72 protein-coding genes and 1 pseudogene (1 of these 73 cut by a window edge) are annotated in these 53,839 nt (G+C 47.0%); 69 read left to right on the top strand and 4 right to left on the bottom strand.

Annotation, left to right across the window (positions count from 1 at the left end; genetic code table 11):
- The 11 genes and pseudogenes from pyrH to lpxA all read left to right on the top strand — a co-directional run.
- Positions 1 to 254, top strand: partial view of a UMP kinase gene (gene pyrH, locus MDMS009_RS15405; RefSeq protein ID WP_008292368.1) — the end only. It extends 472 nt beyond the left edge of the window; 254 of the gene's 726 nt are visible here — the last part of the coding sequence; its start codon lies beyond the left edge, outside the window; its stop codon occupies positions 252 to 254.
- A gap of 8 nt (positions 255 to 262) precedes the next feature.
- Positions 263 to 820, top strand: coding sequence for a ribosome recycling factor (gene frr, locus MDMS009_RS15400; RefSeq protein WP_008292320.1), 558 nt, complete (start codon positions 263 to 265; stop codon positions 818 to 820).
- A 35-nt stretch (positions 821 to 855) separates the two neighbouring features.
- Positions 856 to 1,599, top strand: a complete 744-nt coding sequence (locus MDMS009_RS15395) for an isoprenyl transferase (RefSeq protein ID WP_008292333.1) — start codon at positions 856 to 858, stop codon at positions 1,597 to 1,599.
- Positions 1,592 to 2,419, top strand: coding sequence for a phosphatidate cytidylyltransferase (locus tag MDMS009_RS15390; protein ID WP_008292363.1), 828 nt, complete (start codon positions 1,592 to 1,594; stop codon positions 2,417 to 2,419). The genes MDMS009_RS15395 and MDMS009_RS15390 overlap by 8 nt, the downstream gene beginning before the upstream one ends.
- A 1-nt stretch (position 2,420) precedes the next feature.
- A complete protein-coding gene (gene ispC / locus MDMS009_RS15385; RefSeq protein WP_008292298.1) occupies positions 2,421 to 3,596 on the top strand; it encodes a 1-deoxy-D-xylulose-5-phosphate reductoisomerase in 1,176 nt (391 codons plus the stop codon).
- Positions 3,596 to 4,933, top strand: coding sequence for an RIP metalloprotease RseP (gene rseP / locus MDMS009_RS15380; protein ID WP_008292306.1), 1,338 nt, complete (start codon positions 3,596 to 3,598; stop codon positions 4,931 to 4,933). Before ispC ends, rseP begins: the two co-directional genes overlap by 1 nt.
- Positions 4,934 to 4,990: 57 nt before the next feature.
- Positions 4,991 to 7,280, top strand: a pseudogene (bamA, locus tag MDMS009_RS15375) (outer membrane protein assembly factor BamA).
- Between the two features lie 73 nt (positions 7,281 to 7,353).
- The gene (locus MDMS009_RS15370) at positions 7,354 to 7,806 is read left to right on the top strand and encodes an OmpH family outer membrane protein (RefSeq protein ID WP_237700554.1); all 453 of its coding nucleotides are present in this window, start codon (positions 7,354 to 7,356) and stop codon (positions 7,804 to 7,806) included.
- A 9-nt stretch (positions 7,807 to 7,815) separates the two neighbouring features.
- On the top strand, positions 7,816 to 8,832 hold the full coding sequence (lpxD, locus tag MDMS009_RS15365; protein WP_043888451.1) for a UDP-3-O-(3-hydroxymyristoyl)glucosamine N-acyltransferase: 1,017 nt from the start codon (positions 7,816 to 7,818) through the stop codon (positions 8,830 to 8,832).
- 87 nt (positions 8,833 to 8,919) lie between these two features.
- The gene (gene fabZ, locus MDMS009_RS15360; RefSeq protein ID WP_008292304.1) at positions 8,920 to 9,369 is read left to right on the top strand and encodes a 3-hydroxyacyl-ACP dehydratase FabZ; all 450 of its coding nucleotides are present in this window, start codon (positions 8,920 to 8,922) and stop codon (positions 9,367 to 9,369) included.
- Positions 9,366 to 10,136: an acyl-ACP--UDP-N-acetylglucosamine O-acyltransferase gene (gene lpxA, locus MDMS009_RS15355; protein ID WP_008292359.1), complete on the top strand. Its 771-nt coding sequence runs from the start codon at positions 9,366 to 9,368 to the stop codon at positions 10,134 to 10,136. Before fabZ ends, lpxA begins: the two co-directional genes overlap by 4 nt.
- Positions 10,137 to 10,169: 33 nt before the next feature.
- On the opposite strand, the gene MDMS009_RS15350 is transcribed toward lpxA, so the two are convergent.
- Positions 10,170 to 11,354: an ammonium transporter gene (locus MDMS009_RS15350; protein WP_043888450.1), complete on the bottom strand. Its 1,185-nt coding sequence runs from the start codon at positions 11,352 to 11,354 to the stop codon at positions 10,170 to 10,172.
- 274 nt (positions 11,355 to 11,628) lie between these two features.
- Between MDMS009_RS15350 and MDMS009_RS15345 the strand changes: the two genes are divergently transcribed.
- Genes MDMS009_RS15345 through der form a run of 3 tightly spaced genes read left to right on the top strand, consistent with a single transcriptional unit; the run spans position 11,629 to position 14,834 of the window.
- The gene (locus tag MDMS009_RS15345; protein ID WP_008292301.1) at positions 11,629 to 12,267 is read left to right on the top strand and encodes a YfgM family protein; all 639 of its coding nucleotides are present in this window, start codon (positions 11,629 to 11,631) and stop codon (positions 12,265 to 12,267) included.
- Positions 12,257 to 13,426: an outer membrane protein assembly factor BamB gene (gene bamB, locus MDMS009_RS15340; RefSeq protein WP_008292344.1), complete on the top strand. Its 1,170-nt coding sequence runs from the start codon at positions 12,257 to 12,259 to the stop codon at positions 13,424 to 13,426. Before MDMS009_RS15345 ends, bamB begins: the two co-directional genes overlap by 11 nt.
- Position 13,427: 1 nt before the next feature.
- The gene (gene der / locus MDMS009_RS15335) at positions 13,428 to 14,834 is read left to right on the top strand and encodes a ribosome biogenesis GTPase Der (protein WP_008292369.1); all 1,407 of its coding nucleotides are present in this window, start codon (positions 13,428 to 13,430) and stop codon (positions 14,832 to 14,834) included.
- On the opposite strand, the gene MDMS009_RS15330 is transcribed toward der, so the two are convergent.
- Entirely contained in the window at positions 14,835 to 15,173 is a 339-nt protein-coding gene (locus MDMS009_RS15330; RefSeq protein WP_043888448.1) for a hypothetical protein, read from the bottom strand.
- A gap of 116 nt (positions 15,174 to 15,289) precedes the next feature.
- Here MDMS009_RS15330 and MDMS009_RS15325 point away from each other — a divergent pair, with 116 nt between their 5' ends.
- On the top strand, positions 15,290 to 16,069 hold the full coding sequence (locus MDMS009_RS15325) for a cysteine peptidase family C39 domain-containing protein (RefSeq protein WP_008292364.1): 780 nt from the start codon (positions 15,290 to 15,292) through the stop codon (positions 16,067 to 16,069).
- Between the two features lie 174 nt (positions 16,070 to 16,243).
- Here MDMS009_RS15325 and MDMS009_RS15955 read toward each other — a convergent pair whose 3' ends face one another.
- Entirely contained in the window at positions 16,244 to 17,062 is an 819-nt protein-coding gene (locus tag MDMS009_RS15955) for an XRE family transcriptional regulator (RefSeq protein ID WP_008290350.1), read from the bottom strand.
- A 105-nt stretch (positions 17,063 to 17,167) separates the two neighbouring features.
- Between MDMS009_RS15955 and MDMS009_RS15310 the strand changes: the two genes are divergently transcribed.
- Entirely contained in the window at positions 17,168 to 17,452 is a 285-nt protein-coding gene (locus MDMS009_RS15310; protein ID WP_043887910.1) for a hypothetical protein, read from the top strand.
- Here the strand turns inward: MDMS009_RS15310 and MDMS009_RS15305 are convergent, their stop codons facing one another.
- Positions 17,453 to 17,905 carry a hypothetical protein gene (locus MDMS009_RS15305; protein ID WP_008290335.1) on the bottom strand — a complete coding sequence of 151 codons (453 nt, stop codon included), beginning with the start codon at positions 17,903 to 17,905 and terminating at the stop codon, positions 17,453 to 17,455. It lies immediately after the preceding gene.
- 15 nt (positions 17,906 to 17,920) lie between these two features.
- Here MDMS009_RS15305 and MDMS009_RS15300 point away from each other — a divergent pair, with 15 nt between their 5' ends.
- The 53 genes from MDMS009_RS15300 to MDMS009_RS15050 form a co-directional block, all read left to right on the top strand.
- Positions 17,921 to 18,490: a hypothetical protein gene (locus MDMS009_RS15300; RefSeq protein ID WP_008290339.1), complete on the top strand. Its 570-nt coding sequence runs from the start codon at positions 17,921 to 17,923 to the stop codon at positions 18,488 to 18,490.
- Positions 18,483 to 20,651, top strand: a complete 2,169-nt coding sequence (locus MDMS009_RS15295) for a transposase domain-containing protein (RefSeq protein ID WP_008290354.1) — start codon at positions 18,483 to 18,485, stop codon at positions 20,649 to 20,651. Before MDMS009_RS15300 ends, MDMS009_RS15295 begins: the two co-directional genes overlap by 8 nt.
- Before the next feature lie 50 nt (positions 20,652 to 20,701).
- Positions 20,702 to 21,466, top strand: a complete 765-nt coding sequence (locus tag MDMS009_RS15290) for an AAA family ATPase (protein WP_008290142.1) — start codon at positions 20,702 to 20,704, stop codon at positions 21,464 to 21,466.
- Positions 21,463 to 22,074 (top strand): hypothetical protein, encoded by a 612-nt coding sequence (locus MDMS009_RS15285; RefSeq protein WP_008290358.1) that lies wholly within the window; start codon positions 21,463 to 21,465, stop codon positions 22,072 to 22,074. The genes MDMS009_RS15290 and MDMS009_RS15285 overlap by 4 nt, the downstream gene beginning before the upstream one ends.
- Positions 22,074 to 22,295 (top strand): hypothetical protein, encoded by a 222-nt coding sequence (locus MDMS009_RS15280; protein WP_008290147.1) that lies wholly within the window; start codon positions 22,074 to 22,076, stop codon positions 22,293 to 22,295. Before MDMS009_RS15285 ends, MDMS009_RS15280 begins: the two co-directional genes overlap by 1 nt.
- Positions 22,295 to 22,474 (top strand): carbon storage regulator CsrA, encoded by a 180-nt coding sequence (csrA, locus tag MDMS009_RS15275; protein WP_043887800.1) that lies wholly within the window; start codon positions 22,295 to 22,297, stop codon positions 22,472 to 22,474. Before MDMS009_RS15280 ends, csrA begins: the two co-directional genes overlap by 1 nt.
- Positions 22,471 to 22,803 (top strand): hypothetical protein, encoded by a 333-nt coding sequence (locus tag MDMS009_RS15270; protein WP_043887799.1) that lies wholly within the window; start codon positions 22,471 to 22,473, stop codon positions 22,801 to 22,803. The genes csrA and MDMS009_RS15270 overlap by 4 nt, the downstream gene beginning before the upstream one ends.
- A 2-nt stretch (positions 22,804 to 22,805) precedes the next feature.
- A complete protein-coding gene (locus MDMS009_RS15265) occupies positions 22,806 to 23,075 on the top strand; it encodes a hypothetical protein (RefSeq protein ID WP_008290127.1) in 270 nt (89 codons plus the stop codon).
- Positions 23,076 to 23,088: 13 nt separating this feature from the next.
- Positions 23,089 to 23,706: a DUF3164 family protein gene (locus MDMS009_RS15260; RefSeq protein ID WP_008290166.1), complete on the top strand. Its 618-nt coding sequence runs from the start codon at positions 23,089 to 23,091 to the stop codon at positions 23,704 to 23,706.
- Between the two features lie 8 nt (positions 23,707 to 23,714).
- Entirely contained in the window at positions 23,715 to 23,939 is a 225-nt protein-coding gene (locus MDMS009_RS15255; protein ID WP_008290122.1) for a hypothetical protein, read from the top strand.
- 362 nt (positions 23,940 to 24,301) lie between these two features.
- Positions 24,302 to 24,853 carry an HD domain-containing protein gene (locus MDMS009_RS15250; RefSeq protein WP_237700449.1) on the top strand — a complete coding sequence of 184 codons (552 nt, stop codon included), beginning with the start codon at positions 24,302 to 24,304 and terminating at the stop codon, positions 24,851 to 24,853.
- On the top strand, positions 24,850 to 25,458 hold the full coding sequence (locus MDMS009_RS15245; protein ID WP_008290338.1) for a regulatory protein GemA: 609 nt from the start codon (positions 24,850 to 24,852) through the stop codon (positions 25,456 to 25,458). The genes MDMS009_RS15250 and MDMS009_RS15245 overlap by 4 nt, the downstream gene beginning before the upstream one ends.
- A gap of 16 nt (positions 25,459 to 25,474) precedes the next feature.
- Positions 25,475 to 25,849 carry a hypothetical protein gene (locus tag MDMS009_RS15240; RefSeq protein WP_008290342.1) on the top strand — a complete coding sequence of 125 codons (375 nt, stop codon included), beginning with the start codon at positions 25,475 to 25,477 and terminating at the stop codon, positions 25,847 to 25,849.
- Positions 25,849 to 26,757 (top strand): AAA family ATPase, encoded by a 909-nt coding sequence (locus MDMS009_RS15235; protein ID WP_008290124.1) that lies wholly within the window; start codon positions 25,849 to 25,851, stop codon positions 26,755 to 26,757. Before MDMS009_RS15240 ends, MDMS009_RS15235 begins: the two co-directional genes overlap by 1 nt.
- 75 nt (positions 26,758 to 26,832) lie before the next feature.
- A complete protein-coding gene (locus tag MDMS009_RS15230; RefSeq protein ID WP_043887798.1) occupies positions 26,833 to 27,153 on the top strand; it encodes a hypothetical protein in 321 nt (106 codons plus the stop codon).
- 168 nt (positions 27,154 to 27,321) lie between these two features.
- Positions 27,322 to 27,867 carry a glycoside hydrolase family 108 protein gene (locus MDMS009_RS15225; protein WP_008290134.1) on the top strand — a complete coding sequence of 182 codons (546 nt, stop codon included), beginning with the start codon at positions 27,322 to 27,324 and terminating at the stop codon, positions 27,865 to 27,867.
- The gene (locus MDMS009_RS15220) at positions 27,854 to 28,432 is read left to right on the top strand and encodes a 3TM-type holin (RefSeq protein WP_008290135.1); all 579 of its coding nucleotides are present in this window, start codon (positions 27,854 to 27,856) and stop codon (positions 28,430 to 28,432) included. Before MDMS009_RS15225 ends, MDMS009_RS15220 begins: the two co-directional genes overlap by 14 nt.
- A 2-nt stretch (positions 28,433 to 28,434) precedes the next feature.
- Complete coding sequence (locus tag MDMS009_RS15215; protein WP_081443580.1) at positions 28,435 to 28,662, top strand: TraR/DksA family transcriptional regulator; 228 nt, start codon at positions 28,435 to 28,437, stop codon at positions 28,660 to 28,662.
- On the top strand, positions 28,663 to 28,998 hold the full coding sequence (locus tag MDMS009_RS15210; protein WP_008290353.1) for a DUF2730 family protein: 336 nt from the start codon (positions 28,663 to 28,665) through the stop codon (positions 28,996 to 28,998).
- Positions 28,995 to 29,285 carry a VpaChn25_0724 family phage protein gene (locus MDMS009_RS15205; protein ID WP_008290323.1) on the top strand — a complete coding sequence of 97 codons (291 nt, stop codon included), beginning with the start codon at positions 28,995 to 28,997 and terminating at the stop codon, positions 29,283 to 29,285. The genes MDMS009_RS15210 and MDMS009_RS15205 overlap by 4 nt, the downstream gene beginning before the upstream one ends.
- Positions 29,282 to 29,455 (top strand): hypothetical protein, encoded by a 174-nt coding sequence (locus MDMS009_RS16345; RefSeq protein ID WP_008290347.1) that lies wholly within the window; start codon positions 29,282 to 29,284, stop codon positions 29,453 to 29,455. The genes MDMS009_RS15205 and MDMS009_RS16345 overlap by 4 nt, the downstream gene beginning before the upstream one ends.
- Positions 29,455 to 30,003, top strand: coding sequence for a DUF3486 family protein (locus MDMS009_RS15200; RefSeq protein ID WP_008290117.1), 549 nt, complete (start codon positions 29,455 to 29,457; stop codon positions 30,001 to 30,003). Before MDMS009_RS16345 ends, MDMS009_RS15200 begins: the two co-directional genes overlap by 1 nt.
- 3 nt (positions 30,004 to 30,006) lie before the next feature.
- Positions 30,007 to 31,533 (top strand): terminase large subunit domain-containing protein, encoded by a 1,527-nt coding sequence (locus MDMS009_RS15195; protein WP_008290169.1) that lies wholly within the window; start codon positions 30,007 to 30,009, stop codon positions 31,531 to 31,533.
- Between the two features lie 2 nt (positions 31,534 to 31,535).
- The gene (locus MDMS009_RS15190) at positions 31,536 to 33,101 is read left to right on the top strand and encodes a DUF935 domain-containing protein (RefSeq protein WP_008290130.1); all 1,566 of its coding nucleotides are present in this window, start codon (positions 31,536 to 31,538) and stop codon (positions 33,099 to 33,101) included.
- Positions 33,094 to 33,390 (top strand): Gp49 family protein, encoded by a 297-nt coding sequence (locus MDMS009_RS15185; RefSeq protein ID WP_008290712.1) that lies wholly within the window; start codon positions 33,094 to 33,096, stop codon positions 33,388 to 33,390. The genes MDMS009_RS15190 and MDMS009_RS15185 overlap by 8 nt, the downstream gene beginning before the upstream one ends.
- Positions 33,391 to 34,608, top strand: coding sequence for a PBECR2 nuclease fold domain-containing protein (locus MDMS009_RS15180; protein ID WP_008290145.1), 1,218 nt, complete (start codon positions 33,391 to 33,393; stop codon positions 34,606 to 34,608).
- A gap of 96 nt (positions 34,609 to 34,704) precedes the next feature.
- On the top strand, positions 34,705 to 35,154 hold the full coding sequence (locus MDMS009_RS15175) for a phage virion morphogenesis protein (RefSeq protein WP_008290150.1): 450 nt from the start codon (positions 34,705 to 34,707) through the stop codon (positions 35,152 to 35,154).
- Between the two features lie 230 nt (positions 35,155 to 35,384).
- Complete coding sequence (locus MDMS009_RS15170) at positions 35,385 to 35,837, top strand: hypothetical protein (protein WP_154646946.1); 453 nt, start codon at positions 35,385 to 35,387, stop codon at positions 35,835 to 35,837.
- Positions 35,837 to 36,415 (top strand): hypothetical protein, encoded by a 579-nt coding sequence (locus tag MDMS009_RS15165; protein WP_008290118.1) that lies wholly within the window; start codon positions 35,837 to 35,839, stop codon positions 36,413 to 36,415. Before MDMS009_RS15170 ends, MDMS009_RS15165 begins: the two co-directional genes overlap by 1 nt.
- Positions 36,416 to 36,588: 173 nt before the next feature.
- Positions 36,589 to 37,683, top strand: a complete 1,095-nt coding sequence (locus MDMS009_RS15160; RefSeq protein ID WP_008290138.1) for a phage protease — start codon at positions 36,589 to 36,591, stop codon at positions 37,681 to 37,683.
- Positions 37,683 to 38,084: a hypothetical protein gene (locus tag MDMS009_RS15155; RefSeq protein WP_008290156.1), complete on the top strand. Its 402-nt coding sequence runs from the start codon at positions 37,683 to 37,685 to the stop codon at positions 38,082 to 38,084. Before MDMS009_RS15160 ends, MDMS009_RS15155 begins: the two co-directional genes overlap by 1 nt.
- Before the next feature lie 37 nt (positions 38,085 to 38,121).
- Positions 38,122 to 39,192 (top strand): Mu-like prophage major head subunit gpT family protein, encoded by a 1,071-nt coding sequence (locus MDMS009_RS15150; RefSeq protein ID WP_008290173.1) that lies wholly within the window; start codon positions 38,122 to 38,124, stop codon positions 39,190 to 39,192.
- 66 nt (positions 39,193 to 39,258) lie between these two features.
- A complete protein-coding gene (locus MDMS009_RS15145; protein ID WP_008290141.1) occupies positions 39,259 to 39,681 on the top strand; it encodes a hypothetical protein in 423 nt (140 codons plus the stop codon).
- Between the two features lie 15 nt (positions 39,682 to 39,696).
- Positions 39,697 to 40,116 (top strand): gp436 family protein, encoded by a 420-nt coding sequence (locus MDMS009_RS15140; protein ID WP_008290132.1) that lies wholly within the window; start codon positions 39,697 to 39,699, stop codon positions 40,114 to 40,116.
- Positions 40,113 to 40,676 carry a phage protein Gp37 gene (locus MDMS009_RS15135; protein ID WP_008290165.1) on the top strand — a complete coding sequence of 188 codons (564 nt, stop codon included), beginning with the start codon at positions 40,113 to 40,115 and terminating at the stop codon, positions 40,674 to 40,676. Before MDMS009_RS15140 ends, MDMS009_RS15135 begins: the two co-directional genes overlap by 4 nt.
- A gap of 3 nt (positions 40,677 to 40,679) precedes the next feature.
- Positions 40,680 to 40,928, top strand: coding sequence for a DUF2635 domain-containing protein (locus MDMS009_RS15130; protein WP_008290139.1), 249 nt, complete (start codon positions 40,680 to 40,682; stop codon positions 40,926 to 40,928).
- A 2-nt stretch (positions 40,929 to 40,930) separates the two neighbouring features.
- Positions 40,931 to 42,397: a phage tail sheath subtilisin-like domain-containing protein gene (locus MDMS009_RS15125; RefSeq protein WP_008290164.1), complete on the top strand. Its 1,467-nt coding sequence runs from the start codon at positions 40,931 to 40,933 to the stop codon at positions 42,395 to 42,397.
- Between the two features lie 15 nt (positions 42,398 to 42,412).
- Complete coding sequence (locus tag MDMS009_RS15120; protein WP_008290154.1) at positions 42,413 to 42,763, top strand: phage tail tube protein; 351 nt, start codon at positions 42,413 to 42,415, stop codon at positions 42,761 to 42,763.
- A gap of 4 nt (positions 42,764 to 42,767) precedes the next feature.
- Positions 42,768 to 43,148 carry a phage tail assembly protein gene (locus MDMS009_RS15115; protein ID WP_043887794.1) on the top strand — a complete coding sequence of 127 codons (381 nt, stop codon included), beginning with the start codon at positions 42,768 to 42,770 and terminating at the stop codon, positions 43,146 to 43,148.
- Between the two features lie 81 nt (positions 43,149 to 43,229).
- Complete coding sequence (locus MDMS009_RS15110) at positions 43,230 to 45,002, top strand: phage tail tape measure protein (RefSeq protein WP_008290161.1); 1,773 nt, start codon at positions 43,230 to 43,232, stop codon at positions 45,000 to 45,002.
- Positions 45,002 to 46,129: a DNA circularization protein gene (locus tag MDMS009_RS15105; protein WP_008290153.1), complete on the top strand. Its 1,128-nt coding sequence runs from the start codon at positions 45,002 to 45,004 to the stop codon at positions 46,127 to 46,129. Before MDMS009_RS15110 ends, MDMS009_RS15105 begins: the two co-directional genes overlap by 1 nt.
- On the top strand, positions 46,122 to 47,144 hold the full coding sequence (locus MDMS009_RS15100; RefSeq protein ID WP_008290121.1) for a phage baseplate assembly protein: 1,023 nt from the start codon (positions 46,122 to 46,124) through the stop codon (positions 47,142 to 47,144). The genes MDMS009_RS15105 and MDMS009_RS15100 overlap by 8 nt, the downstream gene beginning before the upstream one ends.
- Positions 47,144 to 47,695 carry a phage baseplate assembly protein V gene (locus tag MDMS009_RS15095; RefSeq protein ID WP_008290167.1) on the top strand — a complete coding sequence of 184 codons (552 nt, stop codon included), beginning with the start codon at positions 47,144 to 47,146 and terminating at the stop codon, positions 47,693 to 47,695. Before MDMS009_RS15100 ends, MDMS009_RS15095 begins: the two co-directional genes overlap by 1 nt.
- Positions 47,692 to 48,153, top strand: a complete 462-nt coding sequence (locus MDMS009_RS15090; protein ID WP_008290120.1) for a phage GP46 family protein — start codon at positions 47,692 to 47,694, stop codon at positions 48,151 to 48,153. Before MDMS009_RS15095 ends, MDMS009_RS15090 begins: the two co-directional genes overlap by 4 nt.
- Positions 48,143 to 49,207 (top strand): baseplate J/gp47 family protein, encoded by a 1,065-nt coding sequence (locus tag MDMS009_RS15085; protein WP_008290140.1) that lies wholly within the window; start codon positions 48,143 to 48,145, stop codon positions 49,205 to 49,207. The genes MDMS009_RS15090 and MDMS009_RS15085 overlap by 11 nt, the downstream gene beginning before the upstream one ends.
- Positions 49,198 to 49,785 (top strand): YmfQ family protein, encoded by a 588-nt coding sequence (locus MDMS009_RS15080; RefSeq protein ID WP_008290129.1) that lies wholly within the window; start codon positions 49,198 to 49,200, stop codon positions 49,783 to 49,785. The genes MDMS009_RS15085 and MDMS009_RS15080 overlap by 10 nt, the downstream gene beginning before the upstream one ends.
- A gap of 2 nt (positions 49,786 to 49,787) precedes the next feature.
- Positions 49,788 to 50,735 (top strand): hypothetical protein, encoded by a 948-nt coding sequence (locus MDMS009_RS15950; protein ID WP_008290149.1) that lies wholly within the window; start codon positions 49,788 to 49,790, stop codon positions 50,733 to 50,735.
- Positions 50,735 to 51,256, top strand: a complete 522-nt coding sequence (locus tag MDMS009_RS15070; RefSeq protein WP_008290664.1) for a hypothetical protein — start codon at positions 50,735 to 50,737, stop codon at positions 51,254 to 51,256. Before MDMS009_RS15950 ends, MDMS009_RS15070 begins: the two co-directional genes overlap by 1 nt.
- Positions 51,256 to 51,618, top strand: coding sequence for a hypothetical protein (locus tag MDMS009_RS15065; RefSeq protein ID WP_008290144.1), 363 nt, complete (start codon positions 51,256 to 51,258; stop codon positions 51,616 to 51,618). Before MDMS009_RS15070 ends, MDMS009_RS15065 begins: the two co-directional genes overlap by 1 nt.
- 138 nt (positions 51,619 to 51,756) lie before the next feature.
- Positions 51,757 to 51,951 (top strand): Com family DNA-binding transcriptional regulator, encoded by a 195-nt coding sequence (locus MDMS009_RS16800; RefSeq protein ID WP_081443579.1) that lies wholly within the window; start codon positions 51,757 to 51,759, stop codon positions 51,949 to 51,951.
- Positions 51,917 to 52,678: a DNA adenine methylase gene (locus tag MDMS009_RS15060; protein ID WP_008290345.1), complete on the top strand. Its 762-nt coding sequence runs from the start codon at positions 51,917 to 51,919 to the stop codon at positions 52,676 to 52,678. The genes MDMS009_RS16800 and MDMS009_RS15060 overlap by 35 nt, the downstream gene beginning before the upstream one ends.
- A gap of 31 nt (positions 52,679 to 52,709) precedes the next feature.
- A complete protein-coding gene (locus MDMS009_RS15055; protein WP_008290170.1) occupies positions 52,710 to 53,600 on the top strand; it encodes a hypothetical protein in 891 nt (296 codons plus the stop codon).
- A 35-nt stretch (positions 53,601 to 53,635) separates the two neighbouring features.
- Positions 53,636 to 53,839 (top strand): hypothetical protein (locus tag MDMS009_RS15050; protein WP_008290359.1); only part of this gene is annotated, 204 nt, incomplete at its 3' end.

Here is a 53,839-nt window from a genome sequence, read left to right as displayed (position 1 = left end):
GTGCTGAGTTGATGCTGAAAGCGACACAGGTCGATGGCGTATACAATGATGACCCACGTAAAAATCCTGATGCTGTTCGCTACAACGAACTTAGCTATGATGAAGTCATCAATAATCGTCTTGCTGTGATGGATACTACCGCGGTTGTTATGTGTCAGGAGCAAAATATTCCATTACGTGTATTCGATGTGCACGAAAGTGGAAATTTGACCAAGATCATCTACGGTGAAGATGTTGGGACTTTGGTGAAATAGGACGGATCATGATCGAAGATATCAAAAAAGATGCGGCTGATCGCATGAAAAAAAGTGTTGCTGCCTTAGGGACGGCAATGGCAAAAATTCGTGCTGGTCGTGCACACACCAGCTTGCTTGATCACTTGCAGGTGCCGTATTACGGCTCTGATGTGCCATTGAGTCAGGTCGCTAATGTAGGGGTTGAAGACTCGCGCACCTTGGCTGTTACACCATGGGAAAAAGATATGGTGTCAGTTGTTGAGAAAGCGATTATGACGTCGGATTTAGGTGTCAATCCAATGAGTGCTGGCATGACGATTCGCATTCCTATTCCACCGCTGACAGAAGAACGCCGTCGTGACTTAGTAAAAGTGGCCAAAGGCGAAGCTGAAAATGCTCGTGTCGCTGTGCGTAATATTCGTCGTGATGCGAATAGCACGCTTAAAGATTTGCTGAAAGAGAAAGAGATCTCTGAAGATGAGCAACGTGGTGCAGAAGAAGAAGTGCAAAAACTGACTGACGCAACGATCAAAGAAATCGATCAAGTCCTAGCGGATAAAGAATCGGATCTAATGGAAGTGTAACCGTACGGTTACACTTTCTTTTTTAACACGCTCTTATGAGTGATGACGTTGTCAATATTCCCAATCACATTGCCATTATTATGGATGGAAATGGGCGTTGGGCAAAACGACGTTTACAGCCACGCTTTATGGGGCATAGAGCGGGGGTAAAAGCAGTAGAAGGTATTGTTAAACACTGCGCACAACGTGGTGTAAAAATACTCAGTCTATTTGCTTTCAGTAGTGAAAACTGGCGCCGACCGGGTAAAGAAGTGTCATTACTGATGGAATTGTTCAGCCATGCGCTGAACAATCAAGTCAAAAAACTCCATGACAATAATATCAAGCTCTGCATCATCGGCGATTTAGAACAATTTTCGCCTGCACTCCAAGAACAAATTACAAAAGCACAACAGCTCACCGCAAATAATACTGGCCTGATTGTTAATATTGCTGCGAATTATGGCGGTCGTTGGGATATTACTCAATCCGTCAGACAACTTGCAGAGCAAGTTCGCCTGGGTGAGATAACACCTGATGCGATAACAGAAGACATGATCAGTCAACATCTGACAACGGCAGCATTGCCAGAGCCGGACTTGTTTATTCGTACAGGTGGTGAGCAGCGCGTCAGTAATTTTTTGTTGTGGCAAATGGCTTACACCGAGTTTTATTTCACTGATCTACTGTGGCCTGAATTTAATGCAAACGCCTTAGATCTTGCAATAGCATCTTTTTCACAACGAGAAAGACGCTTTGGACGCACATCAGAACAATTACAGGAAAAGCCGGATGCTTAAACAACGCTTAATAACCGCAGCAATTCTTATACCTCTGGTGGTTTGGGCATTGCTGGCTTTAAGCACAGAAAGCCTGAGCTACGGACTTGGTCTTGTGGCATTACTGGCTGCGTGGGAATGGCTACAACTGATGGGGTTTAAACAAAAATATCAGCTAGCACTTGTGATGGTGGCAATGCTGTTAACTGGGTATTTGGCATTGTTTTACTTGCCTATTAAAGTGCTACTAGCAGTAACGTTACTGATTTGGTTTTCGGCATCAATCATTATCTTACTGTTCGCTCACAAACCCTTACCGGAAAATCTGCTGAACCTCTTTAAAACGCCGCTGTTCGTTGTGATTATCGCTACCGTTGTTTTAACTGGCTTTGTTGCCAGTGCCCGTTATCTCCATTCATTTCCTGAGCAAGGACCCGCATTATTATTGTTTGTATTAGTAAGTGTCTGGCTGGCAGATACGGGTGGTTATTTTGCGGGTAAACGATTTGGCAAACATAAGCTGGCAAAAGAAATTAGCCCCAATAAAACGTGGGAAGGTGTGGCGGGTGCTTTAGTACTAAGTGGCGTGTTTGCCACTGGTTTCTATTTGTTAGTGCTAGAAAGCAGTTTGAGTTTAATCAGCTGGCTGTTTTTAACCGCATTGACTGTGTTGATTTCTATAGTAGGTGACTTATTTGAGAGTGTCTTCAAACGCTGCTTCAATGTAAAAGATAGTGGTCAGTTACTTCCTGGTCATGGTGGCATACTGGACCGTATTGATAGCCTGTTAGCGGCAGTACCCGTATTTACTGTAGCGGTACTGCTGATGGGGGCGTATTGATATGAAATCAGTCACTATTCTTGGTTCAACTGGCTCTATCGGTGTAAGCACACTGGATGTCCTCGGACGGCATCCCGAACAGTTTCATGTCTATGCGCTGACGGCCCATTCGTCTGTCGACACAATGTTGCAGCAGTGTCAGCAATTTAATCCAGATATTGCAGTGATGTTAGATCCGGTTGCTGCTGAGAAGTTACAAACCGCCATCCTTGAAACAACGGTAACGACCCGGGTTATGTCTGGGCCTGAAGCACTCGCGTATGTCGCATCTTCAGCGGAAACAGATTATGTTGTGGCGGCAATTGTCGGTGCAGCAGGTTTATTGCCAACCCTCGCGGCGGCAAAATCAGGTAAACGCATTTTATTAGCGAATAAAGAAGCGCTAGTCATGAGCGGTGCGTTATTTATGTCTGAAGTGCAGCAGAATAATGCAACGTTACTTCCGGTTGATAGTGAGCACAATGCGATATGGCAGTGCATGCCGGTAGGTGATGAACAGCGTCACCAGTTTGATGGCAAAGGCGTCAGGAAAATTATTCTTACAGCGTCCGGTGGACCATTTCGAGATGCCGATATAACAACATTAGACAATGTCACGCCTGAACAAGCGGTTGCCCACCCTAACTGGTCAATGGGGCAGAAAATTTCTGTCGACTCGGCGACGATGATGAATAAAGGTTTAGAAGTTATTGAGGCGCATTGGCTATTTGGTCTCAGTAGCCAACAAATCGAGGTCGTTTTACATCGCCAAAGTATTGTTCATTCGATGGTCGATTACAACGATGGTTCTGTGCTGGCGCAAATGGGTAATCCGGATATGCGAACGCCCATTGCAAATACATTAGCGTGGCCGCAACGTATTGACTCTGGCGTCGCACCATTAGATTTGGTTGCAGCCGGGAGACTAGATTTTGCCACCGCCGACTTTGAAAAATTTCCATGCCTACGGCTTGCCTATCAGGCATTGGATGCGGGTGGCACCAGCACTGCGATTTTAAATGCGGCAAACGAAGTGGCTGTTGATGCTTTTTTACAGCGCCAGATCAAGTTTACGGATATTGCCAAACTTATTGAAAAAGTGCTTCATGATTTACCCGCCAATGAGGCAAGCTCTTTAGAACAAATTCTTGCTGACGATGCCGCAGCTAGAGTATTAGCTTCCGAGTTGGTGGCGTAATGCAGTCATTATTTTTCTTTATCGTTGCACTGGCATTATTAATTGTTATTCATGAATACGGCCATTTCTGGGTCGCACGAAAGTGCGGTGTCAAAGTCCTGCGATTTTCAGTTGGTTTTGGTAAACCGATATGGCGTAAAACCGGTAAAGACGGTACAGAATATGTATTAGCGCCAATTCCATTAGGTGGCTATGTGAAAATGCTTGATGAGCGCGAGGCTGATATCGCTGAATCAGAGCGTGCTCAAGCCTTTAATCGACAATCGCTTAGCAAACGTGTTGCCATTGTGGCAGCTGGTCCCGCCGCGAATTTATTGTTCGCTGTATTGGCATACTGGTTTTTATTTGTCACAGGCATACCAGGTATAAAACCTATTATTGGTGAGGTCACGCCTGCTTCCTATGCAGCAACATCGGGTCTTGTGGTGGGCGATGAAATTACTCAAGTCGATGGGCGTCAGACACCGACATGGAATAGCGCATTCAAAGCTCTGTTACCAAAAGCCGAGAAGGGTGAAAGCGCTGAGGTTGTTGTTAAGTCAGGTGGTACTGAATTGCTGTACATACTAAATGTACCGCAAATCAGTATTGAGCAATCCGGCCAACTATTACAGCTATTGGGTATTACACCATTAAGACCACAATTAGCCCCTGTGATAGGCAAAACAGTTGCAGCTGGGCCTGCCGATCAGGCCGGATTAAAATCAGGCGATAGATTAATAACGGCTGATGGTGTTGAAATTGCTGACTGGGCAGGTTGGGTTGAAAAAATTAAAAAAAGTGCAGGGCAGCACATTGCCATTACTTTTGAACGATCAGGAAAACTAGAGTCACTAACGTTAACACCTGAAGTTGCTGAGGATGGAACTGGCAGAATTGGTGCCGGCGTTGATGCTGACTATAGCTCAATACCTGCCGATATGGTGTCTGAAATACGTTATGGTCCGCTCGCTGCCAGCAAAGAAGCGGTTGTGCAAACGTGGGTATTTGCCAGCACCACATTAAAAAGCTTGATCGGCATGTTGACGGGGCAGGTGTCAACGAAAAACCTTGGTGGACCTATCAGTATCGCTCAAATTGCTGGTAGCTCAGCTGAGCAGGGGCTTGTCACATTTGTCAGCTTTTTGGCAATGATTAGTATTACGTTGGGCGTACTAAATTTACTGCCTATTCCAATGTTGGATGGCGGTCATTTAGCCCTATTTTTGATTGAAGCTGTCAGAGGGAAGCCTATTTCTGAGCAAGCTCAGATAAACGGCCAGCGTATTGGGCTGTTTTTACTGCTGCTGCTTATGTTTACAGCCTTTTTCAATGACTTAACAAGACTGTTTGGATAATGCAGGCTTTGCAGGTACACTTACATTTTCGTCGACGGATCGTTAGTACTAATAACAATGAATAAACTACTGCAAATATTGGTTTTACTTTGTGCAACCTCAGTCGCTTGGGCTGAGAATTTTGTTATCGAAGATATCAGAGTTGAAGGCTTGCAACGTATTTCTGCAGGTACTGTTTTTAACTATCTCCCTGTAAAAGTCGGCGATGAAATGACCGATAATGATGCACGAGGCATCATTAGGGCGTTATATAAATCCAAATACTTTAATGATGTACAACTTGAGCAACAAGACAACGTGCTTGTTATCAAAGTGCAGGAGCGACCAGCCATTTCCAGTATCGAGTTGGTTGGTAACAAAGATATGGATTCAGGCGAGTTGCTTAAGTCGCTTCGTGAAATAGGGTTTGGCGAAGGCCAAGTGTTTGAGCAAGCGATGCTGGAGCGCGTTGAGCTTGAATTGGAACGCCAATATTTCAGTCGCGGTAAATACGGTGTTGCTATTGAATCTGAAGTAACCCCCTTATCGCGTAATCGCGTCGCTATCCGAATTACAATGGCAGAAGGCGTGGTTGCAACCATCAGTGAGATTAACATTGTTGGTAATGACTCTTTCGAGCAGGATGAACTAACGACTGAGTTCCAGACTACAACAGGCTCGTTGCTGTCCTTTATCACCAAAGATAATCAATACTCACGTCAAAAACTGTCTGCTGATTTAGAAACCTTACGATCTTTCTACCTCGATCGTGGTTTCGTTGATTTCACAGTGGAGTCAACACAGGTCTCCATCAGTGATGATAAAAAGAACATGTTTATCACCATTAATATCAGTGAAGGTGATAAATACAAAATCAATGAAGTGCGGATTGCTGGTAACTTGATTGTGCCGGAAGAAGAGTTATTTAAATTGGTGACGATTCCCAAAAACTCGGTATTTTCACGAAAAGCGATAACCAAAAGTACTGAAAACTTGACGGATCGCTTGGGTAACGATGGTTATGCCTTCGCCAACGTTAATGCGGTTCCGGATATTAATCGTGAAGAAAACGAAGTTAACCTGACTTTCTTTGTGGATCCAGGACGTCGAGCCTATGTCAGACGGATTAATATTTCAGGTAACAGTAAATCGCGTGATGAAGTCTTGCGTCGAGAGTTTCGTCAGCAAGAGTCAGCATGGATCTCTACCGAAAAAGTTGAACAGTCAAAAGCGCGCGTGTCACGTTTGGGCTACTTTGAAAATGTAAATGTAGAAACCATTCCTGTCGCTGGTGTTCAGGATCAAGTCGATCTGGATTTCAGCGTGTCAGAAACCCCATCGGGTAGTTTGTCTGCTGGTGTTGGTTTTTCGCAATCTGATGGTATTATTTTTAACGCCAATGTCACCCAAAAGAACTTTTTAGGTAGTGGTAAGCACATCCGTTTTGGTTTCAATAACAGTAGTATCAACACCGTCTATAGCTTTGGTTATACCAATCCATTTGTAACGGTTGATGGCATTAGTCAGGGCTTTAATGCCTATTACCGCAAAACAGATGCCGATGAAGCCAATATCGCGCGTTATACCTTAGATGCCTTCGGTGGCGATATTACCTTTGGCGTACCGATTTCAGAAGATAACCGTATAAATCTTGGCTTGGGGTATGAACACACCACCGTAGATTTACCTAGCCGTGCCAGTGATCGTATTACTCGCTATGAGGAATACATAGAGCGCGAAGGTGATACGTTTGATACAGTAACCCTCAACTTGGGTTGGTCAAGTGACAGCCGGGATAACGCCTTGTTACCAACCAGTGGTATGAGTCAAAGCGTCAATGCTGAAGTGGCGGTTCCTGGACCATCATTGCAGTTTTATAAACTGCGCTATAAATTGAACGCCTATCGACCCATTAGTGACTCTCTGACCTTTGCCGTTCGCGGTGAGTTTGGTTATGGTGAAGCTACGTGATACGAGATTTCGTTCTTCAAACTTCTTTGCAGGTGGTATCCGAAGCGTACGTGGTTTTCAGGCCAACACGTTGGGGGTAAGAGAAGAAACAATTGATGGTGATGATGAACCATTAGGTGGTAACTTGCTGGTGACAGGTGGTGCAGAGGTCATTTTCCCAGTACCCTTTATGGACAAAACACTGAAATCATTCCGCCTGAGCGCCTTTACGGATTTTGGTAACGTTTATGGTGTCGATCAGGATTTTGATGCTGGTCTACTGCGCTACTCAGCTGGTTTGTCAGCCATCTGGATTTCGCCTTTTGGCGCGATGAGTTTCAGTATTGCCTCTCCTATCAAAAAAGAAGATGGGGATGAAACTGAGGCATTCCAATTCTCGTTAGGATCGACGTTTTAATTAACAACTGGAGTTTAGTGTGAAGAAAATGAAGTTTATCTGGCTTTTGTGTGCAATGTTCATTGCAGCACCTATGAGCTATGCGGCTGATTTGAAAATAGGCGTGGTAAATGCCGGTGCTGTATTGGATAAGTCGCCTCAGAAAGCGGCAGCGTTAGCGCGTCTTGAGAAAGAATTTGCATCGCGTAGTCAGTCGTTAGAATCGAAACATAAAGCGTTACGCGCAGCACAAGAGAAACTAAATAAAGATGGCGCTATTTTAAGTGCTGATCAGCGTCGCGATCGTGAACGTGACATTCTAAGTGATCAACGTGAACTTCAACGTTTGCAAGATGAATACAGTGAAGACCTGTCCATTCGTCGTAACGAAGAATTACGAAAGTTAGAGAAAGACATAGCAGAAACGATTATTGATCTAGCAAAAAAAGAGTCGTTTGACATGATTCTCTATCAAGGCGTGATTTTTGCCAGTGATAAAGTGGATCTGACTGACAAAGTCTTACAAATGTTGAAAGCCAAAAATTAGAGTAAACGAGTGAGTTTGACATTAGCTCAGATCGCTGAGGCGATTGATGGTCACCTGATTGGTGATTCAGATTATTTGATCGAGGGTGTGGGTACGCTTGCTACGGCAACACAGCAACAAATTAGCTTCCTCGCCAACAGTAAGTACAAAAAATTTCTGAAAGATACCCATGCTGGAGCGGTAATAGTTGCTTCCGGCATGGGCGAAGAACTCAACACAAATGTGATTGAAGCAAAAGACCCGTATGTCGCTTATGCTAAAGCGGCGACTTTATTGTATCCGGAGTCTCTAGCTCAAAGCACAATACATGCTTCGGCCTGGATAGACCCTGCCGCAACTGTTGCCGATAATGTCAGTATCGGGCCGCACGTTTCTATCGGAAAAGGTGCTGTCATCAAGTCTGGGGTTCATATCGGCGCAGGCAGTGTGATCGAACAAGATGTTTATATTGGCGAAGACAGCCGAATTAAATCAAATGTTACCCTGTGCCGTCAGATTCAGATCGGTCAACGCGTTATTATTCATCCAGGTGTCGTTATCGGTGCTGATGGATTTGGCATTGCTAACGACAACGGCGTTTGGATAAAAGTCCCGCAGGTAGGCCGTGTCGTTATCGGTGATGATGTCGAGATTGGTGCCAATACAACCATTGATCGCGGCGCAATTGATGACACCGTTATCCATCATGGCGTCAAGCTGGATAATCAAATTCAGATTGGTCACAACGTCATTATCGGTGAGCATACAGTCATTGCAGGATGCGTCGGCATTGCTGGCAGTACACAAATTGGTAAACATTGTGCAATTGGTGGCGGTACCGGTATCGGCGGCCATTTGGAAATAGCCGATGGTGTACAGCTGACAGGCATGACCATGGTGACTAAATCTATTACCGAAGCCGGCGTTTTTTCGTCTGGTATTCCGGTTGAGCCGACTAAACAGTGGCATAAGAATGTCGTTCGTTACCGTCAAATGGATAAACTATTTGAACGCGTAAAGCTGTTGGAAAAACAATTTAAAGACTGATATCAGCTTACTGAGGCTTTACCAGGATGGTGACTCAAAGTAAGATTACTGATCTTTTATTACAAACTATGTCCAAGGGATTTCAGCTTGAATACGATTGACATACACGAAATTCAACGCTTATTACCACATCGATACCCTTTTTTACTGATCGATAGAGTGATCGAGTTTACGCCGGGTGAGCATCTTGTCGGTATCAAAAACGTCACCTTCAACGAGCCACATTTTACGGGACATTTTCCGCAAAGAGTAATCATGCCCGGTGTTCTGATTTTGGAATCCCTAGCACAGGCTACTGGTCTACTGGCGTTTAAAACTGTTGCTTCAGTTCGTTCAGATGATGCTTTGTATTATCTTGCTGGTATCGACAACGCGCGTTTTAAGAAACCGGTTGAGCCTGGCGACCAATTGAAGCTGGAAGTGAAGCTGGTTAAAAATAAACGAAACCTCTGGAAATTTAGTGGTGAGGCCAGTGTTGATGGTGAGGTTGTTGTCAGCGCTGATATTATGTGTGTTAACCAAGAAATGCCAAAGTGATACATCCAACTGCCATAATCGATCCTACTGCTGTTATCGCCGATGATGTGATTATCGGACCTTACACAACTGTTGGTGCAGACGTGGAAATTGGCGCTGGCTGCGAAATTAAATCGCATGTTGTCATCAATGGCCCTACCAAAATTGGTAAAAATAACCGCATCTTCCAGTTTTCTTCAATTGGCGAAGAGCCGCAAGATAAAAAATTTGATGGTGAGCCTACACGGTTAGAAATCGGTGATAATAATCTTATCCGTGAATCTGTCACTATCAACCGAGGTACAGTGCAAGGCGGTGGTATCACGCGCATAGGCAGCAATAACTGGATTATGGCTTATGTTCATATCGCACATGACTGTTTAATTGGTAACGATAATATTTTTGCTAATAATGCGTCGTTAGCAGGTCATGTAATAGTGGATGATTTTGTTATCTTGGGTGGCTTTACCTTAGTGAGTCAATTTAATTATCTTGGATCACATTCGTTCAGTGCGATGGGTAGTGTTATTTCCCGAAATGTTCCCCCCTATGTATTAGTGTCCGGCCATATGGCTAAACCTGTAGGGGTTAATGTTGAAGGCCTGCGTCGTCGTCAATTCAATGATACCCAGATCAAAAATATCCGCCAGGCTTATAAAGTTATCTATCGTTCAGGTTTTCGACTTGAAGAAGCACAACAGCGAGTTCACGATATCAAACAGGACGCTGATGAATTGTCGGTGTTAACTGCCTTTCTGGCGAATCAAGAAGGCGGCATTATCCGCTAGCGAATGCTAGCGGACGGCCATGTTAAATACAGTTTAATCGTTATTTGGTGTTGAATTGATTTTGTGAATGCTTAAATCTGCACCTTGGTACTCTTCTTCTTGTGTCAGGCGGAGCCTCATCAGCATTTTGATGACACCATAAACGATATAACCACCGGCGAAAGCAATCACAACCCCCAGGCTTGTACCAATAAGCTGTGAGATAAAGCTAACACCACCAAGGCCACCTAGAGTCACTTGGCCAAAGATACCAGCAGCAATACCACCCCATACACCGCACAAGCCATGTAAAGGCCAAACGCCCAATACATCATCAATTTTCCATTTGTTTTGTGCCAAAGTGAAGGTATATACGAATAAACCACCAGCAATTAAACCGGTTGCTAGCGCACCAAGAGGGTGCATAACATCTGAGCCAGCACAGATAGCGACAAGCCCTGCTAAAGGACCGTTATGAACAAAACCTGGATCATTTCGACCAACTAAACAAGCAGCAAGAATACCACCAACCATCGCCATCAATGAGTTGACTGCCACAAGACCGCTAATGCCATCAATCTCTTGTGCTGACATAACATTAAAACCAAACCAGCCGACACTCAGGATCCAAGCACCTAAAGCAAGGAAGGGAATATTTGATGGTGGGTGTGCGTAGATTTCGCCTTTCTTTCCATAACGGCCATGACGAGGGCCTAGGTGCAACACTGCAGCCAATGCAATCCAGCCACCAACGGCATGAACCACGATAGAGCCTGCAAAGTCGTGAAAACCAGCGCCAAACTGAGTCGCTAACCAATCCTGAATGCCGTAGGCGCCATTCCAGGTTATGCCTTCAAAGAATGGGTAAACAAACCCTGCAATAAGGAAGGTTGCGATCAATTGCGGATTAAAGCGTGCGCGTTCAGCGATACCACCTGAGACAATAGCCGGAATGGCAGCAGCAAATGTCAGCAAGAAAAAGAACTTCACTAGCGCATAGCCGTTGCTCTCTGTGAGCACAGGCGCAGACTCAAAAAAGTTGAGACTATAGGCAATACCGTAGCCGATAAAAAAATAAGCAATGCTAGACACCGCAAAATCAACAATGATTTTGACCAAAGCATTAACCTGGTTCTTTTTGCGTACGGTGCCAACTTCGAGAAATGCAAAGCCAGCATGCATGGCAAGCACCATGATGGCCCCGAGTAGTATAAATAAAACATCTGTTGCGTTTTGCACAATCTTGTCCTTTTTTATTTTGACGTAAAGCACCAAAATAGCAAAAGTTGCACCAAAATAGACTGACCTGTAAAAACAATGAGTTACCGAAGTCATGATCCTTACTTGTGCATAAAGCCGCTTCTGAATGGTGCGTTTGGTTGTTTTGTAGCACCAAGACGGTGCGTTAGTGAATAACGCTATACAGATGATCCACAAACGGCGGATAAAAACGTATAATCAAGCGTTTTGAAAAACATTTTGACTTAGCAGCATTCAATCACAAGGAGAGCGCATGGACATCTATGCATCCGATGAGGAAAAAGCAGAAGAGATTAAACAATGGTGGCGTGATAACGGTCGCTCAGTAATTGCCGGAATTGTGATCGGTGCTGTTGCCGTCTTTGGCGGTCGTTATTGGCTGAATCACCAGCAAGTTCAATCAGAGAATGCGTCGATTATTTATCAGCAATCAACTGCGTACCTCAGCCAAAATGATGCTGATGCGGCACAAGCGGCTTCTCAGGAATTGATGCAAAATTATGCATCGACACCTTATGCGGTATTTGCTGCGATGCAAATGGCTGAATCAGCAGCGAAATCAGGCGAGCTGTCAGCAGCCGAAGACTACCTATATTGGGTGATTGAGCATGCTGAACTAAACAGCCATAAAGAATTGGCAACACTGAGACTGGCACGATTGAAGTTCAGCCAAGGTGATAATAGTGCAGCGTTAGACATGGTCGCTTCAAGCGAATCAACGGCATTTCGTTCTTTATTCGCTGAGCTGGAAGGTGACATCAAATTAGCCATGGGTGATAGGTCAGCGGCTTATGCTGCGTATCAAACTGCCGTGTTGTCACTGGCAGCGGGTGAACCACGCCAACGGTTATTACAAATGAAAATGGATGATGTGGCATCTCATGAAGGTTAATCAAATATTCCGTACAGTTATCGCCAGCGGTCTTGTTCTACTGAGTGGTTGTAGTGCTGTTGAGTACTTATTTGTAGAGGAGGTCTATGAGGCTCCTCCAACTGAATTAACAGAGTTTACTAATGAGTTTCAGCCACAAGTGATTTGGGATGCCAGTGCCGGTGATGGTGCAGGCGAGACTAAAAACGACTTAAGCGTATTCTGGCTTAACGGGAAGATATTTGCTGTTGACTATGAAGGCGAAGTAAGTGCATTCAATGCAGAAACAGGCCGACGTGTCTGGGAGACAGAGCTGGATGTGCCTGTTATTGCCGGCATTGGTGGTGGTATGGACTTGGTCATTGTTGGCACGCAAAAAGGTCAGCTCATTGCGCTTAATGAAGCTGATGGCGAAGAACGCTGGCGTGCACGCTTGACGAGTGAAGTCTTAGCACCGCCGACGACCGATGGTGGCATGGTCGTGAGCAGAACGGCTGACGGTCGTGTAACAGCTGTCTCAGCGGATAGTGGTGAAGTGCAATGGTCATATCAACGTGCAGTGCCTTTGTTGAGTTTACGCGGTGCCGGTGCACCGGTAATTGCAGGTGATAATGTTATTGCTGGCTATGATAACGGTAAATTAGTCGCACTTTCACTTAGCGATGGCAAAGTCGTTTGGGAGAAAAGTGTTGCCGTGCCGCGTGGACGTACCGAGTTAGATCGATTGGTAGACATTGATGCCGATCCTGTTGTTAAGAATGACAACGTCTACGTAGTCACTTATCAGGGAAATGTGTCGGGTCTGGATTTAGCCAGTGGTCAGGTTTTGTGGTCACGTGAGATGTCTTCACAAATCGGTCTTGATGCTGCTTATGGTGAAGCCGTCTACATCAGCGATGATGAAGGTTATGTGTGGGCGGTACAAGATGGAAGTGGTGACGCTTTATGGCGACAAACGCGCTTGTTGCGACGTCAATTATCTGCTCCTGCAGTCGTTGGCGACTACGTTGTGGTTGGTGACCTAGAAGGCTATGTGCATTGGCTGGCTCGCAACGATGGGCGCTTTGTTGCGCGTCAACAAATTAGTGATGCTGCGATTCGTAGCAAGCCATTTGTAAAAGATGGTGTGGTTTACATTACTGCCTTAGATGGCAGTATCAGTGCGGTGAGAGTGCCATAAATTGAAACCTGTTATTGCATTGGTAGGACGTCCAAATGTCGGTAAATCGACGATTTTTAATCGCCTGACGCGCAGTCGTGATGCGCTTGTTGCTGATTATGCGGGGCTGACACGCGATCGTATCTATGGAACAGTCAGAGAAGAGAACTTAGATTTTATTCTGATCGATACTGGCGGCTTGACGGATCAAACTGACAATATGTCAGACTTGATGCGTAAACAAGCAAAGTTAGCGATTGATGAAGCTGATCTGGTGTTGTTTATTGTTGATGGCCGGGCTGGACTGATGCCTTCAGATACCGATGTCGCTCAACAGTTACGTAGTGATGGTAAACCCGTACGTCTGGTTATCAACAAAACAGAAGGCGAACAACGAGAAATGGTTGCTGCGGATTTCTATTCACTCGGCCTTGGTGAGCCGCAAGTGATTTCAGCAACACAAGGTCGCGGCTTTACCGAATTGTTAGAAGAGATCAAAGTCTGTCTGCCACAAGCAGAAGTCCTCTTTGAGGAAGAAGATGAAGCGACAGATGACAGACCGGATGACATTCGCCTAGCGGTACTAGGCCGCCCTAATGTGGGTAAGTCGACCCTGATAAACCGGCTGTTAGGTGAAGAGCGGGTCGTTGCATTCGACGAGCCTGGCACGACACGTGACAGTATTCATATTCCGTTTGAAAAAGATGGTGTAAATTACACCTTAATTGATACGGCGGGTGTTCGCAGACGTTCAAAAGTGTCCGAAAAACTGGAAAAATTCAGTGTTCTGAAAACTCTGCAAGCTTTGGAAGACGCCAACGTCGCTTTGCTGGTACTGGATGCCCACGAAGGTATTGTTGAACAGGACTTGCACCTTGCCGGGCTTATTCTTGAAAGCGGTAGAGCTGTGGTTTTGGCTGTGAATAAATGGGATGGGCTGGAGAAAAGTGAACGGGAGTGGGTGGCAACCAATATTGAGCGTCGCTTACCTTTTATGAATTTTGCTAAAACCCACTTTATTTCTGCATTGCATGGTAGTGGTGTGGGCTTATTGCTGAAAACAGTTCGACAAGCCTATCAGTCAGCGATGACTAAAGTGCCGACCTCGCGACTCACCAGAGTGTTGGAAGATGCCGTATCCGATCACCAACCACCCTTGGTGAGGGGACGCCGCATTAAATTTCGCTATGCACACTTGGGTGGGAAAAATCCACCGCGCATTATTATCCATGGTAATCAAACTGATGCGACACCAAATAGTTATAAACGTTATTTGGAAAACTACTTCAGAGACGTGTTAAAGCTACAAGGCACGCCAGTGATGATTGAATTTAAAACCAGTGATAATCCTTTTCGCGACAATCCGACCAAACCTGCAGATACTGCTGTGAAAAAGAATCGACCACCGAGACGGAGTCGAAAAGACTAACTATAAAATCCCGTGATCGTCACCCATTAGGTCGTCCAAACTGTTTAAATGACCGCGAATTTTTTCGCGGTTGGACAGCTTCTCTCTCGCGGCCATGGGTAAGTCTGTAAACAAAATGACGTTCTTGTCGATGAGCGTGTTGACGAGATCTTCAAGTACACGTACCAGAGCCATGTCCGATGATGATAAAGCGACGCGTGCGTGCTCGGTGTCTTCTGAGTCACGTAAAAAACTGATAAGCTCTTCAGAATTGATCGAGACTGATTCTTGAGCGTTTTGTTGTGGTGAGTCAAACACTGCGGTGATATTGCCATGCTGATCCCGTTTTACATATGCCATTTTGTCTGACTCCTGACAGCCTGAGTGGTGATAAAATAAGGTATAGTAAGCTTTACAGTAAAGTAAAAAACTGTGAAACTCTTCTCAAATTATAACAAAGCCCAGCCTAGCACTAGATGGATACGGAGCAAACTTTCAATTTGAATAAGCAAACGGAGTGGGATACGGAAGAGAGTCATCTCACGCATGATGACACCTTGTTGGGCTGCTTAACGATACTGGCCAAGATCCTCAACAAACCACACAGCCCAGATTCTTTGACGGCGGGACTGCCGTTGGTGGATAACAAGTTAACGCCAACGTTGTTTTCCAGAGCAGCAGAAAGAGCGGGGCTTTCCTCAAAAGTTGTTAAACGACCTTTCCGTAAAATTTCTAATTTGGTATTACCTGCCGTTTTATTACTCAGTGATACCAATGCGTGTATTTTGCTTGAAGTAAAGGGCAAGCATGCGCGGGTTATTTTTCCAGAGACGGGAGATGGCGAAACTGAGATTGAGGTGAAAGAACTGGAAGCCCTATACAGTGGCTATGCCATTTTCATCAAACCCGTTCATCACTTTGATCAACGCACAGAGTTTAGCAATGTGCCACGAACCAAGCACTGGTTTTGGGGCACCATCATACGATTCTGGCCTATTTATAGCGAAGTCTTTGTCGCTTCAATTTTGGTCAATAGCTTTGCATTAGCTTCACCGCTTTTCATCATGAATGTTTATGACAGAGTGGTTCCAAACCATGCGACAGAAACCTTGTGGGTTTTGGCTATCGGTGTCGCGACGGTGTTTGTGTTCGAGTTACTTTTACGAACCCTGAGAGCCTATTTTATAGACATGGCGGGTAAAAAAGCGGACGTCATTTTGTCTGCGACAATTTTCGAAAAAGTGATGGCTGAATGAGGACAGATGGATTAAGTAAGACGGGATATAACGGGATTTAATGGTTTTAAATGGGAAGAAGCTTTTAATAATGAGGGTTTGAGTAACATTTAAAGCTTATTTAATAATTAATTATGGATCGCGATCATTTTAAATATAGTAAACATTTAGACACATGAATTGCGATCAAGCTCATTAGTGACGACGACCACTCCAAACAACTCGCCCAATAATCGAAAGCTCGTTCTGCAAATCAAAATCCAGTGATATCTCAAAAGGCTCATAAGCTGGATTATCACTGGTAACCTTTAACCGCTGACTTGGTAGGCGCTGTAGCCGTTTAACTAGTAATGACTCACCCATTCTGATTACATAGATGCCGTCACGTTTAGCAACGTTGTCAGTGTGATCAACGAGTATAACGTCGCCTGGACGCAATGCAGGCTCCATGCTCTCACCTTCTACATAAATCAGATATAAATTAGCTGGGCTGCTGTGTAGCTCGTTATATATCCATTCTTTTTTGAATATAAGTGCATCAGTTTCCTCTTCCTCGTGAATGACATAACCGTTGCCAGCTGATGCTTTTACATCAAACAGTGGGATGTGGGCGAATGTTTCCATAATGCTACCAGTTCCTGCTGAATAGTCTTTGATGCTCGATCCCACTTCTTCGTTGGAAGTGGGATCGACTTGCCCCACTTTAGATTTTCGATCCCGCTTTTCATAAGTTTCTGATTCGTTTGAATTTCTATGTGTTGATGATGAATTATCATCAACATCTAAGTGGGATCGAGTTGGAAAGGTTTCGTTCCCCGTCAGCACGTAATACGAATTAAACCCAAGCCCTAATATTTTTTCTAAATAAATAGCATCAGGGCTACGTTCACCTTTTTCATATTTGGCTTGTGACTGCCTTGTGATTCCAACAAAGTCAGCAACATCCTGCTGGGTTAAGCGTAGACGCTTACGCTCCTCTAGTATTCTGCCGCCAATGTAAACTAATGATTCCATTACAAGCCCTTGACAATGTTATTTTATGTGTACATAATTTTTGCAGGTGTTATGTTTTGTTTGCATTTATGTAAACGCTTATATATTTAATTACGGATTGTAACAATGAACTACAAGCAAATACATCAAGCATTGAAAGCCAAAGGTCTTTCTTGGTTAGTCGCTGGTGAAGTAATTGGTTGCACTCATCAGCATGTAATGAATGTTTGTGCAAGACGAGCGGAAAGTTTAAGAGTTGCACGATCAATATCCGTGCTAATCGAGAAAGATATTGCAGCAGTTTTTCCGGATATTCCCCGCTATCAGTCTGATGTAAAAACTGATCGCCAAGCCAAAATTGATCAAGCAAAAGCGCGTCTGGCAGAAGCCGGTCTTGCTGAGAGCGCCTAATCATGGTTGATAACTATCCGCATCAAGAGCACTTACATCCGCAAAAAGCACGCGCCCACAAAGCAGTTCAAACCAACGGCGATTCCAGTTCGGCGGCACAAGGTAAGTATCGGCTGGATGAGTGCGCTTCAACGTCGCAATCAAACTTTTTAGTTGATAAAGACGGAATGCCAGTTTCTCCTGGGTTTGGTGATCCAGATCGCCAATCTGCTTACAAAGCGTCGCGGATGAAGGCGGCAATACGTTTTCAACAACTTGCCAAGCAACAGTCTCAGCGAGTTGTGGAAGTTCCTCTGAATTGTCCGGTTCACGTATGTCCGATTTGTCAACTTTCAATGCTTTTAAAAAAGCTGATAGCTCGGATAAAAGCATGGTCGATGAAATGATGATGAATCCATCATTCTGCCCGTGTAAATACGCGGCACTGACGGGTGCTGGTCTGGTTGTTTTCACTTTGTTATCTCCTGTTTGGTTAAAACGCAGAACCAGCCTATCCCGTGCAGTACTGCCGCAACAATCAATAAATTTGGAAGTGGTGTTGTGATGAGAATTCCAAAAAGTAAGGTGGCTTGGAAACGCATCCAGCCGAACAATATAAAAGACGCGCTGCGGCTTAATAAAGAGTACGCCAGACAGTTCAAAAGGCTAACTGTTCCAGCTATCGCTGAACTGATGGCTGTCAGTGAAGACCGCTTATACAAATGGCTCTCTACTGGTGATATGCCAGTCAGTTTTATCCCGGCATATGAGCATATCTGTGAGATGGATTATGTCACCCAATATCTGGGTTACCGAAGTAACAAGCTGATGATTCAAATCCCCACAGGGAAAAAAGTGGATGAACTAGGTTTAGCCGAACTACAGCAGCTTTCTGCAGATGCAATGAGTTTGCTAATCAAGTTTTATCGTGAGGGTGAGTCGGTAGATATCCTTACTTCAGCGCTCACTCGACTGTTAGCTGGCGTGGCATACCACAGAGAAAATGTTATCTCTCAGAGTCAGCCAGGTCTAGATTTTGAGGGCGGTGAAGATGACTGAACAAAACAGGGAATGGTTCACAGCAACTGAATTAGCAAACAAACCAGGTCTTCCAAAGTACAAGCGTGGCGTTAATCAGCAGGCCTCAAAACAAGGCTGGAATACAAGGCAAGTAAAAGTAAGAGGTGGATCAGCAAATGAATACCACCTTTCCAGCCTGCCAGTAGAAACTCAGGCCGCGTTGATAAAACAACACCTGCCGACCCCAGTTAAGAGCAGCTCGGAAAGCACTGAATTTAGCTACGATCCTCAAGCATTATGGCAGCACTATGACAACAAGCCACAAAAACAAAAGGACGCAGCTCAGAACAAACTCAACCTGCTTTTGCAGGTCATGGCTCTGACAGAAAACGGTGGCGCCACACTTAAGAATGCCTTCTTACTGGTGGCTGATCAAAACGACATTAGTGAACGCACCATGCAAGGCTGGTATCACGGTACCAAGAGCAAGAAAGGGGTGAAATTCTATGCTCGTCAAGACTGGTTAGCCGCGCTGGTACCCGGCTTTGTTGGCCGAACGGTCACAGCAGATATGGATACTGAGGCTTGGGAATTTTACAAAGCCGATTACCTTCGCCTGGAGCAGCCAGAGTTCGAAGCCTGTTACTACCGACTACAACGTACTGCAGCCGAACAAGGCTGGAAAATCCCCAGCAAAAAAACACTGGAACGTCGCATCAAAGCCATACCGCTGGCAACCCGCGTTTATCTACGTGAAGGTGAAGCCGGTTTGATCAAACTGTTTCCTGCCCAACAGCGAACAGTCCAAGAGCTACATGCGCTTGAGTGGATCAATGGTGATGGCTACCAACACAACGTGTTTGTTCTATTGCCAAATGGCGATGTAACGCGCATGAAAACGTGGTTCTGGCAGGACGTCTACAGCCGCAAAATACTGGCTTACCGCGTCGATGAATCAGAAAACACCGACTCAATCCGAGCCAGTTTTGGCGATGTTGTGGATCAGTTCGGCATACCCGAACACGTCACTATTGATAACACCCGCGCTGCAGCCAATAAATGGATGACCGGTGGCGTTAAAAACCGCTATCGCTTCACCGTAAAAGAAGATGATCCACTCGGCCTATTCCCTACGCTCGGTATCAAAGTGCACTGGACATCAGTGATTGGCGGCAAAGGACACGGTCAGGCTAAACCTGTCGAACGTGCCTTTGGTGTTGGTGGTCTTGGTGAATATCTGGACAAGCATCCTAAGTTTGAAGGTGCCTATACCGGCCCAAACCCAATGGCCAAGCCAGAAAACTACGCCAAAAAAGCGGTACCCATTGAAACGTTCCTAGCAGTACTGGAACAAGAAATCATTGCTTGGAATGCCAAACCGGCTCGACGCACTGAAATCTGCAACGGCACAAAAAGTTTTGATCAAGCTTTCACCGAAAGCTATCAAACCGCCGTTATCAAAACAGCTAACCAAGAACAACGTCGCATGTGGCTGCTGATGGCTGAAGCCATCAAAGTGCAGAAAGATGGATCATTTAATCTTGATGCCGGATCAGCCACAGGACAAGGCAAAAACCGCTACCACGCGCCAGCGTTGCTCGACTTTGCAGGCCAGAAGATTACCGTTCGTTTTGACCCTCAAGCGCTGCATGAAATCGTCTATGCCTACACCTTAGATAATCGCTATATCGGTGAGGCGCAATGTATTGAAGCTACTGGGTTTGGTGATACTGAAGCGGCTCGAAGCTTCAACAAGCATCGCACTCGCTTTATCAAGGCCACCAAGCTGGCAGCGAAAGCCGAAGTCGCGATGGATGCAATGGAAGTGGCAAGTCGCCTGCCTTTGCAGCCACAGCCTGAAGTCGCCAACCCGAAAGTGGTCAGACCACTTCGCCCAGCGCCAGAACTAGGCCGACACATACCGCAGCCACAACTAACTGACGAACAAAAACAGGATCTGGCTACATTCCAAGCCGAGTTCCAACAGCCACAAGAGCCTGCAGCACAAATCATAAGAAATGATGACCCCAGAGCGCGCTACAAGCGTTGGGTCAATTTAGACCGTCGGTTGCGAGAAGGGAGTCAACTCTCAGCAGCTGATCAGAAATTCTGGGCGATGTACCAGAAAGGCGATGAGTTCCGCTTTATGAGCGAGTTCAGCGCTGACTTTGAGAGCTTCGACGAAACTGTCGAGGCATAAAAAAACAAACCCGCTGGCAGGCGGGTAAGTAAAACGTGATGAGGTAAATAATGACAACAAATCAAAACGTGGTCAACTTGGGAGACAGAGTCGAAGCCTCTGTCACCACGGCACCACTGAAAAACGTCATGCTCTGTACACGATTGCTGGAACAAGCGATGAATCGCCCAGCACATCTACCAGGTATGGTCACTTTCTTTGGCCCGAGTGGCTGGGGTAAATCGTTTGCTGCAGCTTATGCAGCGAATAAATACCGCGCTTACTACGTTGAATGCAAAAGCACCTGGACAAAAAAAGCGCTGCTCCTTTCCATTCTCAAAGAAATGGGCATCCAGCCAGATAAGACCAACTATGACATGGTCGAGCAAATCAGTCAGCAGCTGGCGCTGAGTGGTCTGCCGCTCATCATCGATGAGATGGATCACATCGTCGAAAAGAAAGCCGTCGAAGTAGTGCGTGACATTTATGAAGGATCAAACGCTGCCATCCTGCTGATCGGTGAAGAGAAGCTCCCGACCAAGCTGCTCAAGTGGGAACGGTTCCACAATCGAATGCTGGCTTGGCAAGGCGCTCAACCTGCCGATCTGGAAGACACACGACAACTGTCCCAACTTTACTGCCCGGACATCACCATTGCTGATGACCTGCTCGAACGCATCCAGCGTGAAAGCATGGGCGTCGCCCGTCGAATCTGCGTCAATCTCAACCAAGTTCAGCAAGCCGCCTACTCAGCTGGTACCGACCAAATCGACGTCAAACTCTGGGGTAACCGTCCCCTCTATACCGGCGACGCACCCAGGAGGAAGGTTAAATGACACAGCCTGTTCATATCACAAGAGCAAACGGCAAGCTGTCAGGTAGAGATGCCTGCTGGCAAGCCATACGTGAATTGAAAGTGTTTTCTTTACTTGACCTGGAAGCACACACCAGTGATCACAAACAGCTGAATGAAGTGAATCGCCGAACAGCCAGAACCTACGTGATAGGGCTGGAAGGTGCTGGCTATCTGGAACGCACCACCAAGCGCATGGGCGGTGCCATTGTCTGGAGGCTGACTCGTGATGTCGGTGTGAATGCACCTCGCGTCAACCGCAAAGGTGACCACGTCACTGGTGGCGAGAGCCGTGAACAGATGTGGCGAACCATGCGAATTCTGAGTGATTTCAGTTGGCGTGATTTGGTGGCATCAGCCTCTACGGAAGAAACACCTATCGAACCGAACACTGCCAAGGATTACATCACCTTTCTGGCTAAGGCGAATTATCTCAAAGAGATAATCCCAGCCAACCATGGTGGTGGTCTGGCGCGATACAAACTATTACCCGCGATGAATACCGGTCCAAAGCCGCCGATGATTCAACGCATTAAACAAGTCTTTGATCCCAATTTAAACAAGGTCGTATGGCCAAAGGATGGTGAGTAATGGATGAAGCGACAGTAGACGTAATTCAACAATTAATGGCATGGCACCAGAAACGAGTTGATGAATTGCAGCTGATAGTGGATCAAAAAGGTGCCTCTATCAAAATCGGTGAAGAGATTGAAATAACCGATCCGGAGGTGCTCAAAGGCGTTCATTTAGGCGTGAAGATTAGTTTGTCACTGCTTGGCAAGTTACCCATTTCATTAAAGGAAGGTGAGTAATGCTGATTTTAACAAGACGTGTGGGCGAAGCCCTGATTATCGGTGATGACGTTGTCGTGAATGTGCTTGGTACCAAAGGTAATCAAGTCCGGATCGGGGTTGAAGCCCCAAAAGATGTCTCTGTTCATCGTGAAGAAATTTATAACCGCATTCAGAAAGAAAAGGATGACAACAAATGAGCGACTGGAAACAAGTACTCAAAACCGAATGTGAGAAAACATCACAAGCCAAGGTGGCCGCTGTTCTCAGACAGAATGATGGCTTTCCTTCACCAACCGTGATTAACCAGGTCATCAAGAGTAAATACCCCGGCAGAACTGACCGACTGCAAGCACTCATTGAAGGCAAGTTTATGTCCGGCAGTGTGCAATGCCCGGTGGTTGGTGCTATCCCCAGCGACCAATGCATTGAATACCAAAGCCGCCCGTATGCAGCAACAAACCCGACACGCATTCAACTTTATAGAGCCTGCCGTGGCGGCTGTGAACACAGCAAAATTGGAGCCTAATCATGAACAAGAATTTGGGTAACGACATCATCAGCAAAAAAGTAGAAGACGTTCGCCACTGCTTAGCAGAACTAGCACGACGTGGCCTCACCATTACCGATATCAACATCGGTGAAGCCAGAAAGCCGACCATCACCATCGTCGGCTACAACGACAGTCCAGGTGGACTTAAGGGCGGCACAAAAACCCGCATTAAAACCGGCCTACGTCGTCTCGAAACCTACGCCACAGAAGTCAGCGGCTGCCAGGTGCAGTGGAAAGTTGTGGCTTAAACAGGAGTAACCCATGAATACAGCTATCAATACAGAGCAACACAAGGTGAACGCACAAGGTCACCTTGTACCCATTAGCAAAATCAAACAAATCGATCTGGATCGTGATGATCTTATCGAAGAACTGTTTGGTAAGGCCGAGTTGCTGCGAGAGCAGATGGTCGCCTTCAAAGCTCAGGCGATGAATGACGTTTATGCCTTCGTCGAGCTTGTTGCAGAAAAATACGATGCCAAGCTCGGTGGCAAAAAAGGCAATATCAGCCTCACCAGCTATGACGGTAAACGCCAGATTCGCATTCAAATGGCCGAGCTGTTGCACTTCGATGAGCGTGCTGAAGCAGCTAAATCCCTGATTGATGAATGCATTCAAGAATGGTCAGAAGGCAGCAACGACAATATCAAAGCCCTGGTCGATCACGCCTTCAAAACCAACACTGAAGGCCAGCTTAGTGCTGCCCGAATCCTCGGACTGCTGCGGCTGGAGATTGACGATCACAAATGGAAGCAAGCCATGGAGGCGCTGAAAGATTCGATGCAAATCACTGGCTCCAGCGCCTATGTGCGTTTCTATTACCGCCCGACCACCGAGAGCAAGTTTCAGAATCTGGCTCTCGATATGGCTGCTCTGTGAGGTCTTCTATGGAAATGATTGTATTCGAAGACAGGGGCCAGGACTTTCTGGAGTGGGACATCGATGAAGATGGCGTCGTTGTTGATTCAAGACCATTTCAGGCTGGTATCTGGAGTGGCACGTTTGTATCAGACATAAAAGTTGGTGAGCGACCAACCGTCACCAGTCCCCGTGATGGGGTTCAACGACAGTTGAAGTATCGCGTCATCGATATTCAGCCTAAATCCGCTTAACCAACGGCGCGTCAGCAGACAGGTGGTGCCAGCAAAAAACTAACAGACTGCAGCTGAGACGGTGGGTTTTATAACCTTTCTCCCCGCCGGGCAACGCCGACTGATCCACGAGACGGATTACTTAGCCCCTTCGTTGGGGTTAAGGCAGTGAAAAATCCGGGAGATGATATGGATGAATTAAGGAACCCAATCTGTTTTGCACGTTGCATCTGGCGGTCGCTTAGTCGTGGTCGGTATATATCTGGTCACAAGTACAAAACAGCAAAAGAGGTTACACCGGAAAACATTCATATCCTCCGCTGTAAACATTGTGGCCATAACTCCATTGCATGGAGCTGGGGATCGTTAGAGGAATCCAAATAATGAACATGAAAGAAGCAAGCGAGATGCGACCAGACATACTCACTATCAGTGGTGAATACTTTAACTTTATGTGTCCTGAAGAGTCTGAGTTCGACATTTACGTTGCCGCTCATGGCCTATCAAACATTTGCCGCTTCGCTGGCCACACTAATAAGTTCTACAGCGTAGCCCAACATTCGGTTTATGTGTCTGAAATTGTACCGCCTGAAATGGCTTTGCACGGACTGCTGCATGATGCCGCAGAGGCGTTTGTTGGTGATGTGGCCAGACCACTGAAAAACCTCTTGCCCGATTATCGTGAAATAGAGAAGCGTGTTGAAAAAGCCGTGTTAGGCCGTTTTGGGTTAGACGCTGAGATGCCTGCAGAAGTGAAGCACGCAGACTTGGTCTTGTTAGCCACAGAGCAGCGTGACTTGATGGCACCACACGATGATGAATGGCCGTTAATTAAAGATATTGAGCCATTAAAAAAAGCCATTGAACCAGTGTCTCCCAGCACAGCGTTTTTAATGTTTGTTGGCCGTTATCTACAAATCGTGGGGCAGCTATGAGTTCAAGACAAAAGCTAATCCAGCTTGTTCATATCGGCGCTAGCCGCTTGTTTAAGGACGAAGAAGCTCGTCGCACATGGCAAGGAGACCATACCGGTGAACGTTCGTGCAGCAAGATGACGGACAAAGAATTGAAACATTTAGTCAATTTGCTACGTGATGCCAAAGCGATTAAACCACCTAAACGCGCAGGCAGAAAGCCATTCAATCGCAGCCCGTATATGGCAAAAATTGAAGCCTTACTGACCGATATGCAACTCAGTTGGGAATACGCTGAAACCATAGCCTGGCACGTCACCGGTGGTAAAGGCCATGCAACAACAGGCCGTCCTGGTATTGAACGTCTGGAGTGGGTGCACAAGCGTCAGCAGTTTGAAGCGATCATTGCCGCGTTATATCAGGAACAGAAAAAACGCAGCCTGCTGCAAACCGTTGAGTACCTACTGGATGCCATGAACCTGAGCGAAAGCTATGTCGAGAAGCTGGTAGCAGGCCGTGCGAATGCCAGCAAGTGGCGTCGTAATGTGCCGCTACTCAATGCCATCGTCGATCACCTTAATGACAAAGTCGCGTTTGAACGTGCCACTCAAGTAGCGCTGCCATAAGCAAGGTACCGAGCCAGTGAATTTACCTGATTATTTACCACCTGTAGCCAGAGAGATAGCCGATGTGATCGGTCTTGATGGACTGTTGCGTCTGGTGAAACAGTTCGGTGGTGTCACTATTCGAGTGCCGGGGCAAGGTGACCTAAAGCAAGTGCTTAGTCCAGATCAATACAAACAGTTCGTGCATACCTTCCGTAATGAGAAAATCGCCATCCCCAAGCTTCAAGCAAGGCTATACCAAGTGGATCTGGCAGAGACAAGCCGTCTGCTTGATCAAGGCTTTACCAAAGCAGAAGTCGCCCGGACACAAAAAATTACTGAACGCGCTGTCTACAAACGCCAGGCTAAACAGCGTCAACTTGAAAATGACAAACAACAGGATCTCTTTTAATGTTCGATTTTATCAATCCACTCACAACTGATGACTTCAACGATAGTGTTGAGTTTTTATACCCTAATTTTTTGCCTAAAAAACAAATCACTATGATCTATGCCGATGGCGGCATGGGTAAAAGCTGGTTGCTTTTCGGGCTGGCAAAATATGCCACTGAACACAACAGTGGTAGTGAGCAAGGCGCGATGAATGTGCTGTACATCGATGTCGATAACCCCATCAGTGTGCTGAAAGAGCGTGGCATCGAACATAAACTGATCGAAGCCTGCCCGAATCTAACCTACTCGCACCGCAGTAAGTTCAATGGTGAGCCACTCGAACTGCTGGATGAGCTTGAAAACAGAGCCTATGGCAACGCGTTTAAAAACATGCTGCTGATGCTGGACAGTCTCAGAGACTTTGGTGATATCAATAATGACCTGACAGCCATGCGGATCGGCAACAAGCTGAAAAAGATACGTGACGCCGGTGCCACCATTATTGTGTTGCATCACTCCACCAAGAACGGCAGCAACTATCAAGGATCAAACAACCTACGTAACAGCGTCGATAATATGTACCGTCTTATCAAAGCGGACTCGCCCGAAGGTGAAATTCGCTGGCTGCTCGAAGTTAAAAAAGAACGTGCTGCCATTGCCAATATCGCACTAAGAATAGAAGTGGCAGATCTGTTTTTAACCGAACTGGATCTCGACGAAGTCACACTCAACGATGAAGAAAGAGCGTTTATCGACAAGGTAAAAACCGTGCTGAAGGAGCAAGGTAGTTTGAATAAAACCAAGCTACTGGACGCCTGCGGTCACAAAAAAGATGATAAAACCGCCCGTGATAGACTAGATCGCTTTGACCGTATTCACTGGCAATCTGAGAAAATAAAAGGTGCTTACACCTATAGTTTGGTTTAACAACCACTACAACGCGAACAACCTATCTGCTAAGTTGTAGCGGTTGTATCGGTTGTTGATAAAAGGAACTTAAAAATGAAAAAACTCGCTTTTTGTATCTATGCGCTACTACTTTCTTCATCAGTTTTTGCAGCCGATGACTCACTCTTCCAGCCATGGTGTGATGCTTTCACTGCTCAGGGTATGGTGAGTTTGGCAGCGAATCGCATTTATGGCAGCCCCAGTACATTGAATGATGAGCAGTATGAGTCGCGTAGTAACTGGGTAAATAATAGCTACCGAATGGCAGCTGAGAGATTTGCAGCCCGTTCCGGGCAGAGTTTTGAAAAAGTAGATATGGATGCAATGTCAAACGGTTGGGTTCAACGGTGTCAGCTGAAAGACCAAGTCCAATGAATCTTATAGGTAAATTTCCAGCTTGGTTATAACTTCCAGCCAGTCTGAAAAAAATAACTCAAGATTGCCCAGACTTCTAAAACCTGCTTAACTAAATTGTAGTAACACCCCAGCGCCCTGAACTCATTCAGGGCGTTTTTGTTTGTGCCAGAAAGCATCATGCAACCCATGGACACAAACAAAACCTACCCAGAACTTTTCCTCAAAGCAGTCAATCATGTCTTGAAGATTGAAGGCGGCTATGTGGATGATCCAAACGATGCCGGTGGCGAAACCAACTACGGCATCAGCAAGCGTCAATACCCCCATCTTAATATCAGACTGCTGACATTAGATGATGCCATTGCACTCTATTTCCGTGACTACTGGCAAGCCTATGGCTGTGGCGATTTGCCACCAGTCATTGGTTGTTTCTTGTTTGACTCGGTAGTAAACCACCGGCCCAAAACAGCAATCAAATTCCTTCAATGCGCTTATCGCGTGGAAGTAGATGGTGTGATCGGTGATGAAACGCTTGGCGCTATCAGACGTTTCGCTAATAACGAAGACTACCTTACTAACAAGCTCACTCTCAGCCTTGCCTATCGGGCTGACTTCTATCATGACCTCGCCGTTGAAAACCCATCACAAGAACGCTTCATTATGGGCTGGATGCGCCGTCTGTTTGTGTTGCAGCAATTTATCAATACAGAGGTGACTCATGGAGCCGATTAGCATTGCTTTAGGATTAGCGCAATTCGTGCCGGGGCTAACCCGGCTTTTAATGGGGGATAGGGCTGGTAACGTCGCTGATAAGGTTGTTAAAGCAGCCAATGCAGTAACGGGCGCAGGTAACGCTGATGAAGCCTTAGCCAAAATAAAGCATGATCCAGAGCTTCAACTAAAACTGCAAAAAGAAATGAACGTTATCGTTCTCGCCGAACTAGAAGCCGAGAACAAGCAGTTGGCCACCATCAACGCCACCATGCGAACCGAGTACACCTCTGGCGATTCATTCGTCCGTCGCTGGAGACCTTTCTTCGGTTACACCATTGCCGTGACATGGTTTGTACAAATGTCTGCTTTGGGCATTGTGATCGTTATTTCACCGAATGACGCTCCTGCTGTTATCAATGCCATGGTCAACCTATCTGGTATGTGGGCAATCGCGCTTGCTGTGCTGGGTGTCTCAGTGAAAAAGCGTTCTGATGATAAACAAGTGTCAGCCGGACAAACGCCACCTCCGGGCGTATTTCAGAATCTATCTACTCTTTTAAGCCGTAACAAGGAAAGTAAATAAGCATGGTGGACGTGTTCGACCGCGCCCAGGAGCGCGAACAAAAAGACAGGGATATCGCGATTCAGACGGTGCTTCGAAGTAGCAGAGAAACAGAACAACCTGATGAAGAAAACGGTATTCGCTATTGCTTGGATTGTGGTGAGCCGATTCCAAATAAAAGACTGGAAGCAAGACCAGACGCGGTGCGCTGTGTGGACTGTCAAAACATTAAGGCTAAGCGGGAGCGATAAATGGAATTAGATTACACCGCATACAGGTTTTGGTTTGATGTGTTTCTGGCTTTTTTGTTTGCAGGTAATTGGGTTTACACCTGGCTAATCAATCGCCATCGCGTGAATAAAACAGAGATTAAAGAAGTGAGCCAGCAGATAGTTAAAGTAGTTAGCCGAATGGATATCGTTGAAGAGCGAATGAATGGTGCACCAACGCATACCGACCTTAGCAATATCTACAATCGCATGAATGGAATGAGTGAAAACATCAGCGAAATGACTGGCTCTTTGAAAGCCATGACAACCCAGCTAACGCTAATCAATGACTATCTGTTACGAGGAGATAAGCGGTGAGCTTTAATCAAATACTCACAGAATCTATTCGTCTTGCCTTATTGCAGGCATTGGAGCAAGACCCTGGCTACTCGCATAACGAAAACATCTTGCAAATGATTTTGGCCAGTGTTGGTCATGATGTGTCTGCTGATCGTGTTCGTACCGAATTGCGCTGGCTGGAAGAGCAAGGTCTGCTGGCGATTACAACGGTTGGTGAATTGTTGATTGCCAAGGTGACTCAGCGTGGCGTCGATGTTGCGCTGGGGCGGAGCCGAATTGATGGTATTGGGAGAGCGCGACCATGATTAGAAAATTAAAGAACTGGCTGTTACAGCAAGATATAAAGAGCTTCGGCAAAGAAGTGTTAAAGAGTGTGGTTATTTTTTGCTACATCATTGCCGCTGGTTATTTCTTTGGTGTTGGGATGTCACATTCTTATTCACCCATCACCATCAGCGTAGAGACGACTGAATAATGGCTCGCGCCTCATCCATTGAGCAATTGCCAGCCGATATTCTGGAGCAGCTGCAAACCCTGTTGCGAGATCCGCGAGTCTCACAACTGGATGCCACAGCACAAATCAATGCCATCCTTGAACAGCTCGGCACTGATGATCGCGTCAGCAAGTCTGCGGTCAATCGATATGCCGTCAAGATGAAAGATGTCGGAGCCAAACTACAGCAATCACGCGAACTGGCCAGCATGTGGATCGGCAAGCTGGGCGCTGCACCGCAAGGCCAGGTTGGTAAGTTAGTCAATGAAATCATCCGCACGATGGCGTTTGATTCAGCAATGCATATGGCTGAAGGTGATACCCCTGTAGAGCCAAAAATGCTGGCTCAATTGGCACTCGCTGTTCAGCGACTGGAGTCAGCGGCCAATATGAATGAAGAGCGAGAGAAAGCCATCAGAGCCGAAGCCGCTAACGAAGCTGCAGCGACAGCTGAAAAGTCTATGGTCAGCCAAGGCATGAGCCAAAAAGCAATTGATTCAATCAAGACAGAAATACTGGGGCTGGGTTAAGCGATGGGCGCTGCTTTAGCCATATACAAAGATTACGATCCGAATGATGTCCTGCTGCCATATCAAAAGAACTGGATGGCAGATGACAGTATTCTTAAGCTTGCTGAAAAGTCACGACGTACAGGTTTAACTTGGGCTGAAGCAGCCGATCAAGTATTAGCCGCCTCATCGTCAAAGGCTGCGGGCGGTACCAACTGCTACTACGTTGGTTCTAATAAAGAGATGGCCGTAGAGTTTATTGATGCTTGTTCGATGTGGGCTAAGTCATTCAATAAGGCTGCCTCAGCCATTGAAGAGGAAATCTTTGAAGATGAAGACAAAGATATTCTCACCTTCACTATTCGCTTTGCCAGCGGCTTTAAGATTCAGGCACTCAGCTCACGACCCAGCAATATGCGTGGTCGTCAGGGTAATGTCTGCATTGATGAGGCGGCATTCCATGATGCACTTGATGAGCTTTTAAAAGCTGCGTTAGCTCTGACGATGTGGGGCAGCAAAATTCGAATCATCTCTACGCATAATGGCGTAGAAAACCTGTTCAATGAACTCATCGAAGACAGTCGATCTGGAAAAAAAGATTACAGCGTTCATCGAATCACACTGGATGATGCGTGTGAAATGGGTCTCTATAAACGCATCTGCCAAATTCAGAAAATTCAATGGACACAAGAAGGCGAAGACGAATGGAAAGCTGGGCTTCGTAAAAATACTGCCAGTACCGAAGATGCCGAAGAAGAATATGACTGCGTCCCCAAACAAGGCGGTGGCACCTATATCAGCCGCGCCCTACGTGAGTCCCGCATGCATGATGTGCCGGTGCTGCGCTATTCCGGTACCGCCGAGTTCAACCTGTGGCCAGAGCATCTTCGCCAGGCAGAAATGCTGGCCTGGTGTGAGGTTAATTTAAAGCCGCTTTTAGACCAGTTAAATCCCAATTTACGCCACGTTTTAGGCGAAGATTTTGGTCGCTCCGGTGACTTAACCGTGCTGACACCGATGACCATCAGTCAGCAGCTCAGGCGCGTAGTGCCATTTATGGTTGAACTGCACAACGTGCCGTTCAAGCAGCAAGAGCAGGTGCTGTTTTATATCTGTGATCGTTTGCCTCGATTCAGTGCGGCCAAGCTGGATGCCCGTGGTAATGGTCAGTATCTGGCAGAGCAAGCCAAGTACCGCTATGGCGTCAATGTGGTCGAAGAAGTGATGCTTAGCCAAAGCTGGTACCTGGATAATATGCCCAAGTTCAAAGCTGCGTTTGAGGACGACACCATTCTTATCCCGCGTGATGCCGATGTCGCAGACGATATCGGTGCGCTGCAAGTGATTAAAGGTGTACCGAAATTGCCCGATGGTAAAACCGATGCTGCCAAAAGCCGACACGGTGACGCAGCGATTAGTTTGGTCATGGCGCATGCTGCCAGCTTTGATTTGGCTTCACCGATTGAGTGGACAGCAGCCCCCAGCAAAACCGAACGCGACAACCCCGACAACGACTACAGCAGCCTGATGCAAAAAGGCGGTGGATGGTAACAATGGAACAAGTAAGAACAAGTCAAATCGTAGATGCCGCTGGTAAGCCAGTACAGGTGCGAGAAGCACTGAGTGAAGAGCAAACATCCAAGCTCGGCTTTATCAGTAAAGAGTTTGAGAACCATCCTTCAGGTGGTTTAACACCACGCAAGTTAGCCAGCATTCTGCAAGCAGCTGAACAAGGCAATCTGGTCGAACAGGCCGACCTGTTTGAAGATATGGAAGAAAAAGATGCCCATGTCTTTGCGGAAATGAGTAAGCGAAAACGGGCGTTGATGGGTGTCGATTGGGATGTGGTCGCACCGCGTAATGCCGATAAAAAAGAAGAAGCGCTTGCCGAAGAGGTCAAAGAGTGGCTGCTTGACATGGAAGACTTCGAAGATCACCTTTTCGATATCGGTGATGCGATTGGCAAAGGCTATTCGATGCTGGAACTCGGTTGGCATAAGCTGGGTAAAACGCTGTTACCAACGCTAGAGCATCAATCAGCACGCCTATTTACCATCGATGAAAATGATCGCAAAAAGATTCTGCTGCGTAACAGTGGTGGCAGAGGTGATGAATTGTGGCCGTTTGGCTGGGTAACGCATGTTCATAAAGCCAAGTCTGGCAGCATTGCCCGTGGCGGTTTGCATCGTATCCTCGCATGGCCATACCTGTTTAAAAACTACAGCATTCGGGATCTGGCCGAGTTTCTGGAAGTCTATGGCATACCAATGCGACTCGGCACTTACCCCAGCGGTGCCAGTGATGAAGAAAAAAATACCTTGCTTCGCGCCGTCATTGGTATCGGCCACAGTGCTGCAGGCATCATGCCCGATGGTATGGATGTCGATTTTAAAGAGGCCGCCAAGGGAGCCAGCGACCCATACCAGTTTATGATCAACTGGTGCGAGTCGGTTCAGTCTAAAGCGATTCTCGGTGGCACCTTAACCAGTACGGCACAAAATACCGGTCTGGGTTCTAACCTGGGTGATATCCATAATGAAGTGCGTCATGATCTGCTGGTCAGTGACGTGCGGCAAATTGCTGGCACCTTAAACCGTGACCTACTTTGGCCAATGGTTGCACTCAATATTCCCGGTGCCGATCCACGCCGTGGCCCACGTATCAAGTTCATCTCTGAGGAAGGTGAAGAACTTAACGAACGCGCCGAACGCGATAAGCTTTTGTTCGATATGGGCTACCGGCTTAACCAAGAAAAACTGACGGAGATCTATGGTGAAGGCTATGAACCGGTTCCAACTAACACCCCTGAACAAAATGATGCTGCACGCCCGAATGCCGCCGCTACCGCTGCAGCCAAAGCCGGTGATAATGAAACAGAGTTAGATGGTGTTGTGAATCAACTGGCAACACAAGCACAGTCACCGTTAGACGACCTTTATAACCGTATTAAATCCTTATTAGAGGAAGTGGATGATAACGGTGGCACGCTAGAAGACTTTCAGGATCGCCTGGTCGAAGCATTCGGTTTTCTTGACCCGGAAGAACTTGCTGACGTGATTCAAATGGCGCTGGCCACCGCTGAGCTGGCTGGGCGTTATGAGGTGTCTGAAAATGACTGAAATAGAAAATGAAATTCAAAAGAAAGAACTTAACGCTCCAAGGTTAACTCCAGATATGCTTCAGGCTGTAATCAAGTCAGAGCAGTATCACGTATTTGAAGGAAGCCAATTAACTGTCTGCTGCTTAACTTTACAAAATGGCTTTACTGTAACAGGTGAATCAGCTTGCGCTAGTCCAGAAAACTTCGACGCTGAAATAGGTGAGAAGATAGCCTATGAGAATGCCAAAAATAAAATCTGGCAACTGGAAGGTTATCTGCTGAAGCAAAAATTGCATGAAGCTGGCTAAATGAACATCAATTACGGCTCCATGCCTTTCAATAAAGCGGTTGATGCGTTTCGTGACAAGCTGAACCTGCCGACGGCATCCTGGACAGATATCTATGAGGGCCAGCATGCCCGTGCCTTTGTCATTGCCGGGGCGATGAAAGAAGACCTGCTTAACGATTTTCGTTCATCAATGGACAAAGTGATTACTGAAGGCATGAGCCTGAAGGACTTTCGCAAAGACTTTGATCAGATAGTCAGCAAGCACGGCTGGGGCTATAACGGTGGTCGCAACTGGCGCAGCCGGGTTATCTACGAGACCAATCTGTATCAAAGCCATAACGCTGGTCGATATGCCCAGATGCAGCAAGTCAAACACACTCGACCATTCTGGCAGTACATACACAATGATGCTGTCGAGCATCCACGGCCAGAGCATGTAGCCTGGGACGGATTAATCCTTGATGCCGACGACCCATTCTGGCAGACCCATTACCCCCAGAACGGCTGGGGTTGCAAGTGTCGGGTCAGAACACTCAGCAAACGCGATATGGATAAGCTCGGTAAAACTGGCCCGGATAACGCTCCTGCAGTAGAACTGGAAGATAAAGTGGTCGGTGTCCGAGGCCCGTCGCCTCGTACCGTAAGCGTACCCAAAGGTGTTGATCCGGGCTTCGCCTATAATCCAGGCAGAGCCGCTTTTGGTGAGCAGCTGGCTGATGATGTGATGGCGCAATACACAAAAACACGCACTCAGTGGACAACGCTCACACCACAAGGCTGGGCTGAAGCTGGCAGAGAACAACAGATACCTTTCACCAAGTCGCCGGTGAAGTTGGGATCACGCTTAAATAAAAAAGCAGAAGTATATGAGCAGCTGCAAAAACAAGTGGGTGAAGAGAAACTCTACACCCCCGGAGGCTTACCGTTTCTGCTCAACAGCAAGGCATTATCAGAACATATTGATCCCGCCCGTGCTGAGTTCCTGCCGTTACTGGACGACTTGCTGACCAATCCTTATGAAGTCTGGTTATCGTTCCAGCAACACAACGGCACTGGCAAAGTGGTGCTGCGCTCTCGCATTGTCAAAGCCTACGATATCGGTAAAGGCCGGTACCTGGTCGCGGTGGCCAATGTGAGAAAGGGGTTACTGGAAAGCTGGACGTTTATCCCGACATCACGCCGTAATTACCTGAACAGTCAGCGTAAGGGGTATCTGGTGTATGGGGATGAAGAATGATGGGGCCACTTTTCCTGACGCACCAGGTTGGCGGGTTTTTGATGCTATGGGCGTACGCGCCAGCATCGCAACCGATAAACATAGTATAGGTGAATAATGGCAGGCGCATCAATCAGTATCGACTATAGCTTCCCGGATAAAGCCATCGCCGCCCGGCTACGCGCCCTGGTCGATGCCGGTGAAGACTTGGAACCCGCCTTTATCGATATCGGTGAAGGTTTACTTAACAGCACCCATGATCGATGGGATCAGCAAGTCGATCCTGAAAGTAACCCATGGGAGCCACTCGATCCGAAATATCAGGCACGTAAAAAGAAAAACGCCGACAAGGTGCTGGTGCTAGAAGGATTCATGCGTGACACGCTAGCCTATAACACCAGCAGCCAGAGTATGGAAATGGGTACCAACCTTATCCAGGGCGCGACCCATCAGTTCGGTGATGAAGACCGAGGTATTCCCGCCAGGCCCTACTTGGGTGTGTCAGAAGACGATGAACAAATGATAATTGATACCCTTTACGAACACTTTCAAGATGCACTACGTTGAATCTCTGTGTGCCGTTCTAAGCTGTTTTAACTGTTGATGTGCGGTCAGTATTGGAATATAAAAGTATTAAACGATTGTGCGGGAATTTAAACGGGGTTAAGCGGTCTTTAATAGTGTTGCTATTGCTTGGATATGTAAAACTGTGACAATATGCCTTATTATGGATAACTACTAATAGGGAGTAACCCTGATGCTGATGGTTTGATTGGTGTCGGGTTTTTTTGTGCCTGATGGCAGACAAATATCAATCAAGAACAGACTTACTCGTTGAAAATGCATCGCTTCGGGGAAGTATCGCAACAATGCGAGCTGCTGAGTGGTCAAAAACTATAAGGTGGTTTATTGCTGGGTCAGCATTGGTTTTAGGGCTATATCTTTTATCGCCAGTTGCAATTTCATGGGCTGGTAAAACAACAAAAGCTGATATTGGCATTAACGCGAAAATCCACGCTGAAATTAACAAGGATGAAAAGTCAGCTGAAGAGAGTAGTTATCTAGTTGGCTTGCTCGGTGGTCTCTTTGGTGTGTTCGGGATTTTATATGGTAGAGGTCAGTCAAGACATAGAAAAAATGTGGTTGAACGCTATCAACCATATAAAGAGATGTATGAAAAAGAAGTGGACAGTAAGAGAACATCTAGTGACTTAACGCCAAGAGGCGAAACAAGACCGGAGGATGTGTGATGGATTCACAATTGAATGATTCAATATTACTGATCGCGTTATTTATTGGGATTTGGTACGCCTGGTTTGTTGAGTATAGAAGCTATTTGAACGACTCTACTCGTCAGCGCCTTTTTGATATACGTGATCAATTATTCAATGCCGCTGAAGCGGGAGAAATTGATTTTGATAATGAATTGTATTGCATTACACGCACGACTTTGAATGGGGTGATTAGATACACCCATCAGTTAAGTGCGATGCATTTTATCCTGACGTTATTTTTGGGCCGGAATGATATTAAAAATAGTCCTCAGTTAAAACGTTATCAAGAGCGTTGGGAGGATGCTTTCTTAAAAACAGAGTCAGAGCATCAAAAGAAACTGATATTAAAAGCCCAAAAAGAAATGCACCTTACTGTCTTTTATCACATTGTCAGAGGTTCACTCTTTTTAAGGGCGGTACTATATATGACGGCATTGCTCCTAATTCTAAAAAATCGCAAGATTGATAATGCTGTCACGTCAAAAAGTGTACGTAGTAAATGGACAATGCTGGATGCTGAAGCTAATTGCATAGGTCAAGCGGTTGCATCTTAACTTCTGATTGTTGCCGTTTTTATGCGTAGACGGTATCTTCAATAACAACAAATATTTAATGCCCTGAACTGTTTCAGGGCATTTTTTTTGCCCCGCATTCGTAGAGTGGCACCTGTTCTTGAAATAAACGACGAACAGGAGACTCGCCATGACATCATTCCCTCAAGGTCGCTATGCATAACGTAGCGCTTGCAATCTGCTCACTACTGGTCGGCACTGATGGTGCCGTCCAGTTATTTCCTGCTGGCAAGTTCGATGCCCCTCGCGGTGCGATGGCAGGGAGTGGCCCTTGGTATCTTGATGATGTTTCTGCAGCTGCACTTATTAATCGCGTTCAATCACGCAAGAACGACATCGTTTTCGATTACGAACACCAAACTTTGTTGGCTGCTAAAAATGGTCAGCCTGCACCCGCTGCCGGTTGGGGTAAGCCTGCCGCGTTGAGTTGGGTGCCTGATAAAGGTCTCATGTTGTCTAGTCCTGAATGGACACCAAAAGCCAACGGCTTCATCACCAACAAAGAATATAAATATATTTCACCCGTTTTCACCTATGACCCCAAAACAGGTCATGTCTTGGATTTACTTCATGTCGCGTTAACCAATAACCCAGCCATTGATGGAATGGATGATGTATTGGCAGCGGCTTCCCTTCTCCCGCAACCAAAACAAGAGGACGCTTCTATGAACGAGGAGACTTTAAAGCTGTTACGCCAATTATTTGGCCTTGCAGCTGATGCCGATGAATCAGCGGTGACTGCAGCTCTGACTGCTATGAATAAGCAGGTTACCAACATGGCAACCACATTGGAGCTGAAAGACACTTCAGGGCTTGCTGCGCTGACAGCGGTTAGCAATGCTCTCGGTGAGCTAAAGAAAAAAGCCGATAGCGCTGATGAAGCTGTTGCTGCTGCCACTGCGGCTACCCCCGACACCGCTATGGCTGTTATTAAAGAGCAAGGCGAAGAAATTGCTGCTCTGACAGCGCGCCTGGATGGCAATGACAAGGACGCCATGATTGCCGCAGCCAAAGCAGATGGCAAGCTCACTCCCGCCATGGAGCTGTGGGCTAAAGACCAGCCGGTTGATGTGCTGAAGTCCTACCTTAAATCAGCCGCCCCCATTGCCGCCCTGACAGGTAAACAAACCACCACACAGCAAGTCGATGACGACGGCAACCCCGTTCTGTCTGATGCGCAGTTGGCGGTTTGTACGCAATTGGGTGTCGAGCCAGCCGAATACGCCAAATCACTCAAAGGAGATAAGTAATGGCCGCATTAACCAAAGACCGTAATACCCCGCAACGGTTAGGTGAAGTTCACAACCATCCAGTGGCGGCATCAAGTGTCATCTTTGCTGGCTCTATTGTTGTGCTTGATTCATCTGGCAATGCTGAGGCTGGTTCAACGGCAACCGGTTTGAAAGCCGTAGGCCGTGCAGACCAGCACGTTGATAACGGTGCTGGCTCTGCCGGTGATAAAGCCATTGATGTACGCAAAGGCACGTTCTTGTTTGCAAACGATGGCTCGATTGACCGCACCGATATCGAAGCCACCGCTTACATCGTCGATGACCAGACAGTGGCTAACACTGACGACACCGGCTCCCGTAGTGCTGCAGGCAAGATTGTCGACGTTGATGTTGACGGCGTCTGGGTCAAATTCGACTAAGACTTCACTGGTTTAGCTAATTAATAAGGATGACACCATGAAAAAACTGATTCTCTTGCCGATGGCCATCGTCGGCGCTCTCGTAATGATGACCTCCGCGATGGCGGCTGACTGGTCATTGCCAGCCAGCCTAATGACCGGCCCTGCCTCATTGAATACGGCCATGATGGGTGATGCAATGCCAATGCTGGCGTTTGGCGGCATCATCATTAACAAACAGGCTATTCAAGATATTTTTATTGGCCTGAAAACCGTCTTCCATAACGCACTCAAAGCCCGAACCAGTAACTGGCAACTGACTGCGATGGAGGTCATGTCTAGCACCAAGACCGAAGACTACGCCTGGTTAGAACGTTTCCCGAAAATGCGTAAATGGGTGGGTGAAAAGCATGTCAAAGCCTTGAAAGCCGGTAAATACACTGCCACCAATGAAGATTGGGAAACGACCATCGCGGTTGATCGTAACGATATCGAAGATGACACCTTGGGTATCTACAACACCCAAGCCAATATGGCGGGTGACTCAGCGGGTGAACTGCACGACATCATCTTGGACGATCTGAAAAACAACGCCTTTATTAATGAAGGTCTTGATGGTCAGTACTTCTATGACACCGATCATGAAGTGAATGAAGATTCGGTATCGAACAAACTGACAGTGGCATTGAGCGCGGCAACATCAGCGGCTGCAGCGGCGTCTTACGGTGCGGCACGTACTGCAATGATGAAGTTCACCGATGACGAAGGCATGCCATTGCGTCTGGTACCCGACTTGCTCGAAGTGCCACCGGCTTTGGAAGCTGTCGCACGTAAATTGGTCGAAGCCGACAAGCTCGACGATGACAGCCCGAACCCCTACAAAGGCACAGCCAAAATTGAAGTCAATCCGGGGTTAACGTCTGATACTGTCTGGTTCCTCCACCACACCCGCAACGCTGTGAAGCCTTTCATTATCCAGATGCGTAAGAAGCCTGTCTTCGTCAGCCAGACGGATATGGAAAACGATGATGTATTCAATAAGCGTGAATACAAGTTTGGTGCCGAAGCGCGAGCGACTGGCGTGTATGGCTTCTGGCAACTGTCTGTCGGTTCCACCGGCGGCGCGTAGTTAATCAGCCTTTAAGACAACTTTATCAGGGCGGTTTTCCGCCCTGATAACCAAGATAAGGAACGCATGATGGAAAACTTACTACAACTGCTACGTGAGAAGGCATTCGACAAAAAGCCTACCGTCGAAGAACTGAAAAAGTTTGATGGTCTGGACAGCATTACAGCCAAAGAGCGTGATGAAGCCTGGAAAGTCATTCAGGACGAAAAGCAGGCTCAGTCTAAAACGAATTCAGAAGCTGATGATAATGGGGGTGGCGGTGACTCAGACAAAAACAGCACAACCACAACAACCACTACAACCGACAGTGACCCTGATTCTAAACCAAGCACCAAACAGAACGCTTTACCACACTACCGTGTGACCGTGATGCGGGATGGGTTTCGTCGTTTAGGTCGTGCCTGGTCAGGCAGTGATGATGTCGAGCTGAGCGAAGAAGAGGTCGCCATCCTGGAAGCCGATCCGATGTTCAGCGTTGTCGAGCTATAAGCGGATATCTCAACGATGCCTTACTGCACACAACAAGACCTGGTCACCCGATATGGAGAGGATGAACTGATCCAGCTTACGGATAAGCAAAACACGGGTCAGCTGGACACGGACGTCATTAATTTAGCCATTGCCGACTCAGACAGCATGATTGATGGTTATCTGGGTGGCCGTTACAGCCTGCCGATTGACCCGCTGCCAAGGTCATTGGTGCGTATTGCTTGCGAAATTACACGCTATTACTTGTACGAAAATCTAGCGCCCGATGAAGTAAAAGACCGGTACAACGAAGCAGTCAAGTCACTCAAAAGCATCGCCCGTGGCGAATTGAGCATTGGTATCAGTACAGAAGGTGCCAAACCTCTCAGCCAAAACACAGTGAAAATCAACACCGGTGGCAATGTCTTTAACCGTAAAGATAAGAGCTTTATATGAACAGCATTAGCACCGTTGAAGATCACATCATTGAAAAAGCACAGGCGTTATTTGGCAATACATTAAGCGCTGCTGAAGTGTTACCCAGCGCGTTGAACTTGGCAGTACTGAAACAGTTGGTTGCCTCAAACAGAACGCCGGGCGTTTACACCACGTTTCTCGGTGGTCAAGGCAACTCACGCGGTAGCCTCAATGGCCGTTTTGATGTGTATGTCATCACCCGTCACGTTGGTAACCACAGCGCCCGGCGTCGAGGTGACACAACCACCATTGGTGCTTATGACATTTTAGCGGCACTGATTCCTAAGCTGCATGAATCGACGATTGCAGGGGTCGGTTCACTGGCGCTGAAGAATGTCAGGAATCTGTTTTCAATGCAGCTGGAGCAAAGCTTCAAAGCCACGATGTATGCCGTCACTTTTGAGTTGCCAAATATGCCATTTCCTAATGACTTTGACCCATCAACGTTGGCTGATTTTGTCACCTTTCATGCTGAACATTCATTGGTCGACGGCGACGACGAACCCGACGCTATTGACCACATAACATTGGAGCAATAAACCATGCCAGACCGAATTTTTATCAAACCCGCCAAGCAGGCTGTCAATGTGCGAAAGCTACGCGGCGGTCTGTTAAATCAGCACGGTGAATACGTGCCACGTGAAGTGTATTACCTGAAGCGGATAAAAGACGGTGATGCGATTGAGCTAACCAGTGACGCCGACATTAAAAAAGCGTTGGCCAAGGCTAAAACGGATGCCAAAAAAGCCGTTGCTGCCAAACCCACAGATTCAACTGATAAGGATGCATAAGCATGGCTATTTCTTTTGATACGATTCCTGAAAAATTACGTCTACCGTTTACAGCCATTGAGTTCAGTAATCGGTTGGCAGGTAATGCCAATATTGATTTTAAAATGCTGGTTATCGGTCAGCGACTGTCAACCGGCACGATTCCAGCGGGGCAAGCAGTTCGTGCCAATAGCCCTGAAGAATTGGAAGCGTATTTTGGTCGAGGCTCTATGTTGGCTGAAATGGGCAAGGCACAAATCAATGCCGATCAGTTTACTGAAAAGTGGTTCTTGGCTTTAGATGATGCATCAGGCGGTGAACAAGCAACCGGGTCAATCACCGTTACTGGCCCGGCCACGCGAGGAGGCACAGTCTTTCTTTACATCGCAGGCTATCGCTTACTCATTGGTGTTGACGCTGCTGACACGGATGAAGATATTGCCAGCGCTATCGTTGCAGCCATTACGGCAGAGACGACCTTACCGGTAACAGCCGAAGTTAATGGTGCAGAGTCGACTGAGGTCGATATCACTTGTAAGTGGAAAGGTGAAACCGGCAACGATATTGATATGCGACTCAATTTCTACGATGAAGCCTTGCCTGATGGTGTCGGCCTCACCTTTGTGGCCATGTCTGGCGGTACCGGTAATCCTGATCTTACTGATGTGTTCACTGCTATTGGTGATGAATGGTACAACTGGCTTGCAGTGCCTTATACCGATACAGCCAACTTAGTGGTGCTAGAAGCCGAAGCAGAAAGTCGCTGGGGGCCAATGCGTGCCATCGGCTTTCGGGCATTTACTGCGTTTAAAGGCACCCACTCAGAAACCGGGACTTTTGGCAGTGGACGAAATGGCCCACACGTCACCTGCATGGGTACCAATGACTCACCGACTCCGCCTTATCTATGGGCTGGCGTCAATTGTGTTGTCGCTGCCGCTTCCTTGCAAATTGACCCGGCACGTCAGCTAAGAACGCTGGCATTGCCTGGTATTAAGCCACCGAAAAAAGAACTGCGTTGGGATGGTACCGAGCGTAATCAGCTGCTGTTCGATGGTATTGCTACTTACAGTGTTGATCGTGGTGGATTGGTACGAATTGAACGTCAAATCAGTATGTATCAAACCAATGCGTCCGGCTTTGCTGATGACAGTTATCTCAACATCAACACGGCAGAAACATTAGAACGCATCCGCTTTGAGCAACGGGCAATGGTGTCTCAAAAATTCCCGCGTCACAAGCTGGCGGATGATGATTTTGATATTCCAGCCGGTCAGGCGGTGGTGACGCCTAATGCCATGGAAGATGAGTTTTTAGCCTTGTATACCGTCTTTATGGATCGCGGCTGGTGCCAGGATTATGAAGGTTATAAAGCCACAATCATCGCTGAAATTCATGATGACGATCCAGACCGTCTGGATATGTATGACTCACCAAAACTCATCAATAACCTACGTGTCACGGCTGTGCACACTGAATATCGTCGTTAAATTTAGGAGTAAGCAATGAGCGAACAAGTCACAGGAAAAGTAAAAGTCAGAATTGACGGCGGTGTTATTGAGTCAGAAAACGAAGCCACGTTAGATCCGGGTGGTGTTTCAAGAGAACCGTCGAGCCATGGTGGCAAAACCTATTTCACCGAATCAGATTCACCACCGAACCTGAAGTTTAAAATCCTGCTCACGTCAACGGTTGACGTGACAGAGGTGAATAAGTGGAAAAACAAAACCGTCACGTTTATCACTGATACCGGCCAACGTTATTTAATGCGTAACGCCTTCACTGTGAATGTGATTGAGCATGGCATGACCAGTGCGGATGTCGAGATGTCAGGCGATATGGCGGAGAAGGTATAAACGCATGGCCACGATAACAATTTCACTCGAACACGGCGTCAAAATGGGCGATAAAACCCACACTACAGTCTTGCTGCGAGAGTTAACCCCTGGAGACATCATTGATGCGGGGCTAGCGTCTGAACGTGTCACGGCATCAGATGATGGCTATGTGTTTGCTGTCAGTCCGACATTGATGGGGCTTCATACCTTGGCGAAGCAGATTGAATCTATTGGTGATTATGACGGCATTGTTGATATTGATGACCTGCGTAAATTTCACCGTGAAGATTTTGAGCTGCTTCAGTTTCATGCAGAACGATTAGACCAGGCAGTGCTGGAGTCTGTCATGCAGCGGGGGAAGCATGATGCGTCTGGCGGAGAACCTGAACTGGCAGACGATTAAGTTCAGCCAGTACAGCCAGACGCCTCTTAACTACACATTAAATAGACCTTTAAGACTCTTTTATACGCAGCTAATGAAACGATGAGCCAAAACGACTTAACAACCAGCATCAACATCAACGCCGGAGGTAACTTCGGCCGCCAGATGCGTGTTAATGAAGACCGTTGGAAACGCTTTAGCAAAACAGGCCAACGTCAAATGGGCGTGTTGCGTAGAAGTGTCAGCAGCTTTGGTAACGGGCTTGATAAGTTAGGCAATCGTTACACCGCACTATTGACCGGTGCCGCTGGTGCCGGAACAGCCAAGTTTTTAGTCTCGCTTGAGCGTCGCTTCACTCGGCTAGGCATTCAAGCCAATATCGGTGCTGAAGCAATCGATGAACTGAAAAAGAAAATCTATGAAACGGCACAATCACCCGACATCAGAGTTGACCCAAGTCAAATCACCAGCGCGATTGAATCTATTGTCGAGAAAACCGGTGACCTGGACTTTGCTGAAGCCAATATCCGCAACATTGGTTTAGCCATCCAGGCAACCGGTGCAGAAGGCACATCGATTGGTGAAGTGCTAGGTGAGTTCCAGAAAATGGGCATCGTCTTGGAAAAAGACGTGCTTACGGCACTCGACACACTCAATGTGCAAGGTAAAGAAGGCGCGTTCACCTTGCAAAATATTGCGGCATTAGGCCCTCGTGTTGTCACCGCTTACACCTCGATGGGGCGGCAAGGTATTCCTGCTATTCGTGAGATGGGTGCGGCATTGCAGGTTATCCGTCAGGGTACCGGCTCATCAGAGATGGCAGCGACGGCTTTTGAAGCCTTAATGCGGACACTGAGTGATGCTAAGAAAATAGACATGCTCAAAAGCGGCGGCATCAAAATATTTGATGCTGAAGCTTTAAGTCGTGGCGAAGAAGTGTTGCGACCAATCAATGAAATCATGGTCGACATTATCAAAAAAACACAAGGCAAAAAAACACTGTTAAGCACCGTGTTTGATGCAGAAGCCATGCGTGCATTCAATTCTTCCACTGCCGAGTTCCAGCGCACTGGTGGGCTGGAAAGCTTAGATAAATTCATGAATGTCCACGCTGATGGCACCACCACATTAGAAGACTCGACCAGAGCAGCAAATGATGCCGCAGGCGCTATGCGAAACCTCTACACTGCCTGGCAACAATTTGCTGACTCAAACCTGACTACCTACATTCAATCATTGGCGGACACGATCAATGACATTGATAAAGAAACACTGGATATGCTCATCAAAGGTGCAGCAGGTCTGGTTGCAGTCGGTGGCACAGCTATCCTAGCGAGGAAACTCTATAAAGGTGGCAAGGGTATCTCCGACTTTGTTAAAGGCAGCAAAGCTAAATCCGCCATGGGTGGTGCACTAGGCGGGATGGATGGGGTAACGCCTGTTTATGTTGTCAATATGCGCGGCGGCATGGATCCAACGGGTATGGATCCAAAAAAGAAACCAAAAGTAAAAAAACCTAATCGTAGGCAAATGCTTAGAGCAGCGCCAAATATGAAAACAATAGCAGCGATGGGTGCCGGAGCGATGGGTACTGCTGGTTTAGCAGTTGGCGCTGCTGGTTTGGCAGGTTACGGAGCCGGTAAGGTTATTTATGATAATGCATTAGAAGGCACTGAGTTTGCTGACGCATTAGGCCGTTCGATTGCTAAAGCCTTGGCTTTGTTTGGTAATGATAATGCTCAGGCCGCATTAAGTGCGGAAAAACGCAGCCAACTGCAAATTGAAGTCACCGATAAGCGTGTCCAGGTCAAAAATATCCAAAGCGATGACATGGATATTAATGTCGATACTGGCCCTACAGTGGGGAATCTGTAATGGCCGAACAAGTATTGACATGGCGCGAGCAACTTCAACAATCCTCATTCCGTGGCGTTGAGTTTTATGTTGATGACCATACGCTCGAATTTGGTCGCCGTGTCCAGTTGCATGATTATCCCTTTAAAGATGATGCCTATGCCGAAGACTTAGGCGGCAAAGATGCTGTGTACTCCTTTCCTGCTTTTGTAGTGGGTGAAGATTACAGGCAGCAGCGTGACAAACTGATTGAGGCTTTAAACAAAAAAGGCTCTGGCACCTTAGTTCATCGTTACCTCGGACGTGTCCGTGTGCAGGCTGGCCCCAGCAGTTTGCGTGAAACCAATAAAGAAGGTGGTATTGCCCGATTTACTCTGACTTTTTACAAAGCTGAGTCACGCGCCAAGCCAACATCAAAAGTTGACACGCAACAACGCGTCAATGCAGCGGCCAAAAACGCACAAGCTGTAGTGAAGCAACAATTTACATCGGCATACAGCGTTACCGGCTTTCCAGGTTGGGTGAAAGAACAGGCGAAAACCGTCTTATCCGATATCGAGTCACGCTTTTCCGGATTAGGTGTTATCGATGCCACCATTGCCGATTTTGTTGGTTTGCCCGATGCCTTAGCGGGGCAGGTGATTGGCAGTGTCGGCAGTCTTTCTGCCATGACTCAGTTTCGTAAACTGTTCAGCTTTGGTAGCGAATCAGCCGCCGTGCCAACCACCACGCCAAGTCGTGTTCAGCAAGCCTCAAATCAGCAGGCAATCATTAACCTGGTACAACAATCATCACAAATTGAAGCGGCCAGAGTGGCTAGTACCCGTGATTATGACTCGGCTCAAGATGCGATTGCCGCACGTGATGAACTGTCTGAGGTATTAGATGAGCAAATGCAAGCGGCAGACGATGAGACCTATATCGCACTGCAAGATTTACGGGCTTCCATGGTTCAAGACCTGACAGAACGTGCCGCCAACCTCAAGCAAGTTCGTCGCTATACACCACAAGCGACATTGCCCTCATTAGTGATTGCGCATCAGCTCTACCAAGACGCTGATCGTGCAACCGATATCGTCTCTCGCAATAACATCGGTCACCCCGGATTTGTACCCGGTGGTCAGACTTTGGAGGTGTTGGATGCATGATGTCGCCTTGAAAGTGAATGGTCTGGACTGGTATGGCTGGGAAGAGGTTCGGATCAATCGTTCAATTGTTCAAATTGCGAATGAGTTTAATCTCAAGCTGACTGATAAATGGTCTGAAAACAGCGCGCCACGCCCTATTAACGATGGCGATTCCTGCAAGGTGACGATTGATGATCACACGGTCATCACTGGCTATATTGATGAAGTTGATCATAGCTATGATGACAGCACTAATGGCATTCAAGTAGCAGGGCGTGATGCAACCGGTGACCTGGTTGATTGTAGCGCGCCATCGTTTCAGTGGGCTGGTCGTAACCAATTAGAGGGTGCGTCAGTACTCTGTGAGCCATACGGTATTCCGGTGTCCTCAACGGTTGATACCAGCAAACCGTTTGCCACAATGAAATCAGATGAAGGTGAAAGCACCTTTGAAGTGCTCGATACCGTCGCTAAAATCAGAGCAGTACTGCTAGTGTCTGATGGTTTGGGTGGCCTAAAAATCACACGTTCCGGAACCCGACGCCTGAAAGGCAGTTTAGAAACCGGTGTCAACATTAAAGCCGGTAGTCGTAAACGCTCATCACGCGAACGCTTTAGTCACTACACGGTTAAAGGCCAAACCAGCAGTGCCTGGATAGATACGGTATCGGTGTCAGCTACCGTGGCAGATAAAGCCGTTACTCGTCATCGACCTAAAATTATTCTAGCTGAAGATGCCTTAGATGCCGCTGGCTGCAAAGCCAGAGCCACATGGCATAGAAATATTTCTGCAGCGAAAGCTCAGACATTTAATTACACGATGCTGAGCTGGTATTTAGACGATGAATTGATCGAACCCAATTGCCTTATCGCAGTGAAAGACCACTACCTGAATGTCAATCGTGACCTATTGATCGTAGGCATCACCTATATAGTTGATGATAAAGGGCTGCGCGCTGAGCTGATCCTTGGTTTGCCTGAAGCGTTTGAACTACAAGCCCTGCCAGAGCCAAACGATGAAGGCGGTGTCTGGTAATGCGTCGCTTACAGAAATTACTGTCACCATTAAAACGTGGCCTGCAACAAATGCTACGTGTCGGTGCCTTGCTTAAAGTCAATGACGCACCACCGATTCAAATGGTGCAGATCGAAACCTTATCTGGTGAGGTGATTGAGGTGCCTCGCATTCAAGATTACGGCATAACATCCGTGCCACTACCCGGAGCAAAAGGTGTCGTCGCGGCTATTGGCGGTAAAACCAATGGCTATGTTTGCATCAAGATGGATGATAAGCGCTATCGTCAAGTCAGTCTCAAGCCGGGCGAAGTTGCACTCTACGATAGTCAAGGACAACTCGTTCACCTCAAGCAGGGTGGCCTGATGGAGTTGATTGCCAACACACAAATCACGGCCAAAGTGCCGGTTTTTCGTATCGAAGGCCAACTGAACGTCACCGGCGACATTATCGATCACGTCGATAGCGATGGTCTGACCATGGCGAGCATGCGTTCTACTTATAACGGCCACAATCATAATGGCGATAGTGGCGGCACCACCAGTAACCCTAATCAGAGTATGACACCATGATGGATTTTGTTATCAAAATGGTGAATAAAAATGGTCGTCCACGCTTTGTGCTGGAAACCGATCCATTAAAAATTACCTACGTCGCGATACTGGAAACAGCCGTCATCGTGGCGCTTTTCACTGACAGACAAGCCGACTCAGATGACGTCATCCCCGATGGCACCAATGATAAACGTGGCTGGTGGGGCGATGCCTTGGCGTCTGTTTCTGGTGACTTGATCGGCTCACGGCTTTGGTTGTTACAACGTGAAAAGCAAACCGAGCCTGTGCGAAAAGCCGCTGAAGACTATGCCGATGAAGCCTTGCAGCATCTCATTGATGATGAAGTGGTTGATTCCGTGCAAGTCACAGCCAGTTACCCACGCGCTGAATGGTTAGCCTTAGATATCGACATCGAAACAGCAGACGGCCAGCTTTTAAATTTCAATTATGCCTGGGAGGCTTTCAATGGCGTTTAAACGTCCTTCATTGGCAGAATTACATGCCCGTTTAACGGCGAATATTGATAGCAGAACCGATGGTCAGCCACGTCTGCGCCGTTCACCGTTTAATATCTTTGCCACGGTCATGGCGGGTGGCATGCATGAGATGTATGGCTATCAAGCCTATAAAGCGAAGCAGTTATTGCCTGATAGCGCCGATGAAGCGCACTTTGGTCGTCTCGCATCAATTGAAGGCACCGAGCGAAACCCATTCGAATACGCGATCGGCCAATGTGAAGTCACCGGCACCAATGGCGCTGTTATCGAAGCCGGTAAAACTCTAAAACGTGCTGATGCGGTTGAATACACAGTCGATGATGAAGTCACTATTGTCGGTGGTGAAGCCGTTATTTCAGTCACAGCCGTTTTGCCAGGCGCTGAAGCCAATGCCATCGCTGGCGTTGCCTTAACCTTTGTCGATACCCTTGCCGGTATTAATGGCCAAGCCATCGTTGACGCAGACGGTATTAACAATGGTACCGACATCGAGCAGCTTGAAAGTTGGCGTCAACGTCATATCGAAAACATCCAGCAACCGGCTCAAGGTGGCGCGGCACATGACTACATTAGATGGTCAAAACAAGTGCCAGGTGTTACCCGTGCATGGCAATATCCGGGTGAGATGGGTGAAGGCACTGTCACCGTTCGTTTCGTGAGAGATAACGATGACAGCATCATCCCTGATGCGACTGAAGTGGAAGCGGTGTATGACTATATTTTTGAACAGCACCCTGTTACAGCCGGGATCTATGTTGTTGCCCCCATCCCTGTCGCTTTAGATTTAACTATCGCGTTGACACCGAATACCACGGTTGTCAAAGCAGCCGTTGAATCCGAAATAGCCGACTTACTTTCGCGAGAAGCGATTCCAGAAGATGGTAATGGCAAAGGCACTATCAAAGTCAGCCATATCCGAGAAGCGATTAGTATCGCTGCTGGTGAGACCGATCATGTTTTAGTTAGCCCGACAGAAGACGTCACGCTAACGCTAGGCCAAATTCTCGTGCCAGGTGATATCACATGGCAATAAAAACCCAGCAATACCTCACTATGCTGATGGCCTTAATGCCTCGCGGCCTGCTTTGGGACGATCTGCAACACGATCCTGACTTTATCGGCTTGTTCGAATCAACCGCTGAAGAGCTTGCCATCCTTCACGCCCGTGAAGATGACCTGTTAGACGAAGCAGACCCGCGTACCACCTATGAAATGCTTAATGAGTGGGAAGCCGCTTACGCGCTGCCCGATCCGTGCGTAGATGACGTGCAAACCCTTCAGCAGCGACTGGCTAGCCTATACGCCAAAGTGACCAATAAAGGGGGGCAAAGCATCCCGTATTTTATAGCCATTGCAGAATCGATTGGCTATCAAGTCACTATCACCGAGTTTTCGCGCTGGACAGTCGCAGACCGAGTCAATAAACCGCTTTATGGGCAGTCTTGGCAGTTTGCATGGCAGGTCAATGCGCCTGAAGAAACGATTAGCTATTGGAGAGTGAATGGCCGCGTCGATGAGCCATTAGCATCATGGGGCAATAAGCGCCTCGAATGCACACTCCATAGATTAAAACCCGATCACACCACACTCATTTTTTCCTACGGAGGATAATAATGGAACCACGTAATTATGAAGCGGATGCTTCAGCATCACCTCCTGATGCCCCAGCAGTACCGTCAGTTGGTTATCCAACAAATGGTGATCCTACATCCGGTACACCAGCGACATGGCCCGGCGCGCATTGGTTCTACAAAATGGGCGAGTCACTACGCAACGTCATCACTAATGCAGGCCTCACACCTGATGATGGTGATTTAAACCTGCTGCAGAAAGCCATCGTCAAGCTGGTCTCAGCCACCAACCACGTTGTACGGCTGGAAGATGTCACCTTTGGTCCATCAGTAGCCGATGGCGATGCCGTGTACTGGGACACTGCCAACAGCCGCTATGACCGTGCCATTGCCGACGGTACCGACAAACAGAAGATGGTCGGCTTTGCGGATGTCACCAACAGCCTGGTCGAAGCGTTTGGTCGTTCGGCGCTGTTCTCCGGCCTGACGGTGGGTGACAAGTATTATCTGTCTGGCAGTACGGAGGGGGAAATTACTGCAACTGCGCCATCCGAAAAGGTGGTCGTCGGTCTGGCTAAATCAGCCACCGTGATGTTTGTTGATATTGACCCGATTGCCGGTACGCCTATTCAGGATCAGACGACATGGAATACGGGAACCGATACGACTGAGAGTATTATCAGCCCCGACAAGCTTGATGCCAAAATCAAAACGATGGCTATTGGCGAGGGGCAGGTCTGGCAAGACGTTTTTGTCAGTCGTTCAGAGGGTGTTACTTATACAAACACTACTGGTAGATCTATTCAACTGGCGATAGTTCTAAGCGCTGGCAGTGGGCCTCGTAATTTCCTTGTTGACGGTGAAGTTATCTGCACTATCGCAGGTGATTCTGATGAACAATACGTTAATTTGATTATTCCGAACGGTAGCACATATCAAGCCGGAGCTGGAGTTCTTTCGGGATTTGATGTTTGGTGGGAGCTTAGATAATGAAATATTTTAAAGACGAAAATAATAATGTCTTTGCATTTGAATCCGATGGCTCACAAGATCATTTAATTAAGTCTGGCATGACTGAAATTGATGAGTCAGAAATTCAATCTGTCATAGATTCAAAACTAATAATCGATGATCGGCTTGCTAATAAGCATTCTGAGATTGTTCAGAAATTCAAACTAGCCATGGCTCCAGTCACGAGTCTTTATACGGCTGAAGAAATTGCTAGCTTCCCAACGCAAGAGCCAGAAGCAATAGCTTGGCAGTCGGACAATGCCGCGCCGACGCCACTGATTGACTTCATTGTTGCAGAGAGAGCCAGCGTTGATAAAGCAACCCTAGTCGGACGAATCATTAGCAATGCGTCCAATTATAAAAGTGTGGCTGGCCCAGCTATTGGAAAAAAGCAGGACTATGAAGACTTGCTCTATGCACTTCAAACACAGCACGAAGATGAGCAGCAGCCGGATGTGATTCAAGCTGATATTGACGCGATTGTTGTGGATTACAGCTAATGCCTAAGCAATCAAAAATATCCTGGTCAGACCTGACACCGGAACAAAAAATCAGTTTTGGAAATGGCTGTGGCCCTGACTGGCTACCCGAACCAGTTGCTAAGCTGTTATTTGGCTGGTTCTTCGAGGCGAGTTGCCGTCATCACGATTTTAACTACCAACGTGGTGGTGGTGATAAGGATCGTCTCTCAGCTGACCGAGGCTTTTTTAAAGCCATGCTGCGAGATGTCAAGCGGCTGCATTGGTCATTACAATTGCCAGCAGCTATAGAAGCTGTTGGGTTCTATGGTCTGGTTCGCTTCTTTGGCCGTTTTCATTTTGAAGATGGCCAATACAAATCGCTAGACCAAATACTGAAGTAAAGGAAGAGACAGCGACTCGGCAGTGCGCCAACACTGCCGAGCCGTCAACCCACAGGCACATACCCTGTGAGCCAACCAAGGCCATCCCGCCGCGTCGACGCAGCCGGGCCAGCCTAGCACAAACAGATAGAGGCTCACATGAAAGAAGTTAGATGTGGTGGCTGCAGCCGGTTACTGGCTAAAGCTGAATACGTACAAATCGAAATCAAGTGTCCGCGATGTAAGACACTCAACAACCTGAAGGCCATTGAGCCTCTTAATCCAGCACCAGCGAGTGCCAGACCAATAGAGGAAAAACATGGCCAAACCAATTATCCCGTGGATGGGCGGTAAAACCCGACTCGCAAAAGACATCCTGCCCCTGTTTCCGGAACATCAATGCTACGTCGAAGTCTTTGCTGGTGGCGCAGCGCTCTTTTACAAAAAGGAACCATCCAAAGTCGAAGTGCTTAATGACATCAATGGTGAGCTGACCAACCTTTACCGGGTTGTTCAGCACCACCTTGAAGAATTCGTCCGGCAGTTCAAGTGGGCCTTATCCAGCAGACAACTGTTTGAATGGGAAAAAGCCAAAACACCCGAAACGCTCACCGATATCCAGCGTGCAGCCAGGTTCTACTATCTGCAAAAGCTTGCCTTCGGTGGCAAGGTCGACGGCCAGAGCTATGGCACCGCCACTACCAGTCCGCCACGGCTCAATCTACTCCGCATCGAGGAGGATCTGAGCGCCGCTCACCTTCGCCTGGCCAGAACCAACGTCGAGAACCTAGACTGGCAGCGCTGCATTCAGAAATATGATCGACCAGGCACACTGTTCTATCTGGATCCACCGTACTATGAAACCGCAGGTTACGGTCAAGACTTTGGTTTAGAACAATACGAAACCATGGCAGAACTGGCCCAAACTATCCAAGGCAAAATGCTCATCAGCATCAACGACCACGACACTATTAAAAAGGTCTTTAAAGGCCTCTCAAATAAGCCTTTAAATATCAATTACACGGTAGGTGGAAATCACAATAAAAAAGCATCCCGTGAGCTGCTAATATGGAATTGGTGATAATTAACAAATGGAGTCACATTCTTAAGCGATGATTACACTAAATACCGAGAAAGGCTTAATCCGTGTTGATTCATGGGGAGATATTCAAGACTTAGCTGGTTTTGAGGAAAACCTCGATCCATCAGACCATAAATTAAAGGAGATTCTAGGTAATTATACTTTTACTGAAAAAATTCGTTGTGGTTTATCAACTTGTCATTCGCCTCATAACAAAGGCTATATTGTCTCAACTGAAGATGGCTATACCACTAACATCGGCCAGTTATGTGGTGCCAGTTACTTCGGTGTTGAATTCAACACTCTATCGAAACGCTTCGACCGTTTTGTTACTGAATCTGAAAACCGTGCCACATTAAGAGAGTTTGATATTGATTCTGTTCAACAACAGGTTTCGGAACTAAAGGCTCAGGAAAAAGGTGCCAATTGGGCTAATTCTAAACTTAGCCCGTTTAAACAGAATAAATTTCCTACCATATCTAAAGCCTTGTCTAGCATGATCAAGACACGGAGTAATCAACTTATAATTACCGTGAAAGCTACTGTGCAAGAGGTTGAAGCTATTGAGGCTGCTCAAAATGTAACCCTTGAAAGGCCTCATTATGTTGAACGTCCTGTTGCTGAAATTGCTGGCTTAGAGGCTTTGTATGATGAGAACGACATCAGAGAGTTGGTGGTTATTCAGCTTGAAAGCAATCTCAATCAATTGAGAGATGCCGATATAAATCAGCTCAGTTATCAAGATTTAGAGAAATGGGCGAAGTGGGTTAGAGAGGTTGACTCTTTAGTCAGTAAAGCCACACAAATCATTCTCTTTGCCAGAGTGTTTCTCACTAGAGAGAACTTAAAACCACTTGATCGTTTAGGTGGCAGTTATGATGAATCTTCTGCATTTACTTCTTATATAAAGCAGCTTAAATAGATCATTAATTACCTATAGTTAGTTTGGAGTTTGTTATGTCTGGTTTTGTTTCTGTTGAGGTCGAAGGGAAGCTCTATGAGTCTGAGTACCATGAAGTTGGTGGTGTGGTTCGGGTTTATGGTGATCTAGGTGACCCTCATAAGCCAGAGGTCGAGTTCACCACTCTTGGAGGTATGAAGCCAGACCAAGTCGCTAGGATTTTGCTGAGACGTTTGGTTAAGCGAGGAGTAGTTTCGCCA

This window comes from Methylophaga thiooxydans DMS010 (genome assembly GCF_000156355.1).
In the GTDB taxonomy this organism is placed as follows: Bacteria; Pseudomonadota; Gammaproteobacteria; order Nitrosococcales; family Methylophagaceae; genus Methylophaga; species Methylophaga thiooxydans.
Note: the sequence above shows the minus strand (reverse complement) of the source record. Positions and strands in the feature narration are given on the sequence as shown.

What these genes read in the sequence shown, in the direction of transcription:
- MDMS009_RS15955 (WP_008290350.1), bottom strand. Translation starts at nt 17,062, where the DNA reads ATGGAATCATTAGTTTACATTGGCGGCAGAATACTAGAGGAGCGTAAG.
- MDMS009_RS15130 (WP_008290139.1), top strand. Translation starts at nt 40,680, where the DNA reads ATGCCAGACCGAATTTTTATCAAACCCGCCAAGCAGGCTGTCAATGTG.
- MDMS009_RS15270 (WP_043887799.1), top strand. Translation starts at nt 22,471, where the DNA reads ATGAGCGACTGGAAACAAGTACTCAAAACCGAATGTGAGAAAACATCA.
- MDMS009_RS15245 (WP_008290338.1), top strand. Translation starts at nt 24,850, where the DNA reads ATGAGTTCAAGACAAAAGCTAATCCAGCTTGTTCATATCGGCGCTAGC.
- MDMS009_RS15135 (WP_008290165.1), top strand. Translation starts at nt 40,113, where the DNA reads ATGAACAGCATTAGCACCGTTGAAGATCACATCATTGAAAAAGCACAG.
- MDMS009_RS15170 (WP_154646946.1), top strand. Translation starts at nt 35,385, where the DNA reads ATGGCAGACAAATATCAATCAAGAACAGACTTACTCGTTGAAAATGCA.
- MDMS009_RS15110 (WP_008290161.1), top strand. Translation starts at nt 43,230, where the DNA reads ATGAGCCAAAACGACTTAACAACCAGCATCAACATCAACGCCGGAGGT.
- MDMS009_RS15390 (WP_008292363.1), top strand. Translation starts at nt 1,592, where the DNA reads ATGCTTAAACAACGCTTAATAACCGCAGCAATTCTTATACCTCTGGTG.
- MDMS009_RS15225 (WP_008290134.1), top strand. Translation starts at nt 27,322, where the DNA reads ATGGACACAAACAAAACCTACCCAGAACTTTTCCTCAAAGCAGTCAAT.
- MDMS009_RS15330 (WP_043888448.1), bottom strand. Translation starts at nt 15,173, where the DNA reads ATGGCATATGTAAAACGGGATCAGCATGGCAATATCACCGCAGTGTTT.
- MDMS009_RS15310 (WP_043887910.1), top strand. Translation starts at nt 17,168, where the DNA reads ATGAACTACAAGCAAATACATCAAGCATTGAAAGCCAAAGGTCTTTCT.
- MDMS009_RS15370 (WP_237700554.1), top strand. Translation starts at nt 7,354, where the DNA reads ATGAGCTATGCGGCTGATTTGAAAATAGGCGTGGTAAATGCCGGTGCT.
- MDMS009_RS15285 (WP_008290358.1), top strand. Translation starts at nt 21,463, where the DNA reads ATGACACAGCCTGTTCATATCACAAGAGCAAACGGCAAGCTGTCAGGT.
- rseP (WP_008292306.1), top strand. Translation starts at nt 3,596, where the DNA reads ATGCAGTCATTATTTTTCTTTATCGTTGCACTGGCATTATTAATTGTT.
- bamB (WP_008292344.1), top strand. Translation starts at nt 12,257, where the DNA reads ATGAAGGTTAATCAAATATTCCGTACAGTTATCGCCAGCGGTCTTGTT.
- frr (WP_008292320.1), top strand. Translation starts at nt 263, where the DNA reads ATGATCGAAGATATCAAAAAAGATGCGGCTGATCGCATGAAAAAAAGT.
- MDMS009_RS15255 (WP_008290122.1), top strand. Translation starts at nt 23,715, where the DNA reads ATGGAAATGATTGTATTCGAAGACAGGGGCCAGGACTTTCTGGAGTGG.
- MDMS009_RS15295 (WP_008290354.1), top strand. Translation starts at nt 18,483, where the DNA reads ATGACTGAACAAAACAGGGAATGGTTCACAGCAACTGAATTAGCAAAC.
- MDMS009_RS15100 (WP_008290121.1), top strand. Translation starts at nt 46,122, where the DNA reads ATGCATGATGTCGCCTTGAAAGTGAATGGTCTGGACTGGTATGGCTGG.
- MDMS009_RS16345 (WP_008290347.1), top strand. Translation starts at nt 29,282, where the DNA reads ATGATTAGAAAATTAAAGAACTGGCTGTTACAGCAAGATATAAAGAGC.
- MDMS009_RS15210 (WP_008290353.1), top strand. Translation starts at nt 28,663, where the DNA reads ATGGAATTAGATTACACCGCATACAGGTTTTGGTTTGATGTGTTTCTG.
- MDMS009_RS15155 (WP_008290156.1), top strand. Translation starts at nt 37,683, where the DNA reads ATGGCCGCATTAACCAAAGACCGTAATACCCCGCAACGGTTAGGTGAA.
- MDMS009_RS15395 (WP_008292333.1), top strand. Translation starts at nt 856, where the DNA reads ATGAGTGATGACGTTGTCAATATTCCCAATCACATTGCCATTATTATG.
- MDMS009_RS15070 (WP_008290664.1), top strand. Translation starts at nt 50,735, where the DNA reads ATGAAATATTTTAAAGACGAAAATAATAATGTCTTTGCATTTGAATCC.
- MDMS009_RS15345 (WP_008292301.1), top strand. Translation starts at nt 11,629, where the DNA reads ATGGACATCTATGCATCCGATGAGGAAAAAGCAGAAGAGATTAAACAA.
- MDMS009_RS15195 (WP_008290169.1), top strand. Translation starts at nt 30,007, where the DNA reads ATGGGCGCTGCTTTAGCCATATACAAAGATTACGATCCGAATGATGTC.
- ispC (WP_008292298.1), top strand. Translation starts at nt 2,421, where the DNA reads ATGAAATCAGTCACTATTCTTGGTTCAACTGGCTCTATCGGTGTAAGC.
- MDMS009_RS15175 (WP_008290150.1), top strand. Translation starts at nt 34,705, where the DNA reads ATGGCAGGCGCATCAATCAGTATCGACTATAGCTTCCCGGATAAAGCC.
- MDMS009_RS15180 (WP_008290145.1), top strand. Translation starts at nt 33,391, where the DNA reads ATGAACATCAATTACGGCTCCATGCCTTTCAATAAAGCGGTTGATGCG.
- MDMS009_RS15260 (WP_008290166.1), top strand. Translation starts at nt 23,089, where the DNA reads ATGAATACAGCTATCAATACAGAGCAACACAAGGTGAACGCACAAGGT.
- MDMS009_RS15185 (WP_008290712.1), top strand. Translation starts at nt 33,094, where the DNA reads ATGACTGAAATAGAAAATGAAATTCAAAAGAAAGAACTTAACGCTCCA.
- MDMS009_RS15230 (WP_043887798.1), top strand. Translation starts at nt 26,833, where the DNA reads ATGAAAAAACTCGCTTTTTGTATCTATGCGCTACTACTTTCTTCATCA.
- MDMS009_RS15280 (WP_008290147.1), top strand. Translation starts at nt 22,074, where the DNA reads ATGGATGAAGCGACAGTAGACGTAATTCAACAATTAATGGCATGGCAC.
- MDMS009_RS15220 (WP_008290135.1), top strand. Translation starts at nt 27,854, where the DNA reads ATGGAGCCGATTAGCATTGCTTTAGGATTAGCGCAATTCGTGCCGGGG.
- MDMS009_RS15235 (WP_008290124.1), top strand. Translation starts at nt 25,849, where the DNA reads ATGTTCGATTTTATCAATCCACTCACAACTGATGACTTCAACGATAGT.
- MDMS009_RS16800 (WP_081443579.1), top strand. Translation starts at nt 51,757, where the DNA reads ATGAAAGAAGTTAGATGTGGTGGCTGCAGCCGGTTACTGGCTAAAGCT.
- MDMS009_RS15140 (WP_008290132.1), top strand. Translation starts at nt 39,697, where the DNA reads ATGCCTTACTGCACACAACAAGACCTGGTCACCCGATATGGAGAGGAT.
- MDMS009_RS15165 (WP_008290118.1), top strand. Translation starts at nt 35,837, where the DNA reads ATGGATTCACAATTGAATGATTCAATATTACTGATCGCGTTATTTATT.
- MDMS009_RS15150 (WP_008290173.1), top strand. Translation starts at nt 38,122, where the DNA reads ATGAAAAAACTGATTCTCTTGCCGATGGCCATCGTCGGCGCTCTCGTA.
- MDMS009_RS15160 (WP_008290138.1), top strand. Translation starts at nt 36,589, where the DNA reads ATGCATAACGTAGCGCTTGCAATCTGCTCACTACTGGTCGGCACTGAT.
- MDMS009_RS15325 (WP_008292364.1), top strand. Translation starts at nt 15,290, where the DNA reads ATGGATACGGAGCAAACTTTCAATTTGAATAAGCAAACGGAGTGGGAT.
- MDMS009_RS15065 (WP_008290144.1), top strand. Translation starts at nt 51,256, where the DNA reads ATGCCTAAGCAATCAAAAATATCCTGGTCAGACCTGACACCGGAACAA.
- MDMS009_RS15080 (WP_008290129.1), top strand. Translation starts at nt 49,198, where the DNA reads ATGGCAATAAAAACCCAGCAATACCTCACTATGCTGATGGCCTTAATG.
- MDMS009_RS15055 (WP_008290170.1), top strand. Translation starts at nt 52,710, where the DNA reads ATGATTACACTAAATACCGAGAAAGGCTTAATCCGTGTTGATTCATGG.
- MDMS009_RS15085 (WP_008290140.1), top strand. Translation starts at nt 48,143, where the DNA reads ATGGCGTTTAAACGTCCTTCATTGGCAGAATTACATGCCCGTTTAACG.
- MDMS009_RS15120 (WP_008290154.1), top strand. Translation starts at nt 42,413, where the DNA reads ATGAGCGAACAAGTCACAGGAAAAGTAAAAGTCAGAATTGACGGCGGT.
- MDMS009_RS15095 (WP_008290167.1), top strand. Translation starts at nt 47,144, where the DNA reads ATGCGTCGCTTACAGAAATTACTGTCACCATTAAAACGTGGCCTGCAA.
- MDMS009_RS15265 (WP_008290127.1), top strand. Translation starts at nt 22,806, where the DNA reads ATGAACAAGAATTTGGGTAACGACATCATCAGCAAAAAAGTAGAAGAC.
- MDMS009_RS15950 (WP_008290149.1), top strand. Translation starts at nt 49,788, where the DNA reads ATGGAACCACGTAATTATGAAGCGGATGCTTCAGCATCACCTCCTGAT.
- MDMS009_RS15125 (WP_008290164.1), top strand. Translation starts at nt 40,931, where the DNA reads ATGGCTATTTCTTTTGATACGATTCCTGAAAAATTACGTCTACCGTTT.
- MDMS009_RS15115 (WP_043887794.1), top strand. Translation starts at nt 42,768, where the DNA reads ATGGCCACGATAACAATTTCACTCGAACACGGCGTCAAAATGGGCGAT.
- MDMS009_RS15200 (WP_008290117.1), top strand. Translation starts at nt 29,455, where the DNA reads ATGGCTCGCGCCTCATCCATTGAGCAATTGCCAGCCGATATTCTGGAG.
- MDMS009_RS15215 (WP_081443580.1), top strand. Translation starts at nt 28,435, where the DNA reads ATGGTGGACGTGTTCGACCGCGCCCAGGAGCGCGAACAAAAAGACAGG.
- MDMS009_RS15145 (WP_008290141.1), top strand. Translation starts at nt 39,259, where the DNA reads ATGATGGAAAACTTACTACAACTGCTACGTGAGAAGGCATTCGACAAA.
- MDMS009_RS15250 (WP_237700449.1), top strand. Translation starts at nt 24,302, where the DNA reads ATGAACATGAAAGAAGCAAGCGAGATGCGACCAGACATACTCACTATC.
- MDMS009_RS15290 (WP_008290142.1), top strand. Translation starts at nt 20,702, where the DNA reads ATGACAACAAATCAAAACGTGGTCAACTTGGGAGACAGAGTCGAAGCC.
- MDMS009_RS15105 (WP_008290153.1), top strand. Translation starts at nt 45,002, where the DNA reads ATGGCCGAACAAGTATTGACATGGCGCGAGCAACTTCAACAATCCTCA.
- MDMS009_RS15190 (WP_008290130.1), top strand. Translation starts at nt 31,536, where the DNA reads ATGGAACAAGTAAGAACAAGTCAAATCGTAGATGCCGCTGGTAAGCCA.
- MDMS009_RS15090 (WP_008290120.1), top strand. Translation starts at nt 47,692, where the DNA reads ATGATGGATTTTGTTATCAAAATGGTGAATAAAAATGGTCGTCCACGC.
- csrA (WP_043887800.1), top strand. Translation starts at nt 22,295, where the DNA reads ATGCTGATTTTAACAAGACGTGTGGGCGAAGCCCTGATTATCGGTGAT.
- MDMS009_RS15060 (WP_008290345.1), top strand. Translation starts at nt 51,917, where the DNA reads ATGGCCAAACCAATTATCCCGTGGATGGGCGGTAAAACCCGACTCGCA.